A 54,108-nucleotide genomic window follows, 5' to 3' on the forward strand; every position below is an offset into this window, starting at 1 on the left:
ACGATGATCCACCACATGCGGCGCAACGGAATCCGCTACGGCCTCCAGACCATGTGCGAACTCGGCGGCCAGGCCAACGCCACCATCCTCGAACTCCTCTGAAACCGTCCACGGAGTGCCGCAACCGATGGCGGCACTCCGTGTCCTCGTGGAAGGCGGTACCTGTCATGTAGTTCCACTGGCCGTGGACCTCATGCCGGACAGCGGCAGCGCGGCGAAGCGGTCCTTGCTGATCGCGATGCCGGTGGGGTAGTCACCGGGATCCAGCCGGGCCTCGACGCGCAGTCCGGCCCGGGTGCGGGTGGCGGCGATCGTCTCGATGACGACTTCGTGGCTGGTCAGCGGCCTGCCGCGCCAGTTACGGGTGATGTGGGAGAACAGCCGGTGTTCGATCCTGTTCCACTTACTTAGAGGTCCTTACAAAGGCGTCGGACGTGGCGGTGGGTGATCAGGCAGACGGCGAGGCCGAGGAATGCTTCGTGGATGTCGTCGACGTCTCTCCCAGCGGATGCGCAGGCGGCGAAAGCCGTGGAGCCAGGCGGTTGGGTCGGCCGCGCGGTGAGGTGCCCGCCGTGAGGCGAGTCCTGTTCCGCGCGGCCTCCCGCCGAACCGGACATGACGGTTTCCCTGTCATCCGGCTCTCCAGTGACTACGGCGTGAATGTTCTGGCTGGCTGTTCCGAGTGGATGCGGTCGTGGCAAACATCGCAGGCCACGACCGTTTTGCGGCGTCGTTGAAGCATGACGCGCGCCCAGTCGGAAGGCTGCCATCCGGCATGTGCGAGGTCGGCGAGAGCGCGGACGTGGTGCACTTGCACGTTGCCCTTGCTTCCACAGATTTCGCAGGTGTCCGCCAGAAGTCTCGCGATGAGTTCCTTCTGCGGATAGTCCACCCGGACCGGCTCGCGGTCGGCGAGTTGAGCCGCTCGCTGCCGTTGGAGGGGAATTCCACCGAACCGTGCCACCAGTGGTTTCCTGTTCTTTCGCTCGATACGGGCCTCGAAGCAGACTCGGGGCCCGTTGGGCGTGTCGATTCTGGCCTTGTGCTTGGCAGCCATCTTCGACACCGACGAGCGGTGCTTGGCCGCGAGGGTCTTGAGCATGGATGTTTCCATGACCCATTGCAGCCGGTGCAGCCGGAAGACATCTCCGGCGAGCAGGTAGTACTGGACAATGCCCCGGTAGACGGTCCCGAAGGTCGCCACGATCGCGTGATCGGTGCTGTTGATCAGGGCCGTCTTCTTCGCGGGTTCTCCGCGGTCAAGGTAAGGGGCGCATTTGGCTTTGATCACGTCCCGTGGGACACGGAGGGCGATCTGGCCGTTGACCCGACGGTAACGGCCGGTCTTCTTCGTGTCGTTGTGCTGGGTCGTGATCTCGTGGCCGAGAAACCTCGCTGCCCCGGTGCGGGCGTGAGTGATCAGCGTCTTTTCCTGGGACAGTTCCAGCCTGAGTTCGTCACGCAGGAACTGGGCCAGGCGTTGCTTGATCTGTTCGGCCTCGGCTTTCGGTCCGGTGAAACCGAGGAGATGATCGTCCGCGTAGCGTATGTAGCGCAGCCTGCGATATGCCGGGTCGTTCAGATCCGCACTCGGCAGACTGACCATCCGCTGACGCAGTGCACGGGCTTGGACCCGGTCGCCGCGCCGGCGGGCCTTCGCCAGCAGATTCTGCAACTCCAGATACGCCGGGTTCCTGGCCCGGCGCTTTCCTCGGGTGTACTCCGGAACGAGGACTTTATCGACGAACTCGTCCAGCTTGTGCAGGTAGATGTTGGACAGAACCGGGGAGGCCACTCCGCCTTGCGGTGCTCCTGAGAGCGTGGCCCCCCACTTCCAGTCCTCCAGGTATCCAGCCTTGAGCATGTTGCGCACCAGCCGCAGAAACCGCTGGTCATGGATCTTCTCGCCGAGGATCGACAGCAGGACCTGATGGTCCAGACTGCCGAAACAGTCGGCGATGTCCCCTTCGATGAACCAGGACGTCCCGGTCCAGGTGTGGTCCACCTCCCGCAAAGCGGTATGGCAGCCACGGCGGGGACGAAACCCATGGGAGCGGTCGGAGAACGTCGGCTCGTAATACGCCTCCAACAGCAGGCGAATCACTTCACCGACGAGCTTGTCCGACCAGGTCGGCAGCCCCAGCGGACGCGTCGTCCCGTTCTTCTTCGGGATATGAATACGTCGGACCGGACGGAAGCGGTAGCGCTCGTGGCGCATCGCCTCGATGACCCGTCCGATCTTCCGCTGTGACATGCCGTCCACGGTTTCCGGCGTGCCCCCGGGCGTCATCGCGCCGTGATTGGCGTAGATCCGCCCGTAGGCCAGCAGATACAGCTGCGGATTGAACAGTTGCCGATACAGTTCCTCGCACGGCAGGCCACGCCTGCCGCGATCACGCAGGACACCCAGCACCGTTTTGGCGCTCTGGTCGGGTGGCCGGGGGGAATCTCACCCCCCCGGCTCCCACAGATCCCGGCGTGAGCCTCTCGACTCACCGGGCTCTTGTCGTCCTGTTCACCACGCCGCACGCATCCATGGCCAGTGGGCGAACATGCGGGGATAGCGCCGAGTGGCACGCTCCCAGGCCGCCTTGGCCTTTTTGAACCCGTGCAACCGTTTGTATTTCTTGCGGATCCAGCGCACCAGGTAGGCATTGATGCGCTTGAGGAGGGAATCCAGCGCGGAGCGATAGAACGCCCCGTAGTACTGCATCCAGCCACGCACGATCGGGTTGATCTTTCGTGCGAGCTCGGCGAAGGTGTGACCGGTTCGCTGGTGAAGCCGCCAGCGGCGGACCTCCCCGCTGATCCTTTTCAGGGCTTCCTGGCTGATCGCCGGCAGGAACGAAGTGAAGTTCACCCCGTGCCTGTCGCGCGCCTTGCGGGCGCGGAACGTGAATCCCAGGAAGGTGAACGACGTGTGCTCGTAAGAGCCTCGGCGTCTTCCGTCCCGGCAGTAGACGATCCGGGTCTTGGCCGGGTGCAGTTTCAGCCCGACCTCGTCCAACCTGTCGCCGATCGCTCTGGCCAGCATGCGGGCCTGCCGCTCGCTGGCGCAGTGCACGACCGCGTCGTCCACATACCGTTCGAACCGGATAGTCGGGAACTCCCGGGCCATCCAGGCGTCGAACGCGTAGTGGAGGAACAGGTTCGCCAGTACGGGCGAGACCGCTGACCCCTGAGGGGTGCCGCAGCCCCGATCCCGCAGAGTGCCGTTGGGCAGTTGCAGCGGGGCACGAAGCCACCGCTTGACATACAGAATCACCCAAACGGCGTCGGTGTGCGCCTCCACCGCCTTGACAATGAGGTCGTGCGGCACGCTGTCGAAGAACTTCTCGATGTCCAAGTCGAGGACCCAGTCCGTTTTCCAGCAGCGTTCCCGGCATCTTGCCACCGCGTCCAGCGCCGACCTTTGCGGCCGGTAGCCGTAGGAGTCCTCGTGGAATACAGGCTCCACTGTGGGCTCCAGGTGTATGGCCACCAGCGTCTGGGCGACACGATCGGCCACGGTAGGCACGCCGAGAATCCTGACCCCATCGCCATGCGACTTCGGGATTTCCACCGCTTTCACCGGAGGCGGAAAATAGCTCCCCGAGGACATCCTGTTCCAGACCTTGAACAGATTGTTCTGAAGATCCTTCTCGAAGTCCTCGATGGAGCAGGAATCCACCCCCGGTGCACCCTTATTGGCCCTGACCTTCTCCCATGCCTCCCACACCTTCCACTTCGAAATCTCAAACGGCTTGCTTGATGACTTCAGCTCGTCCACGCGACTCCTCCCGGAGAACGTCCGGTTGATCGAACGAACACAGCCACGGATGACCCGGCCCCTTCACTCCGCCTCCATTACAGAGACTTCTTCGCTACTACGGACCGGTCCGCCAGCGTGCCCCGCATCGGTACTCAGCGCCTTGCGGTTTCGGCCGCTTGGCGCGCTCCCTCTTGCGTTGCCGCACCGAGTACGGCGACGCGGTGTCGGGGCGACACCTTCCCAGGTTCCATGCAGAAGCCGCAGATCAGGATCGCGCCGCCTCCATGCCGGACACCGCCTGGCCAATAAGCGGGCACCCGCCAGGCTCATCCCGGAGCCGAAATGACACCCCGGTTTTGATGTCGTCTCAGTATGTTTCGACATATCGTCAGCGGTTTGCTTCCGCTCGCCTTCCTGATCCCCACCTGACGCATCGAGTGCGCCTTTTCCGTGACGCTCACCACGTACGGCATTTAACCGCCGCAGCTCACGGTGGTTTGAAGCCTCCCCCGCAGGGCGGCTCCGAAGGGCCACAGCCTTCATCTCCTGCACAGCACCGCATTCGGTGAGCTTCCTACCTGAACGGCCTCACTTTCTGCGTTCCTGGCGCACCATTGCGCATACCTCCCGAGTCTCGGTGTCCGAATCACCTGGCCCCTTCGCCCGATGTGAACGGCTTTCCCGTCCTCCCTGGCCGGTCGTTACTCCGGCGACTACTACGGGGCCTCCGTCGACATAGGACTCTCATCCCGTAGGCGATCCCACGTTCGTCTCTGTCTGTACGTTCTAGCGCGACTTAGGCGTCCCACTCATCTCCTTGAATGCCCTCGCTGGACATCGCTCCGCACCCCGAAGGTGCACCAGGCAACAATCGAACCTCGTGCAGAGTGCGGCGCCGGTTTCAGCTGTCGTTTCCGACGGATGGGAACTTGCATCTTCTGGAGATTGGGCTTCAAACAATCCAGTCTTCGCCATATCGCGCGGGCCGCCCAGCACACCGTCTCTGACAACTGAGCCCGGTCACTGGTTTTCTGACATGCTGTTGTCCCCTTCACCTTTCGGATCCAGGTAAGTCATCCGGCCCAGGAACCTCCTTCCGAGTTCCTCCCGGCTGAGCCGGGGATACAAACAGAGCGCCTCGTGGCGCACATCGTGCGCTCGACGACGTAGCGGAAGATGCCCAGGCCGGTGCCGTGCGGCTCGCCCCGCCTCGCGATCACGGGACGGATCCCGCGCTGCCAGAGCAGGCGGCGGTACTTGTCGTGGTCGTAACCGCGGTCGGCCAGCAGCGCGTCGGGGCGCCGGCGAGGCCTGCCGACCTGGCCGGCGACGGCGGGGATCTTGTCGAGCAGCGGCTCGAGCTGGGTGACGTCGTTGCGGTTTCCGCCGGTCAGCGACACCGCGAGCGGGATGCCCCGGCCGTCGACGATGAGGTGGTGCTTGCTGCCCGGCCGTGCGCGGTCGACCGGGCTCGGCCCGCTTTTGGGCCCCGCCGGGCGGCCCGCACGTGCGAGGAGTCGATCACCGCCCGCTCCCAGTCCAGCTGGTTGTTCGACCGCAACTCGTTCAGCAGCAGCTGGTGGAGCCGGTCCCAGACGCCGGCCTCGTTCCAGGCCGCAAGGCGCCGCCAGCAGGTCATGCCCGAGCCGAAGCCGAGCTCCTGGGGCAGGTACTCCCACTGAATGCCGGTGTGCAGGACGAAGAGGATGCCGCACAGGGCCTGCCGGTCCGGCACCTGCGGTCTGCCCTCGGCCTTCTTCGGACCCGGCTTCGGCAGCAACGGCTCGACCAGCGACCACAGTTCATCCGACACGATCCACGGCCGCGACTGACGGTTTCCCATGCCCAGACATACGGGCAGAGCGGCCGACAGACTCATGATCAGCAGCTTTTGTTAGAGCCAGTTATGCCCGGAGGAAAGTAACACTCCGCAATCGCCAGTCCGGTTTCGGCGGCCAGGGCGGCCAGTTCGCTCTTCCAGACCCGGTAGCGGTAGCCGTTGGAGCCGCCCGCGTCCGAGGTGATCAGCAGCCGTGACGCCTTCGGATAGTCCAGGCTGCCGCGCGAGGTCCACCAGCGGCGGATGGACTCGACTGCGAAGACCGAGGTGTCGTGGTCGACACCGACGTTGACCCAGCCGGTGTTGCGGGTGATGTCGTAGATCCCGTACGGGATCGCCTGCTGCACATCCGGGCCGCTGAAGAAGAAGTGGTGGTCCTCCACCTCAACGGGCTCGCCCTTCGGGCGCCACTGCTGCCCGGCCATCGGCAGCCGGCCGATCTGTTCCCGCTTCTTGGTGTCCACGCTGATCACCGGCTCATCGTCGGCCTGGTGCTGTTTGACCTGCTCGTTGATATAGCGGAACTGGGCATCCTCCAGGGTCTTGGCGCATCCCTGCAGACTGAAGCCCTCCTGCTTGAGCAGCCGGCCCATCGTCGGCGCGGACACCGGATGCCCCTGCCGGTTCAGCTCCTCGGCCAAGGCGCGTAACGACTTCGTCGTCCAGCGCAGCGGTGACTGGGGATCACCACGCTCGTCCGGCTCGACCAGAGCCAACAACACCTTGAGCAGAGCCGGGTCGTTGTCCTCGGCCCGCTTGCGGCCGCCGCCCGATGCACGTACCCGGCCGCCTGGCAGCGGTCCGGCCCCAGCCTCCAACTCCGCCACTCCACGACGCACGGTGGTCTCGCCGACCTGCGCGATCCGTGCAACCGCGCGCACGCCGCCGTGCCCGATCAGCCGGGCCTCGGCCGCCAAGGCCAGTCGCCGCTGCCGCTCGTGCAAATGCGGCAGCAACACCCAGAATCAGCAATGGAGTTGAGAATGAATCTCCTCATGAACCGCCATACCCTGAAAACGAGTCCGCACTTGTAAAGCAGCACCTTGATTCTTTACGGCTTCAGTGGACCCTGCAGCGCTGCCAGGCGGCGCCGAGCATGACCTTGCGGATCGCTTTGCCCAGGCCGCTGTGGCTGTCGGAGATGACCAGGCGGACGCCACTGAGTCCGCGTTCTCGCAGGTGACGCAGGAACTGGGCCCAGAAGACTTCGGTCTCGCTGTCGCCGACCATGACCCCGACGACTTCCCGGCCGCCGTCCTGGGTGACGCCGGTGGCGATGACGATGGCCTGGGAGACGATGCGGTGGTCGACGCGGGCTTTGACCAGGTCGTCGACGGAGCGGGTGGACACGCCGTGGACGTACGCCTCCATGATGACCGCGTAGAGGGCCTGGTCGATGCGCCGCTGGCGCTCGAGGAGGCTGGGGAAGAAGCTCCTGGCCCGTAGTTTCGGAATCGCGAGATCGAGGTCGCCGGCCTGCGTGGTCGCCGTCTTTTCCCGGTGTCCGTTGCGCCAGGTGGTGCGGGTGTCGCTGTGTTCGCCCCACTCGGCGCCGATCTCTGTGATGGCCTCGGCCTCGATCAGTTCCTGCAGCAGCCTTTCGGCGACCTCACGGACGAGTTCAAGACCATCGGCCGAACGTAGTGACTCAAACAGGTGAAGTAGGTCATGCTGGGACAACAAGGCCACCGTGCACCCCCAGGGGTCGAACTGCCCTTTCACTCCGGACAGTTGCACGGTGGCCTGCCAGTTGAGCCGGGAGCAGTCACCGGCAGACGGTGCACCACAGGGAGCAGAACCCGCGCACTCAACCGCGGAGATCCCCTACACCACACAGCGGGACACCATCCGACCTGAAGACCCTGGCGCTCGAGTCGTGCGTCACCCGGACCGGTTTCTACCCGAAGAAGAACCTGGACGGTTCACCTCGTCCGGGCCCGTACCAGCACTTGGCCGAGGAGTTCGAGCGCCGCCTGGCCGCACTGCGCGAAGCCGGCGCCACGCCCGACCCACGAGCCGCCCAGGTCGAACGCCTGAAAGATCAGGTGGTCGGATTGAAGGACCGGCTCGCCGAGCAGCAGGAGCAACTCGCCGAGCTCAGCGAGTTCAAGCAGCGAGCCCTCTCCCAGATCGGCGCGCAGCATCTGGAGAACGAGCGACTGCGGAAGGCGCTGGCCTCCCAGTCCAGTATCCGTGCCCTTCCTCACGCCCGAAAGGGGACCGCCCCATACGGGTCATGCAGCTGATCTCAGGGGTGCGGGCGTCCCTGCTGGCAGCTCTCAGCCTGTCGCGGCAGTGCGTGCGCGGTGGGAAACGGTCTCGCGCCCTGCGAGGGCGATGGCCGCGATGTTGAACGGGAAGGTGATCAGGTCGGCCGGTTCGTCGACTCCATCAGCGCGTTGTCGTACGCGTCGCCGACCGAGCCGATCGAGGCTGCGATCCGGGCCGCATCGAGGGTCAGGAGGAACGACGTTTATTGACCCCGCATCCAAGTGGTGAACAAGTTCGCCGGGTACCGGGTTGCCGTCGGGGTTCTGGATGTCGGCGGCGGACTGTACCCACGGCATGTAGTTGGGGCCGCCGCGGACCGAGCCGGCCGGCGCTGCCGACGGGCAGGTCGGCAGTCACGATGCCCGAAGCGCGGTCGCGGCACCACGCTGGGCAGCCGCTTCAGGATGGCGGAGCCTCATTGGATCAGGCGTCGTGCGCGCCCTCTAGGGGCGTCAAGAGCCTGCGTCGCCCGGTGGCGTTGCGAGCAGGTCCCGCAGGGTGCGGACGAGTAGTTCGGGCTCCTGCAGCGGCACGACGTGGCCGCTGTGCGGTGCCTGCAGCAGGCGACCATGGGGCACGGTTGGCAGCCAGGTCTCGTACGCTGTGCGGATCGCGGCACGGGCCCTTCTTTCGGCACCGCCGACCGCCTGTGTTCCGATCACCGCGATGACCGGGATGTCGTGAGGGGTCTCGGTCGGCAGGGAGCGCAGCGAGAGGGGTACGCAGCGCAGCTCGTGGGCGGACTGGTGCCATGTCGCTGGTGTGCTGAGCTCGTCCAGGAGTTCCTCTCGCAGGGCGGGCGGCAGTGTGGTGAGCGTGCGGCCGAGTTCGCCGCGTCCCGCTTCGAGTGATCTGCGCAGTGCGCCGGAGCGTGCCTTGAGCGCCTGTACTCTGGCGGCGATTTTGAGGGCGAGGTTGAAGGCGGGACTGCGCATGATGCTCATGCCCTCGTGGGTCGCGTCGACCAGGAGCAGAGCGGCGGCACGTTCGGGGTGGCGTGCGCAGAACAGGCGCATGAGCACGCCGCCCCAGCTGTGACCGACCAGGACGAGCGGACCGGTGGTGGCGGACTGTTCCAGCACGGTCTCCAGGTCGAGCAGGGCGTCCTCGACGGACGTGCTCTTGACCGTGGCGGTGCCGTACCCGGCGCGGTCGTAGGTGAGGACTCGGGCGAAGGCGGTCAGGGGCTCTTCGACGAGCCTCCAGGCGCTGCTGGAGGCCCCGATTCCGGCCTCCAGCAGGACGGTGTGCTCGCCGCTGCCGGTGACCGTCCAGTGCAGTCGGCGTCCTTCGCGTGTGGCCCAGCCTTCGTTGCGTGACTGCGTGTCGGTCATTTGTCCGTCTCAGGGTTTGTCGCGCGCGGTGTGGGGGATGTCGATGGCGGTCCAGGCCATCCCGGTCGCTCCGTCGAGGACCGCCCGGTCGGCTGTCGCTGTGACGCAGGCGGCGGCGAATTCAGGCTGGTGGTTGACGGCCGGGCCGCAGTCCAGGCCGAGCATGGGATGGATGGTGGGGACGACGTGCGACACGTTCCCCATGTCCGTGGCCGCGCCCACGACGCTGCTCGGGAGGTCGGGGAAGGACCGGCCGAGCGCCTTGGCGTTGGCCACCCACAGTGCCAGCAGGTCCTTGTCCGGACGCAGATCGGCGTAGTCGGGGCCCACCGGTGTGGTGGTCAGTTCGCAGCCGGTGGCCAGGGCTCCGGCTTCGAAGCAGCGGTGCACGCGGTCGGCCAGCGGTTTCAGGGTGTCCATGCTGTCGGTGCGAACCATCCAGTGGCCTCGGCTGACATCGGGGATGATGTTGGGGGCGACGCCGGCTTCGGTGCTGATGCCGTGGATACGGTCGGAGGCGGTGGTCTGCTGGCGCAGCAGTCCGATGCCGACCTGGGCGAGGGTCATGGCGTCGGCGGCGTTGACGCCGAGCTCGGGGTAGGCGCCCGCGTGCGCCGGCTTGCCGCGGTAGGTCACGTCGAACTGGGTGACGGCCAGGCCGGGCATCGCCGCCATCTCCACGGCGGCGGGGTGGACCATCATGGCGGCGCGCAGCCCGTCAAAGGCGCCCTGTTCGAGCATGAGGATCTTGCCGCCGCCGCCTTCCTCGGCCGGAGTGCCGAGGACGCGCACGGTCAGGCCGAGTTCGTCGGCCAGCGGGGCGAGTGCGATGCCGGCGCCGACGGCCGCGGCGGCGATCACGTTGTGGCCGCAGGCGTGTCCGACGTCCGGCAGGGCGTCGTACTCCGCGCAGACCGCGATGTGCGTCGGCCCGCTGCCGATGGTCGCCTCGACTGCCGTGGGCAGGCCGTAGCAGCCGTGCCGGACGTCGAACCCGGCGTCGTTCAGGGCTTCTGCGACCCATCGGCTGGCCCGGTGCTCCTCGAAGGCGAGTTCGGGGTGGGCGTGGATGCGGTGTGAGAGGCCGGTCAGCTGGTCGCCGACCGCGCGGACGCGCCGCTGCGCGGCCTCCTTCGCGGTGGTCATCGTCCCGCCGCCGGCAGGGTGGGGGCAATGTGTACGGAGGCGGGGCGGGTGGCGGCGTCGTAGGCGGCGCGTGCTCCGGTGGCTCCCATGCCGCTGTCGCGGGCGGGCTCGTACAGCCGTTCCGGGCCGCCGCCCTGCCACTGGTTGACCCAGACGACACCTGCGGGCAGCCGCGTGGCTGCCGCGATGTGGTCCGGGTCGCCGGTGTAGACGGTGGCGGCGAGGCCGTAGCGGGACTCGGCTGCCCGCGCCAGCCCCTCTTCGAAGGTGCGCACGACGACGACGGGTGCGACGGGCCCGAACGTCTCCTCGGTCATGACGAGCATGGTGTCGTCGACGTCGGTGAGCACGGTCGCCGGATAGAAGTATCCGGGCCGCTCCGGTACCACTCCCCCGGTTCGGAGGGTGGCGCCCTTCTGTACCGCGTCGTCGACGTGCCGACGTACGACGTCGCGCTGCTGCTCGTCGACGAGCGGGCCGAGCACCGTGGCGGGTTCAAGGCCGTCGCCGAGGGTGAAGGTCTGCGCCGCGGCGACCAGTGCCTCGACGAACGCGTCCGCGATCTGCTCGTGGACGTAGATCCGTTCCATGGAGGTGCAGATCTGGCCGGTGTTGACGAAGGCGCCGAACGCCACGGCCTGCGCGGTCGCCACGGGATCGACTGCGGCGTCGATCACCACGGGGTCTTTGCCGCCCAGTTCGAGCACGGAGCGGTGCAGCCGGCCACCGGTCGCAGCCCCCACGCGCCGGCCGCTGCCCACCGAGCCGGTGAAGTGCACGAGCTGGACGTCCTCGTGTTCCGCGAGCGCCGCTCCGGCGCGTCCGTCACCCAGGACGAGGTTCAGCACGCCCGGCGGCATACCCGCGGCGTCGGCCAGCTCGAAGAGGCGCACGGTCGAGACGGGTGACCGCTCGGAGGGTTTGACCACGACCGTATTGCCGGCGGCGAGCAGTGGACCGAGGGCACCCAGGACCATGGTGACGGGGAAGTTCCACGGCGTGATCACCGCGGTGGCGCCCAGCGGGTGCCGGACGATGTCGGTCCGCGCACCGTCCGGGGCGGTCACCGTCTCGGTGAAGGGATAGGTGACAGCCTGCGCCGCGGCGGCCTTCAGCCCGGCCACGGCGCCGTCGATGAAGGACCGGCCGAGTGCGACCGGCTTGCCCATCTCACGGCATTCCAGTTCAGCCAGTTCGACCGCGTGCTCGGCGACCGTGTCGGCCCAGGTGTTGATGCGGTCCACACGCTGGGCCACGGAGAGGGCGGCCCACTCGGGCTGCGCCTCGACCGCCGCGGTGACGGCCCGGTCGACATCGGGTGCGGATGCCGCACCGTAGCGCGCGAACTCCTCTTCGGTGGCCGGATTGACCACGGTGAGGGTGTTCCCGTCTGCGGTCTCCACCCATCGGCCGCCGATGAAGTGCTGCAGGCTTTTCATGTTCGCTGCCGTTCCTGTTCCGTTTGGGGGCGAGTTCAGCCGTCGAGCCGGTCGGCCATGAGTTCGCCGGCCATGATGACGGCAAGGTTGGTGTTGGCCCGGGGGACCGAGGGGAAGACCGAGGCGTCCACGACCCGCAGTCCCTGAACGCCGAGCACCCGGCATGCCGGGTCGACGACCGTCTCCGCGGCGTCGGGGGCACCCATCCGGCAGGTGCTCGTGCCGTGCTGGGCGTCGATGACCGTGGCCAGGAGGTAGTCGTCGAGGTCGCTGTCGTTCGCGAGGGCGTCGAACAGCGGCCGGTTCGCCTCCGGGAGCGGTCCGGCCAGGATGGGGAGGGCTTCACCACTACGGCCCAGCTCGACGAGAGCGCGCACGCCTTCCCGCAAGGGGGCGAGATCGCGTGCGTCGGACAGCATTCTCTGCACGACGTACGGGTGGACCGAGGGGTCGGTCGAGACCAGGGTGAGTTCACCGCGCGAGTGCGTCTGGTTGAGCCAGACACCGAAGGCACCGGCGTGTGTCTGGGTGTCGGCGGCTGCCATCGCCAGCACGTTCTGGTTCAGCGAGGTGAACAGCAGGTCGTTGGTGTGCGTGCCGGACTCGCTGGACCAGCGGACGCAGACGTTGGTGTGCCGGTCGTGGGGGGATGTGATCGCGGCTTCCGGCCGGAGCGGCATCGAGAGCAGCGCCATGGCGTGGTCCTGCATGCCGAGTCCGACCGGGAGATCCTGCCGGACGCGGATGCCGAGGTCCCGCAGCCGGGCGGCGGGGCCGATGCCCGAGCGCTGCAGGATCGCCGGCGAGTGGATGACGCCCGCGCTGAGGATCACTTCGTCTGCGTACTCGGTGACGGCGGTTCCGTCGAGGACGACGCGGACGCCGACCGCGCGGTCTCCTTCGAAGACGACGGTGTCCACGAGGGCGTTGCCGCGGATGGTGAGGTTCGCAAGGTCACGGGCGGGTTCGAGGTAGCCGTCGTTGACGCTGACACGGCGCGCGTCACGGGAGTTGATCGGGTACGGCGAGACCCCGGTGGCGCCGGGGGCGTTGACGTCGGCCGCCCATGCGAAGCCGGCGGCGAGGGCCGCTTCGGCCAGAGCACGGTCGACGGCCCCCCAGGCGTCCTTCGGGGTCCGGTAGACCGGGGTGGGACCGCCGCGGCCGTGGTAGGGCTGGTCGCCGAAGTCCTCGTCGTCCTCCAGCTTGGCGAAGTACGGCAGGACGTCGTCCGGCGCCCATCCCTCGCAGCCGAGCCCGGCCCATTCCTCGAAGTCCTCCATGGGCGGCCGGATCGCGATCTGGCCGTTGATGGAGGAGCTGCCGCCCACGCCCCGGCCACGCCAGTACGGTGCCTGCGGCTGCTTCTCGGTGCGCGAGGAGTCCAGGCCGGTCCACACCAGATGCTCCGAGGCCGCGGGGTCCATCAGGGCCACCACCGGATTCGGCGAGCGCCATACCTCCGGCATCTCGGCCGACCGGTAGTCGGGGCCTGCCTCAAGCAGCAGTACCCGCCTGCCTCGAGCGGCGGCGCGGGCGGCGAGCACCGCACCTGCCGACCCGGCGCCTACCACGATAAGATCCCAGCTGCGCTTTGCCATATCTTCACCCCTGGATGCGGGAGCGTCACGCGACGGCGACTCCGTCGCGGATGCTTGTTAATCTGGCGGACCAAGCACGTTCAGTCAAGAGTGAACGTTCAGTTCTTTCCGTACGGGAGAAGGTCGATGTCACACGCCCCCCACGACAGCCAGGCCGCGGACGACAGCAGCCAGCTGATCGAGGACTTCGGTCTACGGATCGGCAGGGCGATGGGATGGCCCCCCATGGCCGGCCGCCTGGCGGGCATACTGATGCTCAGCCAGGCTCCCATGACCCTCTCGGAAGTGCAGCGGGCGCTGGGCGCCAGCAAAGGGTCCGCGTCGGAGATGACCCGCCTGCTCGTGACGTACGGCACGGTCGACCGGGTCAAGGTGCCCGGTGTGCGTCAGGCCGTGTACGAATGGCGCGGTGACGCCTGGGCCGGCTGCCTTCAGCATCAACTCGACCAGACGAAGCAGCTCCTGGAGCTCGCGGAGACCGCGCAGGACCGCGGCAGTCATCTCCCGGCCGTGCAGAAGGCGAGGCTGCTCGACATGCGCAGTTACTACGAGTTCATGGTGGAGCAGATGCAGCGACTGCTCGAGGACTACACACGGCAACATGGAGCGGGCGCAAAGTAGCCATGCGGTCGGTCCGGCCCGCAGCGCTGGAGGTGCGTGCTCAGCGCTGCCGTGACCGCAGTGGCGCGTTCGACGGCGAGATGACCTGAGTCCACCGCCAGCATTGTGGCGCCGGCGATACCGTCGACCAGCTGCTGGGCGTGCTCCAGCGGGGTCGCGATGTCGTGCGTTCCTCCGACGACCAGGGTTGGCGCGGTGATCCGGTGCAGGTCCCGGCGCAGGTCGTAGGCAGCGAGGGCGTCGCAGCACGCCGCATAGCCCGCCGGGTCCGTTTGGGCCAGGGATTGGAGCAGGGCACGTCCGAGGAACGTCTCCGCCGTCCGCGGCTCGGCGAACCAGCGCGCCGGAGCCGTCGACAGCAGGGGCTTCGTGCCCTCCCTGCGAACGAGCGCGGCGCGGTCCCGCCACTGTGCCGGTGGCCCGAAGCGGGCGGACGTGCAGAGGAGTCCGAGGGACGCGACACGTTCGGGATGGTTCAGCGCCAGGTGCGCGCCGATGGCGCCGCCGAGTGAGATACCCGCGTAGTGGAAGGTGCCGTCGTCGTGATGGTCGACCAGGTCCAGCACCAGTTGTGCGAGGTCGGCGACCGTGGTGCTTCCCGGACTGAGGTCGGGCAGCAGGCCCGCTGGTGACCCACCGTGGCCGGGCAGGTCGAAGCGCAGCACGCGCCAGTGCCTGTTCAGGCCGGGGAGAGCCCGCTCCCACAGGACGCTTGAGGTGCCGAGGGAAGGTCCCAGGACCAGCAGCGGGGCCCGTGCGGGGCCCGTGAGATCGTGGTACAGCACAGGGGTGTCGTTCACCGTGGCATCTCCGTCGCGGTCATCGTTCCGGCACGAGGGCCAGACCCTGCCCCACACGCGAGGACAGGCTCGCCACACCCGCCCCCAAGGCGGCGGGCTCCGTCGTACTCCCTGCCGGAACGTGCGCGAGGCACGCCGATGGCATGGACGCCCCGGGCGCTCATGGGGTGATCCCGTCGGCGGGTCGCGCGGAGACGAGAAGGGCGGCGGCCGTCTTCTCGGCCACTTCTGCGACGATGACCCCCGGCGCTGTCTCGGTGAGCAGCAGACCCTGGTCCGTCACGTCGAGAACCCCGAGGTCGGTGATGACGCGGTTGACGCACGCCCTGCCCGTCAGCGGAAGGGCGCACTCCTGCACGATCTTCGGTGAACCGTCCTTGGCGGTGTGCGTCATGACCACGATCACGGTGCGGGCGCCGTGCACCAGGTCCATGGCGCCGCCGATCCCGGTGATCATTTTGCCCGGGACGGCCCAGTTCGCCAGGTCGCCCCGCTGCGACACCTGCATCGCCCCGAGCACGGCAACGTCGATGTGCCCGCCGCGGATCATGGAGAAGGACGTCGCCGAGTCGAAGAAGGCGGCTCCCGGCAGGACCGTGACGGTCTCCTTGCCCGCGTTGATCAGATCGGGGTCGACCTGGTCGTCGGCGGGGTACGGACCTGTGCCGAGGATGCCGTTCTCGGATTCCAGGACGACCTCGACTCCCTGCGGCAGGTAGTTGGGGATGAGGGTCGGCAGGCCGATGCCGAGGTTGACGTACTGGCCGTCCTTCAGTTCGCGTGCGGCGCGGGCGGCCATCTGCTCACGTGTCCAGGCCATCAGCCGCTCACCGTCCGCCGCTCGATCTGCTTGGTCCGCGCCTGCTCCGCCGTGAGCGCCACGACACGCTGAACGAAGATTCCCGGCAGGTGCACCGCGTCCGGACCGATCTCACCGGGCTCGACGAGTTCCTCGACCTCGGCGACGGTGACCCGGCCGGCCATCGCCGCGAGCGGATTGAAGTTGCGGGCGGACTTGCTGAACACCAGGTTCCCGTGCCGGTCCCCCTTGGCGGCTCTGACCAGGGAAAAGTCGGTGCGGATCGCGTGCTCGAGGACGTACTGCCCGCCGTCGAAGGTCCTTACCTCCTTCGCGGGGGAGGCCAGCACGACCTCGCCGGACCGGTCATAGCGCCAGGGCAGCCCACCCTCGGCGACCAGCGTGCCCACTCCGGCCGGCGTGTAGAAGGCCGGGATGCCGGCCCCGCCGGCCCGCAGCCGTTCGGCCAGCGTGCCCTGCGGGATCATCTCCACCTCCAGTTCGCCCGCCAGGTACTGGCGGGCGAACTCCTTGTTCGCTCCGATGTAGGAACCGGTCACCCGCGTGATCCGGCTGGCGGCCAGCAGCACCGCAAGCCCCGATTCCATCGCGCCGCAGTTGTTGGAGACCACCGACAGATTGCCGACGCCGCGTTCGTGCAGTGCCTGGATCAGTACGTTCGGCACACCGCACAGCCCGAAGCCGCCTACCGCCAGGCACGCACCGTCCGGCACGTCGCCGACCGCCTCCGCAGCCGTGCCCACCACCTTGTCCATCACGCCGCGACCTCGCCGGCCGCCAGGTCGGACGGATGCTGTGCCAGGGGCGTGACCTCGCAGCTCATGTAGGCGAACAGCGGAAGCCCCCACAGGATGCGGTGCAGTTCCTCGTGGTCGGCCACGTCGAAGACGCTGATGTTGGCGTACTGTCCGACGCACCTCCAGATGTGCAGCCACTTCCCCGACGTCTGCAGCTCCTGGCAGTACGCCTTCTCGCGCTCCACCAGGTCCGCGCGGACCTCGGGGTCGAGGTGGTCCGGGATGGACACGTTCATCTTCACCGCGTACAGCACTGCCGATCACGCCTTGTCGAGGACGAAGTCGTAGGTGACTTCGCGGCTGTTGCCGTCGGCGCCCGGGGTGGGGTCGAGGATGAGTTCGTGCTTGACGGCGGAGGCGATGTCGTCGGCGACGTGGCTGCCGCCCTTGAAGTAGAGCTGGGTGGTGACGAGCTGGTGACCGGCGGCCGACACCTTCAGGTGCAGGTGGGCGGGTCGCCAGGCATGCCAGCCGGCCGAGCGGATGAGCCGGCCGCAGGAGCCGTCGGTGGGGATCTGGTAGGGCGCGGGCTCCACGGTGTGGATCTTGAAGTTGCCCTGGTCGTCGGCGACTACCGTGCCGCGCAGGTTCCACTCGGGGAGGCCGGGCGCGAACTGGGAGTAGAAGCCGTCGGCGTCGGCGTGCCAGATCTCGACGGTCGCCCCCGCGAGCGGGGTGCCGTCCACTGCCCTGACCTGCCCCTGGAAGAGCAGCGGGACGCCAGCTTCGTTCTCCCGCATGGGCAGGGTCGCCTCGGCGGGGCGGCGGGGTGCGTCGGGGATGTAGTAGGGGCCCTCGATGGTGCCCTTGCTGCCCTGTCGGTCCTCGCCCGCGACCTCCTCCACGACGTGCTCCAGCCACACGTCGAGGAAGAGCGGCCACTCCCCGTCCTCGCCGACCTGGATCAGCCACGTCTTGAGGGTGTTGTACTCCTCGTACGTCACCTTGTGCCGACGGATGATGTCGTGGGCGGCGGTGAGCAGTTCGGTGACGAGGGTGTCGACGCGCGCTGTGTCGGCGCCGGAGGCGGAGGTGGGCTGCCGGGTGCGGAACTGTTCGGTGGCTGCGGCTCCGGAAGCGGCGGCGGTGGCCTGTGCGGTACTGGTGTCGGTCATGGTCGTCGTGTCCTTTGCGTGTCGTGCGTGCTGCGGTGGCGGGTCAGCGGTCCTGGCGGTAGCGGGCCAGCTTGCCGGGGTCGATGCGCAGGCCGAGTCCGGCGCCCTCGCGGACGCGCAGGGTGCCGTTCTCGATGGTCAGCGGCTCGGCGAGGAGGTCGTCGGTCATGTCCAGGAAGTTGGACAGTTCGCCGGCGTGGCGGGCGGACCAGCGGTGGGCGGCGCCGAAGGCGACCGAGCACAGGGTGCCGATCTGGCCGTCGATCTGGTTGCCGATCACCGCCTCCACGCCCAGCGTTTGGCATGCGTTGAGGATGCGCTGGGAGCGGGTGAAGCCGGTGCGGGCGGTCTTGACACTGATGGCGGTGGCGGAGCCGCCGAGCAGCTCGCGGGTGACCTCGCCGGTGGTGGTGGCGCTCTCGTCGGCGATGAACGGTACCGGGCTCTGCGCCACCAGCCATCGTCGGCCCAGCACGTCGTCGGCGGGGCAGAGTTCCTCGGCGAACGTCAGGTCGAGGTCGGCCATCTCCCGCAGGGCGCGGGCCGAGTCCGCGGCGGTCCAGCCGCGGTTGCCGTCGACGTAGAGCTCCACGTCCGGACCGAGGGCGCGACGCAGCGCCCGGCAGGCGGCCACGTCCTGGTGGTAGGGCAGCCGGCCCACCTTCACCTTGAAAGTGGTGATGCCGTACGTGTCCCGGATCCGTTCCGCCTCGGCGACCATGTGCTCGGCGGGGGCGAAGCCCACCATGTGGCTCACCCGCATGCGGTCTGTGTAGCCGCCGAGCAGTCCGGAGACCGGCAGGCCAGCGGCCTGGCCGAGGATGTCCCACAGTGCCATGTCGAGAGCGGCCTTGGCCGTGGGGTTGCCGACGGTCCGGTCCAGTCGCTCGTGGATCCGCTCGCGGTCCAGCGGGGTCAGGCCCTTGAGCTGCGGCGCGAAGATCCGCTCGACGACCGCGACGATCGACTCCTGGGTCTCGCCGTAGGTGTAGGGGCGGGGCGGCGCCTCGGCGGTACCGACGAGGCCCTCGTCGGTGTGGACCCGGATCAGTACGTGCTCTGCGGTGTGCACCTCACCGCTGGCGAAACGCAGCGGCTTGGTGTAGGGGATGGCGAAGGGGATGGCCTCCACGTTGACGATCTTCACAGCGCTCCTTCGAGGAACACGTCGTTGCGTTCGAGGGCGTGCAGCACATTGCGCAGCAGGGGGCCGTCGTCGTCCTCGCGCCAGGCGAGGTCCAGGCGGACGGTGGGCGCGTCCTCGATCCGTCGGCAGCGCACGCCCTCGCGCGGTGCCGAGCGGATGGAGTCGGGAAGCACGGCGACACCGAGGCCGGCGGCCACCAGGGCCAGTGCGGCGGAGGTTTCGGTGACCTCGTGGGCGCAGTGCGGGTAGAACCCGGCAGCCAGACAGCCGCGCACCACCGTGTCGTTCACGACCGAGTCGAGCGTGGCCGCGTACATGATGAAGTTCTCGTGCCGCAGCTGCTCCATACGCACCGCATCGGACTCGGCGAGCCAGTGCTCTTCAGGGACGGCCACGACCAGCGGCTCGGTGGCGACGGGACGGTGAGTGAGGCCCACCTGCCGTAGCGGCGGACGCAGTACGCCGATGTCGAGGCGCCGCTCCAGCAGCCCGGCCTCCTGGGCAGGGGTGAGCATCTCGGTGTGCACCTCCAGCAACACGTGCGGTAGTTCGCGCTTGACCAGCCGGGCGAGCGCGGGCAGTTGACGGTAGGAGGCGGACCCTGTCAGGCCGACCCTGAGCACCCCCTCGGCTCCCTCGGCGAAGCGTGCGACCCGGGTGACGGCCTCGTCGACGGACAGGAGGATGCGCTGCACGTCAGTGCGGAACACCCCTCCCGCCCGGGTCAGGGCGACCTGTCGGGTGGTACGGGTGAACAGTTCCACGCCAAGTTCCTTCTCCAGGCGGCGGATCGCCTGGGAAAGCGGAGGCTGGGCCATGTGCAGCCGTTCCGCGGCCTTTCCGAAATGACGGGTGTCGGCAACGGCCGCGAAATACCTCAAATGCCTGAGTTCCACCGAAGACTCCCTCGAATGCGCTCAGCGTAGGGAGCGGATCCCATACACCACAAATACTTCATGGAGTGTGATTCATACTCCGGAGATATCAATACCCCCCTGGGTCAACCCTGGGGGAATGCCTGGGGCCAACCTTTCACCGGGCTGTCATGGTGCTGGAAAGCGGCGGTCCCACGCCGTTGCCGGCCCGGGGGCACCGGGCCGGCGGTACCCATACCGAAGGAGGGGCCATGGCCGAGGAGGATTTCAGCCGGGCGCGGGACATTCTCAAGGACGCCCTGGTGGAGGACCCCGCGAACGGGATCTACCGGGTGCGGCGCAGCGTCTTCACCGACGAGGAGCTCTTCGAGTTGGAGATGCAGCACATCTTCGAGGGCAACTGGGTCTATCTCGCACACGAGAGTCAGATCCCGGACGTCGGGGACTACTTCACCACCTACATCGGCCGGCAGCCGGTCGTCATCTCCCGCGACAAACAGGGCGAACTGCACTGCCTGGTCAACGCGTGCAGCCATCGGGGAGCGATGCTCTGCCGCCGCAAGACGGACAACCGAACCACCTTCACCTGCCCTTTCCACGGCTGGACGTTCAGCAATTCCGGGCGGCTGCTGAAGGTGAAGGACCCGCGGGAGGCCGGTTATCCGGAGCAGTTCAACAAGGACGGCTCCCACGACCTGACGAAGGTAGCGCGATTCGAGAACTACCGCGGTTTCCTCTTCGGCAGCCTCAGCCCGGACGTCAAGCCGCTCAGGGAACACCTGGGCGACGCGTCGGTGGTCATCGACATGATCGTCGACCAGTCCCCGGACGGCCTCGAGGTGCTGCGCGGCTCCTCGACCTACCACTACGACGGGAACTGGAAGCTCCAGGCCGAGAACGGCGCCGACGGCTACCACGTCTCCGCCACGCACTGGAACTACGCCGCCACCCAGGCCCGCCGCTCCTCCGGCGAGTCCAAGAACGACACGAAGACGATGGACGCCGGCGGCTGGTCCAAGCAGCAGGGCGGTTTCTACTCCTTCGACCACGGCCATCTGCTGCTGTGGACCAAGTGGCTCGACCCCACGAACCGGCCGCTGTACGACAAGCGCGACGAACTGGCGGCCGAGTTCGGAGCGGAGAAGGCCGACTGGATGATCGGCGTGTCCCGCAACCTGTGCCTGTACCCGAACGTCTACCTGATGGACCAGTTCAGCTCGCAGATTCGGCACTTCCGGCCCATCTCCGTCGACCGGACGGAAGTCACCATCTACTGCATCGCGCCCAAGGGCGAGCCGGCCGAGGCGCGGGCCCGGCGCATCCGGCAGTACGAGGACTTCTTCAACGCCACCGGCATGGCCACCCCCGACGACCTGGAGGAGTTCCGCTCCTGCCAGAAGACCTACCTGGCCGGATCGATGCCCTGGAACGACCTCTCCCGAGGCGCCGTGCACCAGATCAACGGTCCGGACGAGGACGCCGAGAAGATCGGCATCAAACCGCTCGCCAGTGGAGTGCGCACCGAGGACGAGGGTCTCTACCCCATCCAGCACGGCTACTGGCTCGACACCTTGCGCAAGGCCCTGGAGGAAGCGAAGTGACGACCGCGACCGAGCAGTTCACGCTGGAGGAGATCCGGCAGTTCCTCTACCGCGAGGCCCGCCACCTCGACGACCGCGAGTTCGAGCAGTGGCTGGAGTGCTACCACCCGGACTCGGAGTTCTGGATGCCGGCCTGGGCGGACGACGACGGGCTCACTCGTGACCCCCAGCGGGAGGTCTCGCTCGTCTACTACCCCAGCCGGGCCGGTCTGGAGGACCGGGTCTTCCGTATTCGCACCGACCGCTCCAGCGCCACGAGCCTGCCGGAGCCCCGCACCGGTCACAACATCAGCAACGTCGAGGTCACCGGCCGCGACGGTGACGTGCTGGACGTGCGCTTCAACTGGTTCACGCTCTACTACCGCTATCAGAGCACCGACACCTACTTCGGCACGTCGTACTACACACTCGACACGTCCGGGCCGCAGCCGCTGATCACCCGCAAGAAGGTCGTCCTGAAGAACGACTACGTGCATCACGTGGTCGACGTCTACCACGTCTGACCCCGGCAGCCCACGTCACGAAACGAGCACCAGCATGTCCTTCCAGGTCGCCCTGAACTTCGAGGACGGCGTCACCCGGTTCATCGAGTGCGGGCCGCACGAGACCGTCGCCGAAGCCTCGTACAGGGCCCGCATCAACATCCCCCTCGACTGCCGCGACGGCGCCTGCGGCACCTGCAAGTCGCTGTGCGAGTCCGGCAGCTTCGACGGCGGCGACTACATCGACGAGGCGCTGACCGAGGACGAGGCCGCGGCCGGTCACTGCCTGCCCTGCCAGATGACCCCGCACAGCGACCTCGTGCTGCGCATTCCCTCGACCTCGGCCGCCGCGAAGACCGCACCGGCCACGCACACGGCCACTCTCTGCGAGATCCGGCGTCACTCCAGCAGCACCGTGGAGTTCTCCCTCGACGTCGACGACCGCAAGGCGCTGGACTTCCTGCCCGGCCAATACGTGAACGTCACCGTCCCCGGCACCGACCAGAGCCGGTCCTACTCCTTCAGCTCCGGCCCCCGCCAGAAGGAGGTCTCCTTTCTCGTACGCCTCACCGAGGGCGGCGCCATGTCCGGCTACCTCGCGGAGCACGCGCGAGTCGGTGACCGTATCGAGTTCACCGGCCCGATGGGCAGCTTCTATCTGCGGGACGTCACCCGCCCCGCGCTGCTCCTGGCGGGCGGTACGGGACTGGCACCGCTGCTGTCGATGCTCGAGACCATGACGCAGTCCCCGGCCGCTCATCCGGTCCACCTGCTGTACGGAGTCAGCAGCGACCAGGATCTCGTGCACCTCGCCACCCTGGACGACTACGCCGACGTTCTGCCGTCGTTCTCCTTCGAGCACTGCGTTGCCGATGAGGCCAGCTCCGCGCGTCACAAGGGCTACGTCACGAGTCTGATCGACGCGGGAACCCTGCACGGGGGCGACGTGGAGGTCTATCTGTGCGGGCCGCCGCCCATGGTCGAGGCGGTACGCGGGCACGTCACCTCGCTCGGGGTGACACCGTCAGCTTTCCACTTCGAGAAGTTCACGCCCGGAGCGGTCCTGGCGACGGCCGGAGCGGCACGATGAGTGCCGTCGGTGTACACATGGACCGTTTCGCCGGGAAGAAGGCCGTCGTCACGGGCGCGGCGCAGGGCATCGGCCTGGCTGTCGCCCGCCGCCTGGCCGCCGAGGCCGCCCAGCTGACCCTTGTGGACCGCTCCGAGCTGGTGCACGAGGCCGCCGCCGCGCTCGGCGCGCACTCCGTGACCGTTGACCTGGAGGCATGGGCGGGAGCGGAGGAGGCGGTCTCCGCCGCTCTGGAGCACCACGGCCGGATCGACGTCCTGGTCAACAACGTCGGCGGCGCGATCAACTTCAAGCCGTTCACCGCATTCTCCGCCCAGGAGATCCAGGCGGAGGTCACTCGCTCCTTGCTGACGACCCTGTGGTCCTGTCGCGCAGTACTGCCCGCCATGACCGCGCAGGGGCACGGCGTGATCGTCAACGTGTCCTCGACGGCGACCCGCGGCATCCACCGCATCCCCTACTCCGCCGCCAAAGGCGGCATCAACGCGCTCACCGCCTCCCTCGCCCTCGAGTACGCCGACGCCGGCGTCCGCGTGGTTGCCACCGCCCCCGGCGGTACCGAGGCGCCCCCACGCCGCATCCCCCGCGGCACGCCGGCGCCGCGGTCCGCACGGGAAAGCGACTGGTTCCAGGCCCACATCGACCAGACCCTCGCATCCACCCTGATGAAACGCTACGGAACACTCGATGAGCAAGCCGCCACGATCTGCTTCCTGGCCTCCGACGAAGCCTCCTACATCACCGGCACCGTGCTGCCCGTGGCCGGCGGCGACCAGGGCTGAGACGTGCGGAGCGCACGGCGACATCCTGGTGAGAGGAACGACGCTGACCACCCCTGACCGTGAGGGCCGGCGATGACGACTGCTCACCGGCCGAACCGCGGGACCTGCCGTGTCCACCGTTCACCGGCCCGCGAGCCGGTGAACGGCGCTGCTAGCGTTCCGCCTCATGACGGACAGTCCCACGCCGCGGCGTGACCTGGCCGGGCGGGGCGGCGAGGCCGCCGCACTGACCCGGGCCCTCCATGCCGCGGATTCCGGACACCCCGCCATGCTCCTCGTCGTCGGCGAGGCGGGCATCGGCAAGACCGCCCTGGTCGGGCACGTCGTGGCCACCGCGTGCGCCCAGGTGTCCCGGTCGGTGCGGCGAGTCGCCGGAGTGGCCTGGGAGAGCGCACTGCCCTTCGGTGTCGCCGCGCAGCTCCTGCGCACCGGCGACCTCGCCCCGAGCCGGCTGTCCGGACCCGCGCCCGCGCAGGCCGTCCTCGACACCGGCCGGCGCCTGCACGAGCAGTGGACCGCGCTGCAACGGGAGCACACGCTCGTCGTGGTGGTCGAGGACGCCCACTGGGCCGATGTCGACAGCCTGCGCGCGATGAGATCGGCGGTGCGCAGGATGACGGACGAGAAGATCCTCGTGCTCCTGATCGCGCGGAAGCAGCCCGAGGACGTGCCGGGCACGTCACTGGTGCCCGCCCCTGTCCTGCGAACGCTGGAGTTCCTGGACGCCCTCCACGACGACGCCGTCCGTCCCGGCCCTCTCGGCCCGGACGAGGTCCGGGCGCTCGCCCGCGAGACGTGCGGGCTGACCCTGGATCTGCCGACGGCACGCAGGCTGGCGCGGCACACCCGGGGAAATCCCCGTCACATCCTCGCGCTGCTACACGAGCTGCCCGACCGCACCTGGCACGAATGGTGCCCGGACCTCCCGGCCCCGGCCCGCTACACGGCGGCCGTGCGCCACTGGCTGGAAGAGTGCGAGCCGACCGTCCGCTTGCTGGCAGAGGCATGCTCCGTGCTCGGTGCGCAGGCGCTGCTCGACCAGGCGGCCGCCCTCGCCGACCTGGACGACCCGATGCCGGCTCTCGACGTCGCCCGGGAATCCGGTCTACTGGTCGTCACCGTCGACCCCGGACACCTACGACTGAGCTTCGTACATCCTCTGGTCCGCGCCGCGGTCCTCACGGGCATGAGCCTGGCCCGGCGTGCGACACTGCACCGCAGGGCGGCCGCCCTCAGCGGCGACACGGGTCGCCGCCTGGACCACCGGTCGGAGGCGGCTGCCACCGTCGACGCAGACCTGGCCGAAGAACTGGACCAGTACGCAGCCGGCCGTGCCGCTGCGGGCGAGTGGTCCACTGTGGCCGACGTACTCGTGCGGGCCAGCCGTCTCAGTCCGCAGCGCGCAGCTCGCGAGGACCGTCTCCTGCGCGCCGTCGACGCGATGATCGGCGCCGGCGACGTGCCCCAGGCCGCCGCCTTCGCCGCGGAACTGGAGAGCCTGCCACCCGGCACCCTGCGAGACGTCGTACTCGGCTACCTGGCCATCATGCGCGGTCGGCCCGCAGAAGCCGAAACCCACCTGAACCAAGCCGAGGAACAAGCCGGGACGCAGCCCAGACCGGACCTGACGGCACGGATCTGTCAGCGCCGGGTCCTGCACGCCCTCGGCCGCTGGGACGGCCCGCAGTTGGTGACCTGGGCCCGGCGAGCCGTGGAGCTCGCCGATCCTTCCGACCCGTCGGTCGTGGAGTCGAAGGCCATCCTGGGCCTGGGACTGGCCGCCATGGGCCGGCCGCAGGAGGCCGTCGAGGCGTACGCGGCAGCCGAGTCCGAACTGCCACAGGGCGCCCAGCCCCAGCGGTTCCAGCTCGGCCGGGGCTGGGTGGATCTCGCCCAGGACGCACCCGAAGCGGCGCGCCGACGACTGGAGACCGCCGTACCCACCGGCTACCGCATGGGCTCGACGAGGATCTCCCTGTGGGCCCAGGGCTGGCTGGCCCGGACCCAGTTCGCGCTGGGCGCCTGGACCGAGGCCATCGAGACGGTGCAGCACGCCGCCGCCCGGCTCGACGACGTGCGCATCGAGCTCGTACGACCGCTGATCCACTGGACCGGCGCGCAGATCCACGCGCTGCGCGGTGACTGGGAAACGGCCGAAGAGCACTGCAGGCAGGCCGCCGCGGCCATCAACCACTACGAGGTCATGCTGGTACCGGCCTGCCTGGCCCGCGCGCAGGTGAACGAGGCACGCGGAGACTACAGAGGCGTCATCGAAGCACTGACCCCCATCCTCGAACTGCCGACCCGGGCATCGATCGACGAGCCGGGATTCTGGCCCTGGGCGGACGTCTACGCCAACGCCCTCGTCATGACGGGTGACCTCGAGGAAGCGGACACCTTCCTCGCCCCCCACGAGGAACTGGCCCTGCGCCGCAACCACCGCTCCACGCGCGCACGTCTCGGCCTGGCCCGCGGACGCCTCAGTGCGGCACGCGGGGACATCGAAGCGGCCCGTCAGTCCTTCGAGATATCCCTTGCCCACCTGCACCAACTGCCACTTCCCTACGACCGCGCGCGGGTGAACTTCGCCTACGGCCAGTCCCTGCGCCGCGCCGGCAAGCGACGCGACGCCGATGCGGTCCTACGCAACGCCCGCGACGCTTACCACGCCCTCGGCGCCCGCACCTACGTCGACCGCTGCGACAGAGAAGTCAAGGCAGGCGGCCTCCTGGCCGGACGCGCCGCACCCAGCGCCGCCGCCCAACTGACCCCGCAGGAACAGGCAGTCGCCCAACTCGTCGCTTCAGGCGCGACCAACAGCCAGACAGCAGCAGAGCTGTACATTTCGGTGAAGACCGTTCAATATCACCTGACTCGCCTGTACGCGAAGCTCGGTGTCCGCTCACGTACCGAACTGGCCGCCCACTTCAGGGAGACGGCACCCCCTACCTGAGTAACGCCACTCGGCGATGCCCGGACCATAACCCGGCTGCAATTCCAGCAAAAAATGAACTTTCAGTATTGACTGAGAAATGCGGATGGTTCATCGTCCTTCTACGAACCATCCGCACCGGGCGGACGAGCCTTGGGCAAGGGCACGGTCGCACGGCACACCGCGTTCTCGGCCGACGCCGGACATCGGTATGTAGCGGCAATGCTGCAATCGGCTCCAGCCGACCGCTTCGATGCACTTCTCATCGCCGGACACTCACGCGCTGCCCCGTACCCGCTCGCCCGCGCACAGCCCTGCCGGAGACCCTGACGCGTCACGCGTCCGACCCCGCACGCCGGCTCCTTCGCCGCCGGAACGCCCCATTCACGGCCGGTCCGCCCCGACCGGCTCTCACCCCTGAGGAAGCCACAACCCATGGCCGATTCGCAGTCATCCGTGTCACCTGTCAGCAAGGCGTCGTTGCCCCGCCGGACCATCGTCGCGGTCGCCATCGGCAACTTCGTCGAATGGTTCGACTTCGCCCTGTACGCCATCTTCGCCAGCATCATCGCCACGGTCTTCTTCCCCTCCGACAACGAACTGACCAGTCTGCTGACGACGTTCGCCGTGTTCGGCGTCGCGATCGTCGCGCGTCCCGCGGGTGCGCTGCTGTTCGGACACCTCGGGGACCGCATGGGACGCAGCCGGACGCTGTCCACCGTCATCCTGCTGATGTCCGTATCGACCGCACTCATCGGGCTCCTGCCTTCCCACGCGACCGCCGGAGCGATCGCGCCGGTGTGCCTCGTGATGCTTCGCGTCTTCCAAGGCTTCGCCGCCGGCGGTGAATACGGAGGCGCGGCGTCCTACGTGCTGGAGACGGCACCACCGGAACGTCGCGGGCTCTACGCGAGCATCGCCATCTGGACGCAGCTGTTCGCCGTCGCGGTCGGCCTGCTGACCGGGACGCTGCTCTCCCGGTCGCTCACCGCGGACCAGCTCGCCTCATGGGGCTGGCGGCTGCCGTTCCTCCTCGCTCTGCCCCTGGGCGCCGTCGGGCTCTACATGCGACGCAAGCTGGAGGACCCGGCGGTCTTCATCGCCGCGAGCACCAGCGGAGAGGTCCACTCCGCTCCGCTGGCCGCCCTGCTCCGCGGCCACGGCCGGGACCTGCTCAAGGTGGTCGGCCTCGTGGTCTACGGAACCAGCGGCGCCTACCTGCTGCTCTACCTCCCGACCTACTCCCAGACCATTCTGGAGGTGTCACCCGGCACATCCTTCGGCGCCGCGCTGGCGGCGCTGCTGGCCGCGACCGCCTCCGTACCCGTCAGCGCCGCCGTGTCCGACCGGATCGGCCGCCGTCCCTGCCTGCTGGCCATGTCGATGATCGCAACCGTGCTGATGTACCCCGCGTTCCTGTTGCTGCACGGAGACTCAGCCGCCTACCTGGCAGCCCATCTCGTGATCGGCTTCGTCGTAGGCGCCTACGCAGGACCGATGTCGGCGGCGATAGCCGAGGCGTTCCCCACAGCCCTGCGCTACAGCGGACTGTCCGTGGGCTACGGTGTCGCCACATCCGTCTTCGGCGGCATGACGCCTCTCGCCCTGACCGCTCTGCTCGGCGCCACCGGCAACCAGCTCGCCCCCGCGTGGTTCTTCATCGCCACGGCGCTGATCAGCTTCGGGGCAGCCTGGGTCACCGCCGAGACGGCGGGCAAGCCTCTGCGCGCCAGCTGATCCACCACAGCGACCACGAGGTTGGGCACCGGTCCGGCATCGGCACCTACCGTGTCGCCGGACCGGATCCGCGAAGCAGGCGGAACCGGCCCGCAACAGCGATTCTCACGTAAAAATGAATTTTCAGCCTTGACTGAAAATATTGGATCCGTCAGATTGAAGGTGTCCGTAAACCGTGCCGGGGCGAGTGCCTGCGTACTCTCCGCGCCCCGGTCCCACCGACCTGCACCATCACCCGCGGAGGACGCCATGCTGGTCACAGCCCCGGCTGTCTCTCGATCGATTCCACGGTTCCCGGCCAGTCCTCAGCGAGCTCTCCTTGCCGTGGCGGCACAACCCGCGCGGATGCGCTCTGTGCGCAGATGGGCCGACGGCCTGCTGCGCCACTGGGGCATTGCGGCCTCGGCATGCGATTCCGTCGTCCTCGTCGTGGCCGAACTGGCGACCAACGCGGTTTTGCACGGCCGCGGCGACATGACGCTCTCTCTCGCCCTTAGTCGCGGCCTCGCCCATGTCGCGGTCGTCGACTCCGGCGCGATGACGGTCAGCGGCGGACGTGCGGACACCGCCCCTGATGAGCACGGCCGCGGCCTTGAGCTCGTCAGGGCGCTCGCGCTGTCGACCGGTCACCACCAGAGCGCACTTGGCCGTCGGGCCTGGGCGGTCGTGCGGGTGGATGACTCGAGTGACGGCGCGGCCGGCGCTCCCCGTCCCTCACGCGTCCGGCGCCGCTGACGGGCCGGGCACACCCGGTCCCGGTGCCTCCGCTGTCCGGGCGGCCGGGGCTGTCCGTCTCGCTCGGCCTCTCCCTCATGCTGGCGGAGGGCGAGCCGGAGGCCCTTCGCGCCCTTCGCTTCGCCCCGAGGCCCGCACGATGGCCGCGTACGTGGGCTCTCGCAGCCTTCGCCGGGTAATCCATCAGCGTGGAGGCGGCACGGTATCGACGGCCGGGTGAGAGCGGCGGCCGGTTCCCTGACCAGCCTGGTACCGGTTGTCGAGGGCCTGGCCGTGTCGGGCCCCACCGATCTGGTGATCGCCCGTAGGCCAGCGGCGGAGCCGGCCTCGGTGATCCTGGCGAGGCCCCGCCTCTGTCGCCTGCCGAGGGAATATGCATCCGGTACAGGCTGGTCGGGTCAAGAATGGGGCTGTGCCGCCGCCTCCGCTGCGGCCGCAGGCGATGACGCCGGCATCCAACCATCCCCGTGCGGATGATCAGACGCGCTCTACGAGCATCGCCACGCCCTGTCCAACGCCCACGCACAAGGTGGCACGACCGCGGCGGGCGTCTTCGCGTTCCAGGCGGCCCAGCAGGGTGAGCAGGATGCGCGCGCCGGAGCAGCCCAGGGGGGCCCAGGGCGCTCGCCCCGCCGTCGGCGTTGACGATGTCCTCGTCCAGTTCCAGGCGTCGTATCACGGCCAGGGCCTGGGTGGCGAAGGCTTCGTTCAGTTCCACCGCGTCCAGGCCGCTTGCCTGCCAGCCGGCCCGGGACAGCGCCTTCTCGGTGGCCGGGACGGGACCCAGGCCCATCAGGTGCGGCTCGACGCCGGCCGAGGGGCCGGTGATGATCCTTGCCCGTGGGGTGAGCCCATAGCGCTCGACAGCGCCGACGGAGGCGACCATCAGGGCGGCGGCACCGTCCGACAGCGGCGAGGAGTTGCCGGCCGTGACGATTCCATCGGTGCGGAAGATCGTGCGCAGCGTGGCCAGTTGCTCGGTGCTGGTGGAGGGCCGCGGGCCTCGTCGGTATCGACGGTGCCGGCCTGTCCCTTGCGGTCGGTGACCTGTACCTGGACGATCTCGCGGTCGAAGCGTCCTGCCTGCTGGGCGGTAACGGCCCGTTGGTGGCTGCGCAGCGCGTAGGCGTCCGCGTCGGCGCGGGTAATGCCGTCCAGGGCGGCGACCTCCTCGGCCGTCTCGCCCATGGAGAGAGTGTCGAGGTCGGCGAAGCGCGGGTTGGTGAACCGCCATCCCAGCGCGGTGTCGTGCACTTCGCCCGGCTTGGCCCAGGGGGTACCGGGCTTGGCCATCACCCAGGGGGCGCGGGTCATCGACTACACGCCGCCCGCCACGACCAGATCCGCCTCGCCGGAGCGGATCGCCTGCGCCGCTGCGGCGACGGCCGTCAGTCCCGAGGCGCACAACCGGTTGACGGTGTAGCCGGGTACGGTGTGCGGCAGTCCTGCGAGCAGGGACGCCATGCGGGCGACATCGCGGTTGTCCTCGCCGGCCTGGTTGGCCGCCCCCAGGATCACTTCGTCCACGGCCTAGGCAGGTACGCCGGCGCGCCGCACAGCCTCGCCGACCACCAGCGCGGCCAGGTCGTCGGGGCGCACCGTTGCCAGGACGCCTCCGTAGCGGCCCTGCGGGGTGCGCGCTCCTTCGATCAGGTAGACCTCGTCGGGCGGGCATCGCTGTTCTCCTTGGTCGTGGTCGGTCACGGGAGGGCGTCAGAGTGTTGGCCGGCCGGCACCGGTCCGCACCGGGTGGCGCCGACCCACGGGATGGATGAGCGGCGGGGAAAGCACACGCAGTTCCAGTCGGCCGGACGCGCCCTCCGCGGACCTCAGCGCATCCCTCGCCCATAAGAGGCCCCGCCCCCGTAGGGCGTGCCGGCATGCCTTCCACTTCTGGCTCGGCGGTGGCGCAGCCCGGGATTCTCGGCCAGGCGCACGTAACCGAACGTTCGGTCGATGGACACAAGTGATGACGGCGGCGCCTGCGAATCGCTCCGGGGCGTGCCGACGACGTTCTGGCGCACAGGTGCGGACCAAGCTCCGGACGGCTCTCACACAGCAAGTGGCCGCGGTTACGGTCCGGGCGCGACAGCCGTTGCTGTAGTCGAGGCAAGGCGCGCGGCAGTGAGGTTTCGCAGCTGGGCGAGTGCGTCGGGAATCGGAGTCCTGTGCGCACGCGGCCCGCCCGCGTCAGGCGCCGTCGCCGTCCCGTGCACCTGCGCTCTCCCACGGGGCGCCACGTCCCCGGGCTTCCTCGAACACCAGCCAGGTGCGGCTTCCTCGCACGCCCGGGATGTCCTGGATGCGCTCCAGGACGACGTGGCGCAGGGCGGTGTTGTCTGGGGCGCGGACCAGGACCAGGACGTCGTAGTCGCCGCCCATCAGGGCGAAGTGCTCGACGAACGGGATCTCCTTGAGCTTGGCGGACACGGTGCGCCAGGCCGTCTGGTCGATGGTCACCGAGACGTACGCGGTGGTGCCCAGGCCCGCTTTGGCCGGGTCCAGTCGCACGGTGAAGCCGGAGATCAGGCCGTCGTCGGCCATCCGGGAGATCCGCGTGTAGGCGTTGGCGCGCGAGATGTGGACCTGGTCGGCCAGGGCCCGTACGGAGATCCGGCCGTCGCGCTGCAACTCCGCGATGATCGCCCGGTCGATCGGGTCCAGGTGGGCGGCAAAACGTCCGGCACTGACGATCCCGGGATCCTCTTCAGTTGACATTTCTCCCCTCTCGAAGGCACTTGGCGGCAATATGTCGCCGGTTTGGTCGAATGCTTGAACACATGTGTAGCACGGGCGAGTATTCACGTACTCAATGTCCCCAGAAAGTGAGCGTCACGATGTCCGTGAGGGCTCTTCGCAAGGTGGTCGACGGCCTGCTGCCGTCCCTTTCCCCGGTGCGTTTCGTGGCTGAGGACGGCACCGCCGTGAAGCCCCCGGCCGGCTACACCCGCCCGCCGGACGAACTGCTGCGAGAGGCATGGCGCCGAATGGTGATCGGGCGGCGCTTCGACACGCAGGCCACCGCACTGACCAAGCAAGGCCGACTCGCGGTCTATCCCTCCAGTCGCGGCCAGGAAGCCTGCCAGATCGCAGGTGTCCTCGCGCTCCAGGAGCAGGACTGGCTCTTTCCCACGTACCGCGATTCCGTCGCCCTGGTCGCGCGTGGCCTGGACCCGATGGAGGTGCTCACCCTGCTGCGGGGCGGGTGGCACTGCGGGTACGACCCGGCCGCGGTGCGGGTGGCCCCGCAGTGCACTCCGCTGGCCACTCAGACCATCCACGCCGTCGGCATGGCCGAGGCCCTGCGCCGCAAGGGCGAGGACGGCGTGGCGATGGCGTTCATCGGCGACGGCGGAACCAGCGAGGGCGACTTCCACGAGGCACTGAACTACGCGGCCGTACTGCGCGCGCCGGTGGTGTTCTTCGTGCAGAACAACAAGTACGCCATCTCCGTGCCGCTGGCCCGGCAGAGTGCGGCGCCGGCGCTGGCCTACAAGGGCATCGGGTACGGGATGCGCTCCGAGCAAGTCGACGGCAACGACCTGCTGGCGGTGCTGTCCGTGCTGAGCGCGGCCGTCGAACACGCCCGTTCGGGGCAGGGCCCGTTCCTGGTGGAGGCGCACACCTACCGGATGGACGCACACACGAACGCGGACGACGCCACCCGCTACCGCCAGGCCGATGAGGTCGAGACGTGGGAGGCTGCCGACCCACTGACCCGCCTGGAGACCTACCTGCACGACCAGGGCGTGATCACCGAGACGGACGTCGAGGCCGTCCGGGAAGAGGCCGAGGCATCGGCCGCGGCCCTGCGCGAAGCGATGAACGCCGACGTAAGCACGGACCCGCTTGAGCTGTTCGCGCACGTTTTCGCCTCGCCCACTTCCCAGCTACGGGAACAACGCGCGCTGCTGGTGTCCGAGATCGAAGCCCAGGAGAACTGACCATGACCGCGGTAACGATGGCGCAGGCACTGAACGCCGCCCTGAGGGACGCGCTGCGCGAGGACGAGCGGGTGCTGGTCTTCGGTGAGGACGTCGGCCCCCTCGGCGGTGTCTTCCGCATCACCGACCAACTGACCGAGGAGTTCGGCGACGAGCGGTGTTTCGACACCCCGCTGGCCGAGGCCGGCATCGTGGGCCTGGCCGTCGGTATGGCCATGGGCGGTTTCAGGCCGGTCGTGGAAATGCAGTTCGACGCCTTCGCGTACCCCGCGTTCGAGCAGATCGCCTCCCACGTGGCCAAGTTGCGCAACCGCACCCGCGGGCAACTCGCCCTGCCCATGGTGATCCGTATTCCCTATGCGGGCGGCATCGGCGGTGTGGAGCACCACTGCGATTCCAGTGAGGCGTACTACGCGCACACCCCCGGCCTGAAGGTCGTCACACCCGCCACCGCGGAGGACGCCTACTGGCTGCTGCGTGACGCGATCGCCGACCCCGACCCCGTGGTCTTCATGGAGCCGAAGCGGCTGTACTGGGCCAAGCAGGAGACCGACCTCGCCGCCCGCCTGGCACAGCCGTTCGGCCGGGCTGTCGTGCGCCGAGAGGGAACCGACGCGACGCTGGTCGCCTACGGCCCCAGCGTGCCCGTCGCCCTGGAGGCGGCCGAGACCGCCGCGAGCGAGGGACGCAGTCTGGAGGTCGTCGATCTGCGGACCCTGGTCCCCTTCGACGACGAGACCGTCACCGCGTCGGTGCGGCGCACCGGCCGCTGCGTCGTCGTCCACGAGGCGCAGGGCTTCGCCGGAATCGGCAGTGAGATCGCCGCCCGGGTACAGGAGCGCTGCTTCCACTCGCTGGCCGCCCCCGTGCTGCGGGTCACGGGGTTCGACATCCCCTACCCCCCGCCCAAGCTCGAGCACGCGCATCTACCCGGCGTGGACCGTGTGCTGGACGCGGTGGACCGCCTGCAGTTCGACGACGAGCCCGACCTCGTCCACCTGGCCCGGGAGGCATCGTGACCGGCATCGATCGTGAGCAGGTCTTCTGTCTCCCCGATCTCGGGGAGGGTCTGACCGACGCCGAGATCACCGACTGGAAGGTGGCCGTCGGCGACACCGTCGCCGTCGACCAGATCGTCGTCGAGGTCGAAACGGCGAAGGCCGCCGTCGAGGTGCCCATTCCGTACGCCGGCACCGTGCTCACACTCCACGCCGACGCCGGCTCCTCACTGCCCGTGGGCGCTCCGCTCATCTCCGTCGCAGCACCGCAATCGCACGAACCCGCAGCGCCCGCGAACGACGGTTCGGACACGGCCCCGGCGGCAGAGGACCCGGCAGCGACCCGCTACCGCGAGGAGGAACAGGGCGGCTCCGGCAGCGTCCTCATCGGATACGGCACCGGCCATGGTCCCACGGTCCGTCGCCGCCGCCGCATCAACGCTCGCCCCTCGGCGGAGGCAGCTCCCGTCCTGCCGCAAGCGTCGGCCGCGACCGGAGAAGCGCCACGGGCGATATCCCCACTGGTGCGCAAACTGGCCCGTGACCACGGACTGGACATCACCACGCTACCGACGAGCGGGCCGCACGGCGTGGCCCGGCGCCACGACGTGGAGCAGGCCATCGCCCGCTTCGCTCGCCCCGCCTCCCAGGACATGCCGACCACTGCGGTCACGGACGACGCCGAGCGGATCCCGCTGCGCGGACTGCGACGCGCGGTGGCCGACAAGCTCTCCCGCAGCCGCACCGAAATCCCCGACGCCACCACCTGGGTCGACGTGGACGCCACCGGCCTGCTGGAAGCCAAGAACACGATGCGGGCAGCCCACCCCGACCTCGGAATCGGACTGCTCGCCGTACTCGCCCGGATATGCGTCGCCGGCCTGAAGCGCTTCCCCGAACTGAACTCCAGTGTCGACACCACAGCCGGCGAGATCGTCCGCTACCCGCACATCAACCTCGGCTTCGCGGCGCAGACCGAGCGCGGCCTGGTCGTCCCCGTCCTGCGTGACGCACACCGTATGAACACCGCACAGATCGCCGCAGAACTCGCCCGGCTGACCGGCCTGGCACGAACGGGCGCCCTGCCCCCCGACGCCCTCACCGGCGGAACGTTCACCCTCAACAACTACGGCGTCTTCGGCGTTGACGGGTCCACCCCCATCATCAACCACCCCGAAGCCGCTCTCCTGGGCGTCGGCCGCATCATCGACAAACCCTGGGCAGTGGACGGAGCCCTGGCTGTCCGCAAGGTCACTCAGCTGTCGCTGACCTTCGACCACCGCGTCTGCGACGGCGGCGCGGCCGGAGGCTTCCTGCGTTACATCGCCGACTGCGTCGAACGGCCCGCCACGTTGCTCACCGACCTGTGACCGCGATCCGGGGACACGTTGGACGGCGCATCAACCCATCGCACAGAACGGATCCTGGGCATGAGCACTGACGCGCCAGGCCAACGACAGAGCCCACCGGCCCGAAGGCCGTCACCCAGGCTGCGCACCGCACTGGACGACGTTCCCACCTACACGCCCGGCCGCCCCGCCGCCTCCGGCGCCGTGCCCGGCTGGAAGCTTTCCTCGAACGAGAATCCCTTCCCACCACTGCCCGGCGTGCTGCAAGCCGTGGCAGCCGCTTCCGAACGGCTGCAACGCTACCCGGACATGGCGTGCGGCGCCCTGACCGACGAACTCGCCACCCGACTGAACGTCCCAGCCGCCCACATAGCCCTGGGCACCGGTTCCAGCGGGCTGCTACAGCAGCTCCTGCAGATCACCACCGAGCCAGGCGACGAGGTCGTCCTCCCCTGGCGGTCCTTCGAGTCCTATCCCATCGTCACCCGTCTCACCGGTGCACGGCCGATCCAGGTCCCCCTCACCACCGACGAGGCGCACGACCTGGACGCCATGGCCGAGGCCGTCACCCACCGCACCCGACTGGTCCTGGTATGCACGCCGAACAATCCCACCGGCCGTGCACTGCACCGCGACAAACTCGAACGATTCCTGGACCGAGTACCCACCGACGTGCTGGTGGCCGTCGACGAGGCCTACGTGGAGTTCGTCCGGGATCCGGCCTGTGCCGACGCCGTGCAGCTGTACCGGCACCGGCCGAACGTCGTCGTGCTGCGGACCTTCTCCAAAGCCTACGGTCTGGCCGGGTTGCGGGTCGGATACGCTGTCGCCCACCAGCCAGTCGCCACCGCACTGCGGAAAGCGGCCGTCCCGTTCGGTGTGTCCACCGTCGCCCACGACGCCGCGATTGCCTCGCTGCAACGCACGGACGAGCTCAAGGCGCGCGTGGAGCACCTCGTCGCCGAACGCACGCGCGTGCGTGCTGATCTGCTGGGACAGGGCTGGACGGTGCCGGACAGTCAGGCCAACTTCGTCTGGCTGCGCCTGGGCAGGCACACCGACGCGTTCACCACAGCGTGCCAGCAAGCCGGGGTGGCGATCCGCCCGTACGGCGAGGAGGGCGTACGCATCACGATCGGTGAACGCCAGGCCAACGACATCGTGTTGACCGTGGCGGACGCCTTCCGCCGGAACCTGCCGGACACTGCCCCACCCCTCCGGCCTCGTCGTGTGCCCGGCACACCGCGATAGCGCACGCGCGCTCCGTCCTGGGCACCGCCCTTCCTGCCTGCCTGCGGTTGGACCGGTCGCCCAGCTCAACTCTGGTGCACTTCGGTCCGTGCGCCGGCTGGAGGTCGATAGCGTGGGTGATCGGTCGTGTCCGGACTACCCGGCCGGACACGACCGGTGCCGGCCTCGGCCCAGCGGATGGGAGACCAGGCTCCGGGCTGTCTGACCGAGAAGGGTGCCGACGGCTGGTGCTCTCTTCTCTGTTCAGCTCAGAAGGGCTGCTGATCTTGTGCGCATCGGGTGCCGGGAGGCGGCAGAGCCTTACCGGTGAGGTAGTCGTCGATGTAGTCGTCGGCGCACGAGCTCTTGTTCAGCAACGCGGTGTGCCCGCTGCCGTCGACCGTCAGCAGCCGGGCGTTGGCCAGTTCCCGCGACATCGCCAGTGAGTTGGCGTATGGGGTGTTCGGGTCAAGTGTGTTGCCGATGAGCAGCAGGGGCGCGGTCTCCTTGTCGAACGGACCGGTGTAGCGGTCGCGGTCGGTCACCGGCCAGTGCGCGCAGGGCTCAGCCGTCCAGGCCCACAGCGAGCCGAACCCGTGGGGTGCCAGCCGGTCGGCAACTCTGGCCTGGTACTGGTAGCTCAGTGGGTTGCGGGGGTTCGGGCTGTCCGAGCAGAGGACGCCGTAGGTTCCCGCGGGCGCTCCGGGGGTCGCGGCGCCGAGCAGAGTCGGCCACCCCCCAGGTGCCGGCGGTCCGTCCGTCGTCCCGAGCGTCGTGGTGGCGCCGGAGGTTGTGGCCACCCACAGAGTCTGAAGCAGACCGGCCAGGCCCTTCCATCCGGTGCCGGGCACGCCAGGTACCGGATCCTGTTGCGCGAGGGAGAAGCCGACGGTGGTCACGGTGGAGGCGTAGGTGAACGTCTGGCCTCCGATGTCGACCGGGGCGGCACGCAGCCGATCGAGCAGCGTTCGGTATTTCACCAGCGTGGCCGAGGGACGCCCGGCAGTGAAGGCGCACCGTCCGGTGCCTGCCTGGCCGCAACGGTTGAGGAACTGCCGCAAGGCCGCCTCCGTCCCCGCGTGTGAGTTCAAGCGGAGGAACGTGCCGTGCGTGGCGCCGGCCCGCTCGTCGTTCCACTGCGAGGGAGGGACGTTGGCGTCGAGGACCATGACCCGTACGCGGGACGGGAAGAGGTTGGCGTAGGTCGCGCCGAGATACGTGCCGTACGACGTGCCGTAGTAGCTGATGCGGTCTTCCCCCAGCTCACCGCGGAGGCGGTCCATGTCGCGGGCCACGTTCGCGGTGGACATGTGGCTGATGACCGGCCCGCCATGCTCCTCGCACGCTTCGCCGTATCGGGCATAGGCACTGATCCACTTCTGCCGTTCCTCGGGTCCCACGGGGAAGCCCGCGGGCGTTCGGGAGAGCAGGGCCGCTTCCTCGGCCGGATCGGCAAAGCATGTCAGGGGCGTACTCCGCCCGGTGCCTCGGGGGTCGAAGCTGACGATGTCGAACCGCGCTCTCGTCTCAGCCGGGAACAGCGAGTAGGCGGACATCAGTGCGTCGATACCCGACGCTCCCGGACCACCGGGATTGAAGACGAGTGAGCCGATGCGGCGCGCTGGGTCCGCGGCCGGGCGGCGGATCAGGGCCACGTCGATCCGGCCGCCGTCCAGAGCTCGGTAGTCGAGGGGGACCTCGAAGGTCCCACACTCGAAGGCCGCATCCGACGCGCACGGCGCCCAGGCGATTTCCTGCCCCTGTCCCGCGGCGTCGGCCCGAGGCGCCGAGACTGCCCCGAGCAGTAGTGCGATCACCGCAGCGACGGCGATACGTGTCTTCGACGAAGTTAACAGCACGCTGCTTCCTCCCCTTCGATTCACTTGAACTGTCGCCACGCGGGAACGCAGGTCAACGCGCCCCGCCAGGTGCCAGCAGGGCAGCGAAGGAAGATACGTGCGTGCGGCGACAGCTCGGCGAGTGCACCGCTGAACGTTCACCCGCCTCATGGGTGGCGTCAGCATGACGGACAGGGAAGATTCAATCAATGCTGAAAGTTCATTGGTATCTGATCCATACGGATTCTGTCGGCAGAGCGAGCCGGGCTGCGGCTGGAAGGCCGGCCGGGCGCGCCCTCGCCGGGTTGCAAGGAAAGATCGAGCGCGCACAGTGACAACGGGCACCCGGCGCGCGCCGGGAAGGCGGAGCGTGGGACGTTGCGACCGTCTCCGTCGCCCGCCCTATGAGATGGCCTTCCGAGCGGCGGCCGGATCCCGCATCGCAATGTCTTGTTCGAGCAGAGCGTGAACGGCCTGGTGCTGTTCGCGAACCCGGTCGGACAGGCGGCCGGTGGTCCGCGGCCCTGCGGGAGCCAAGCCGAGGCCCAGCTCTTCCAGGGCTTTGGCCGCCGCGGCAGTGGTGGTGTCCTGGGGCTCGCGGAGCAGGGCACGGTGCTGGACGACGGTCTTCTCGACGGCCTCGGCGTAGGCGCTGGAACGGTCCCTGCAGATCACCTCGACGCCGGGATGCCCGGCGAGCCACCGGGCCACGGTCGCAGTGGTGCGGTCTGGCAGCAGGTCGACGGCTGACGGGTCTCGATGTCGAGCAGGATGATGCCGTAGTTGTGCCCCGTGCGCAGCGCGAAGTCGTCGATTCCGAGTACCCGCGGTGTCGAGGTGGCGGGGTCCTGCAGGCGGCGGATCAGCCGTACCAGGGTCGAGCGGCTTACCTTGGCCGCCAGCGCGTGGGCCAGGCGGGAACCGGCCCGGCCGGCCAGCATCACCGCAACCCGCTCGAGCACCGTCTGCAGCCCGGCGCTGCGTCTGCCGTGCCGGAATGTCAGTCCGTCGACCTGCTCGGCGAACGTCGCCTGCAGGCAGCTCTGTTGAGAGCAGCGGAACCGCCGGACCCGTAACTCGATCAGTGCCGGACGGCCGCCCACCGCGCTGTCGGCAAGTCGGCGCACATACCGGCTGTGCACCCGGGCCGACGCCGTTCCACACGCCGGACACGCAGCCCGTGCCGCAGCCGTGCGGGCCCGCACGACCACCAACTCGTCGTCGGACACGACGCCTTCGATCACAACACCTTCAACCCGGTGGAACCACAGGTCCTGGAGGAGTACATCAGCCACGGCCGTTCATGATCGCGGTTGTGGTGACTTTCCGTGGCTTCAGCACTGAAAGTGATCCAGAACCAGTTTGGGTTCTGGCTCACTTCCGGGCCGCCTGGCTGCGTACGCATCCCGGCGTCGAGGTAGGCGGAGCGGACCGAGCCCCGGTCTACAGCCCGGCCGCCGGTTCGGAGACAGCATCCTCTGAGCTGAGGCCGGGCGTCCGCCGACGTCGGCTGGATCACGCGATGCGGGCCACCCGGGTTCCGTGTCCTTCGCCGGCGAGGAGCGGCATCATCGTCTGGAACATGGTGGTGAGGTGTTCGCTGGCCAAGTGGGCATCGAGTGATGCCTGGTCGCGCCATTCCTCGATGAGGATGATGTGGCTGTCGTCGTCCAGGTCGCGCAGGAGTTCGTAGCGCAGGCAGCCGTCTTCGGCGCGGGTGCGTTCGACGACGCTTTCGATGAGGGAGCGGACCTGGTCGGCCTTGCCTTCGGCGGCGTTGCTCTCAGCGATGATCATGACGGTGTCGTTCATGGTTCTTCTCTCTTGGGTTTCGGTGTGATGGTGCTGGCCGCAGGTGGAGTGGCGTGCGTTCAGGGTGAGGTCAGGTGGCGAGCAGCTGCTGGTAGAAGTCGGCGGGGTCGTTGGCCAGGGATGCTTTGACGTGGGCGCTCCACTGGTCGACGACGACCTCGATGAGGTTCTTCTCGACGCCGTCGAGTGCGGCACGGGCGACGGCGGCGGGGTCGGTGAGGGGGCCGTCGTAGTCGGCGCCGGCCATGATGTCGGTGTCGGCCGCTCCAAGGACGACGCCCGTGACGAGCGTGTTCTGGGCGGCCAGCTCCAGGCGGATGCCGTTGGTCATGCTCCACTCCGCCGCCTTGGCCACCGCATAGGCGTTGCTGCCGTCGTAGGAGAACCACGACAGGGCCGACAGGACGTTCACGATCGCGCCTCCGGCGTTGGCGGCCAGGACGGGGGCGAAGGCGCGGACCATGTTGAGGGTGCCCCACAGGTGCGTGTCCATCTCGCGCCGGATGTCGTCGAGCTCGCTGCCCAGGAGGTTGGTGCCCGTGGAGATCCCGGCGTTGTTCACCAGCAGATCGACGTCGGTGGCCGCCGCTGCGGCGGCCTCGATCGAGGCCGGGTCGGTGATGTCGAGCTGCAGGACTTCCACGCCCGGCAGGTCGATACTGCCGGGGCGCCGGGCAGTCGCGTAGACCTTCGCGCCCCGCTCGGCAAGCTGCGCGGCGAAGTGACGTCCGATCCCGCGGTTCGCGCCGGTCACCAGCGCTGTCGCTCCGGAGACGTTCATACAGGTGTCCTTTCGATGCGGCCGGAAGCAGGTCAGGCCGGCCCGTGAATCCCGCGTGTACTTCGGCGGTATTGCTAGGCTAAAACCTGACGTCAACGTGAGGTGCAAGCGGAAGGGAAGTGATCTGGGTCATGCGTATCGGACAGCTCGCCAAGCGCTCGGGAGTCAGCGTGCGCGCCTTGCGCTACTACGAGGAGCAGGAACTTCTGGAGTCGACACGGACGCCCGGCGGGCAGCGCGACTACTCCGAGGACGCCCTGGACCGCGTCCAGCTCATTCAGGATCTTTTCGCCGCCGGCCTCTCCAGCCGGACCGTCGTCGAGTTGCTGCCGTGCGTGAGCACCGGCACCGCGACTCCCGACATGCTCGGCCAGCTCACCACCGAGCGGGACCGCATCGCCGAGCGCATCCAGGACTTGTCCCGAGCGAAAAGCAAACTCGACCGCGTGATCGAAGACATCATCGCAGCGGGTGTCGTCAAGGCATGACGGTGCTCTCCGCTGTGCCGGTTCGCCCGCCGGCGTTGTAACGGTCCTTCCTGTCGCGCCAGGGCCTCACCACCGGGCCGGCGTGTATCCCATCTGAGCGGCTGCGAGTCTGGCGTCCGCATCGTAAGGACGCACGAGTGCGAGACGCACGGGCGCGACGCCAGAGATTGCCCGCCTGGAGATCATCGGCGACGGGCGGTCTCAAGGTGAGCCCCTGGCGATGGCTCGCAGCGCTCCACGCTCCCACCGGGTGCCCGCGAACAGCTACGCCGACCTCGGCCAAGTAGGACCTGGGGTCGGCGTAGCTGTGCGACGGAGGTGCCGAACTCAGCCACCACCGCAGACCTGGGCAACGCTGATCACCGACGCCCCGGACGATTCCGTACGGCCGGTCCCACTTGTCGAAGGGCGCTTTGTCCGGAGGTGCTGCGGTGTGGGTGTGTCAGCGTGAGGTGAGGGCGAAGTCGGGGTCGCGGCGGCGGAGTTCGGCTGCGGCGATGGTGCGCTTGTGCACTTCGTCCGGGCCGTCGGCGATCCGCAGGTGCCGCTGGTGGACGTACATCTCGGCGAGGGGGGTGTCGTTGGACATGCCGGCCGCTCCGAAGACCTGGATAGCGCGGTCGATGATCCGGGCGGCGATGGTGGGGGCGGCGACCTTGATGGCGGCGATCTCGACGCGTGCTCCCTTGTTGCCCACGGTGTCCATCAGCCAGGCCGCCTTCATTGTCAGCAGGCGGGCCATTTCCAGGTCGATGCGTGACTCGGCGATCCAGTCCTGGATGTTGCTGCGCAGTGCCAGCGGTTGCCCGAAGGTGGTGCGGGTCTGCGCACGGTCGATCATCAGGTCCAGGGCGCGTTCGGCCATGCCGATGGACCGCATGCAGTGGTGGATGCGGCCGGGGCCCAGTCGCGCCTGGCTGATGAGGAACCCGTCGCCTTCGCCCGAGATGATGTTGTCGGCGGGCACCCGTGCGTTCTCGAAGAGGATCTCGGCGTGGCCTTCGCGATCCATGTAGCCGAAGGTGGGCAGGGATCGCACCAGGGTCACGCCGGGGGTGTCGACGGGGACGAGCATCATGCTCTGCTGGCGGTGCTTGGGCCCGGTCGGGTCGGTCTTGCCCATCACGATGAGGATCTGGCACATCGGGTGCATCGCGTTGGACGCCCACCACTTGCGGCCGTTGAGAACGTATGCGTCGCCGTCGCGGATCATGCTCAGTTCGATGTTCGTGGCGTCGGAGCTCGCGACGGCCGGCTCTGTCATGGCGAACGCAGAGGCGATCTCACCGTCGAGCAGCGGCCGCAGCCACTTCTCCTTCTGCTCGGGTGTGCCAAAGCGGGCCAGCACCTCGATGTTGCCGGTGTCCGGCGCGTTGCAGTTGGTCGCCTCCGGGGCCAGGTGAGCGCTGCGTCCCATGATCTCGGCGAGGGGGGCGTACTCGACGTTGGTGAGCCCGGCGCCGAGATCTGACTCGGGAAGGAACAGGTTCCACAGCCCTTGCCGGTGCGCTTCCGCCTTGAGGTCCTCAACCACGGCCGGGTGGTGGAACAGGTCGCCGGATGACTTCATCTGCTCCTCGCTCACAGCCTCGGCGGGATAGACGAACTCGTCCATGAAGATCTGCAGCCGCTTTTGGTAGTCCGATGCGCGTTCGGAGGGGCGAATGTCCATGGGGTTCCTCGCGATGTCCGCGGCTCGGTCTCGCCGCTGTGTGGTCAGGAGCGCCCGGACCGAGCGCTGCTTCCGCCCGTCGGACTCGCCCGAGGCTAGAACAATCACCACGCGCGTGCAACGTTATGAGAAATGTTGCATCATTGGCGACGGCGACACGCCATGGGCCAACGAGGGGACAACTGATGAGCAGAGCAGCGATCGTGGCGACGGCCCGGACGCCGATCGGGAAGGCGTATCGAGGAGCGTTCAACAACACGCAGGGTCAGGAGCTGGCGGCGCATGCCATCTCCCACGCGCTGGACGTGGCCGGAATCGAGGCCGCGCTGGTGGAGGATGTGGTACTGGGTTGTGCCGTGCCGGAGGGCACGACGGGGTTCAATGTCGCTCGCCAGGCCGCGCTGCGGGCCGGTATGCCGACGAGCGTGCCGGGGATGACGGTCGACCGGCAGTGCTCGTCGGGACTCATGGCGATCGCGATCGCCGCCCAGCGCCTCCTTGTCGACGGGCTCAAGGTCGCTGTCGGGGGAGGCGTGGAGTCGATCTCCCTGGTCCAGAACGAGCACAACAACCGCTACCGGGCGGTCGATCCGTGGCTGGACGAGCGGGTCGCCGGCTTGTACTACCCGATGGTGCGGACCGCCGAGATCGTCGCCTTGCGGTACGGGATCAGTCGGGAGCGCCAGGACGAGACGGGCGCGGAGTCCCATCGCCGTGCCGCGGCAGCGCAGGATTCCGGGCTGATGGACGCGGAGATCGCGCCCATGACGGTGGTGAAGATCGAGAGGGACCGCGAGTCGGGCGAGTCCCGCGAGGTGGAGATCACGATCACCCAGGACGAAGGGCTGCGCCGCGCTACGACACCGGAGGGACTGGCCGCGCTGCGGACCGTGCTGTCGCCTGACGAGGCGGGCGGCGCTCCGTCGGTGACGGCCGGCAACGCATCCCAGCTGTCGGACGGCGCCTCGGCCTCGATCCTCATGGACAGCGACTACGCAGCCGCCCTGGGCCTGGAGCCGCTGGGCTACTACTGCGGGCTGGCCGTCACCGGGTGCGATCCCGAGGAGATGGGAGTGGGGCCCGTTGCCGCCGTTCCGAAGCTGCTGGAGCGGCACGGGCTCACAGTCGGCGACATCGGCGTGTGGGAGCTCAATGAGGCTTTCGCGTCCCAGGCGGTCTACTGCCGGGACGCCCTGGAGATCGATCCCGAGAAGTGCAACGTCAACGGCGGCGCGATCGCGCTCGGCCACCCCTACGGCATGACAGGCGCCCGGGCCGTGGGGCACGCCCTGTTGGAGGCACGACGTCGCGGCGAGCAATTCGCCGTCGTGTCGATGTGCATTGGCGGCGGCATGGGCGCCGCCGGCCTCTTCGAGCTTGCCTGAACGCCAGGGGCGGTCCGCCCGCACCTGGTCGGGCCGCCCCGCCGCTCACCCCAGAGCCTGGTAGATGGCCGTGACGTACTCGGCCGAGCGCTCCGACCCGATGACTCCGGCCGACATCTGGTTCATGACGTAGGAGATCGTCAGGCCGCGATCGGGATGCATGACGGTCAGCGATCCACCCCAACCGCCCCAGAAACACGTACGCCCTTGGTCGATGTAGGGCAGCGACTGCGGCTCGGACCGTGCGTAGCCGATGCCCCACCGCATGGGGAGCCCCAGGACCAGGTCGACGCCGTGCGCTTGCTCCTCGAAGATCAGATCGATGGTCGACGGGCGGAGCAGACGCACTCCGCCGACCGAACCGCCGGCGGAGACGGCCGACAGGATCCGGCTGAGAGATCGGGCGTTGCCGTGCCCGTTGACGGCCCCGAGTTCCGCGCGCCGCCATGCGCGCGTGTTGGCCGTCGCCGCGTCGATGAGAGGGCGGGCGAAAGTCTTGACCATGATGTCGTCGGGGTCGGCCGCAGCAAAGTCGAAGGCGTACGGCGGTGGCGGGATGATCTCGGCGACCCTCGCGTCGTCATCAGGGCGCACACCGATCTGGAAATCAGCGCCCAGCGGGGCAGCGATCTCCGTCCGGATGAACTCGGTCAGCGACAGTCCCGAGACGCGCCGCACCAGCTCCCCGATGAGATGGCCCTGACTGTTGGAGTGGTACCCAGAAGCCGTACCGGGCGGCCACCACGGGACCTGGCGTGCCAGCCGGGCCGTGGCACCTGGCAGGTCGTACAGATCCTCCGTCACCACGGGCCCGTCCCAGCCCGAGAGACCGGAGGTGTGCGACATCAGATGACGCACCTCGATGTGGCTCTTGCCCTGGGCGGCGAACTCCGGCCAGTAGCGTGCAACAGGGGCATGGACGTCGAGCAGTCCGCGGTCCGCGAGCATCAGCGCGGCCAGATTGGTGACCATCTTCGTCGACGACCAAACGTTGACAATCGTGTCCCGCGTCCACTCCATCGTCTTCGCCGCATCCCGGTGGCCGCCCCACAGATCCAGGACCGACTCTCCCCGAAGGTCAACCGCAAGCGAAACACCTACCTCTTTCCCGTAGGCGATGTTCTCGTTGAGAAGCTCTCTCACTTCCTCGAGCCGCGCGTCGCATTCTCCGTCGACTACATCTGGCATGGCTGAACTCCCTGGCGTGAACGGCGAGAGACCACTGACCTGCCCTTTCACAGCACGCGAGAGCACTGTGACGCGGGTCACGATGCAACGTATGGTCGAATGTTGCAAGCGTCAATAGCCTGGACACGTCCCCGCGACAATCACATGAACACTGCGCGGACACTCCGCCGCCGTCCGCTCCCAAGCGAGCGCCCGGCCCTCGCCGCGCCGAAGGAGAAACCTGCCATGGTGAGCCTGCTGGACCCCGTCCGCCTCCGCGCCGATGCAGCCCCCGGGAGCGTCGCCGTCAGGGACGCCGGCGAGCACGTCAGCTACGAAGGGCTCCTCGAATCGAGCCTGCGTTTCGCCTCGATCCTCGACGCCCAGGGCGTCGCAGCCGGGGAGCGGGTCGTTCTCATCGCACCGTCGGTGCCGGCCTACGTCGTGGCCTACCTAGGCATCCAGGCAGCGGGCTGTGTCGTCGTGCCGATGAACACCATGTCGACGAGCGAAGAAGTCAGTTACGTCGTGCGCGACGCGCAGGCCTCACTGATCATCGCCTGGCACGAGGCGTCCGTATCCGCCCGGAAAGCGGCGGATACGCACCGGCTGCCTGTCGTCACTCTCGTGCATGGCATGTGGGAGGATCTGCCGCTCGCGCCCCCCACCGATCGGGACCCCGACGACACCGCGGCGATCTTGTACACGTCGGGCACCACCGGTCGCCCCAAGGGCGCCGAACTCACGGTCGCGAACATCTTGTCCGCCGCCCAGATCTCGGTGGAGTGCAGCCATGGAACAGCGGACGACCGGATCGGCACCGGGCTGCCGCTGTTCCACATCTTCGGCCAGATCTCGGTGATGATGGCCTCGCTCACCGCAGGGAGCTCCCTGTGCCTGGTGGCGCCCTTCAGCCCCGAGGCCATGATCGACGCCATCCGCACGCACCGGCTCACCATCGTCGCCGGCGTACCGACCATGTGGAACGCCATGCTGCGTTCATCCAGGGGCGAGGAAGGGAGCGGATTCGGCAGTATCCGTCTCGCTGTCTCCGGCGGCGCCCCGCTCCCCACGCCGGTGGCCCACGCGTTCGAGAGCCGTTTCGGGTGCGAGCTGCTCGAAGGGTACGGGCTGACCGAGACGACCTCCCAGGGAACCTTCAACGACCAGGGAGGAATCAGGAAGTCAGGCTCGGCGGGTCGGCCGGTGCCCCGGACGTCGGTGGAGGTCCGTTGCGAGAAGGGGTTGCCTCTCGGTCCGGGAGATGTCGGCGAGATTCACATCAGCGGCCCCTCGGTCATGAAGGGGTACTGGCGGCGCCCCGAAGCGACCGCGCAGGCCCTGAGCGATGGCTGGCTGCGGACAGGCGACCTCGGCATGGTCGACCAGGACGGTGATCTCTTCATCGTCGACCGCCTTAAGGACCTGATCATCCGGGGCGGGTACAACGTCTACCCCGGCGAGGTCGAGGAGATCCTCTACGAGCACCCGCACATCGTCGAGGCGGCCGTCGTCGGCGTACCGGACGAGCACTACGGCCAGGAGGTCGCCGCCGCGATCGTCCTGGACCAGTCGGCGTCCGTCACCGGGCCCGAGATCACCGAGTGGGCACGCGAGAGGATGTCAGCCTACAAGATCCCGCGTCTCGTCAGGTTTGTCGAGTCCCTGCCCAAAGGGCCCAGCGGGAAGATTCTGAAGCGGACCATCGACACCGACCGGTTCCGGCAGCCGGCTTCCCCGCCGGAGCAGGCGCCATGACGTACCGGCCCCTCCCTATACTCCGGTTGTGACTGCGAAACAAGAGGCGGGAAGACCGGTGGCGCGGCCCGGCGCACGCGAGGCGTTCAGCCTCGCCCTGAAGAAGTTCGTCAACGGTGACCGCCTGGACATGCAGGATCTCGCCGCCGAGCTCGGCGTGGACCGTACGACACTCTTCCGGTGGGTGGGCAATCGCGACACCCTGGTCGTCAACATCCTCACGACGCTGGCCGACCCCACCATCAAGAAGGCCGCCGAGGCGGCGAACGGCAGCGGAGGCGCTCGCGTCGCGCGGATCGCCGAGATCTACGCGCAGAAGATCATCGATGCCTCGTACTACCGGGCGTTCATGCAGCGCGAGCCGGAACGCTCACTGCGCCTGACCACCACCAAGGCCAGCCCGCTGCAGCAGCACATCGTGGAGAACTTCCAGAACCTGCTGCAGCAGGAGCGGGAGGGCGGGCACGAGTTCCCGCCGATGGACCTGCACGACCTGGCCTACCTCATCGTGCGGATCATCGAGTCCTTCATCTACGCCGACATCATCACCGGCGAGGAACCGGACTCCACCAAGGTCGGTGCGGCGATCGCCGCTCTCCTGACCACGTCCCCGGCCCGGTAGAAGACTCCACGCCCACGACCGGGGCGTACACAGAACCAGGACGGGTACGAAGACCACACCACAGCTCCTCGTACCCGCCGGGCCCGCGCGGGGCCTCGCTATGCGATGGAGGCTCCGCCGTCGACGATGACGGTGGATCCCAGCACGTAGTCGCCCGCGCGGGAGGCCAGGTAGATCGCCGCGGCGGCCATGTCCTCCGGCTCGCCGATGCGCCGGGACGGAATGTAGCCGATCACCTCCTCGGCGTGGTCCCGGGCGGCACGGTTCATCTCGGAGGCGAAAGCGCCCGGCGCGATGGCGCTGACGACGATCCCGCTCTTGACGAGTTCGAGCGCCATCCTCCGCGTCAGGTGGATCACACCGGCCTTGCTCGCGTGGTACGAGTAGGTCTCGCCCGGGTTGAGCGCGATCCCGTCCACCGACGCGATGTTGATGACCTTCGCAAGGTACGCGCCGGCCGACCGCACCAGGAACGGCTTCAGTGCCTGGGTCAGGAAGAACAGACCCTTGACGTTGAGGTCCATCACCTTGTCCCAGCCGGACTCGGGGAACTCGTCGAACGGGGCGGCCCACGCTGCGCCCGCGTTGTTCACCAGCACGTCCAGAGCCGACTCGCGCTCCGCGTACCTGGCCACGAGCTCATTGTTCCCCCGCACACTCGACACGTCGCCGGGGAGTGAATGGCACTCCCCCAGCTCCGAGAGCTCCCGGGCTGCGGCGTCGCACGCCTCCGCCTTGCGGGCGGTGATGTAGACGCGGGCCCCCTGAGCCAGAAAGCCCTCGGCGATCATCCTGCCGATGCCGCGGGAGCCGCCGGTGACCAGGGCGGTGCGGCCCTCCAGTGAGAACAAGCCAGTGGTGTCCATGTCGAACTTCCTGTTCGGTTACCTAGCAAGGTTGCAACATTCGCTGATATGTTGCAGGAAGGTACCGCCTCGACGATCGCGCCCACAACCCCCGCTGTTGATCTCTCGGAAGGCCCGAGCATGCCCGTCGCCCGCCCAGCGTCTCCGCAGCCCGTCGATACCGACTGGGCCACCGACTGGCTCGCCTCCTGTGGCCTGCAGGTCTCCCCTCCCCTCGCGGCCCGGCGCATCGGTGCGGGCCTTTCCAACCTGACGTACCGGATCGAGGACCGCGCCGGCCGCACCTGGTCCTGCGCCGACCGCCGTCGGGAACGCTCCTGGCCTCGGCCCACGACGTCCTGCGCGAAGCCCGCATCATCGACGCACTCTCGGGCAGCGCCGTGCCCGTCCCGCGCATCCACGGGACCAGGCACGACGCCGCCGGTGTGTCATGGGTGCTGATGGAACACCTCAACGGCGTGGTCATCGACGACATGGACACAGCCGCACGGACCCCGATCGCGAACGCGCCTCGATCGGACTGGACATGGCCGCCACTCTCGGACGCGTCCACGCCGTCGACCTCGAAGAAGCGCGCCTTCAGGACCTCGCCAGCCACGAGCCCTACGCCCCGCGCCAGCTGAAGCGCTGGAACCGCCAGTGGCAGGCGTCCAGAACCGGCGAACTTCCAGCGCTCGACAGCCTCACCCGGCGACTGGAACGGGCCATGCCCGCCCGAGAGGAAACGACCCTCGTGCACGGCGATTTCCACATCAAGAACGTCATCACCGACCACGGCGCGATCGTCGGCGTCCTCGACTGGGAACTCAGCACACTGGGAAACCCGCTGGCCGATGTCGGCACCCTGCTGGCCTACTGGCCCGCACACGGCGAATCGGAGATCAGCGACAGGACCTCCGCCTCCACCCTGCCCGGATTCCCCAGCCGGACCGCACTGGTCGACCAGTACGCGACCACCACCGGACGAGACACCTCAGATGTGGGCTTCTGGCACGTCCTGGGCCTGTGGAAGATCGCGATCATCGCCGAAGGGGTACTACGCCGCTCCCTCGACACCCCCGCCGACCGCGCGCGCACCGGCATCCCCACACGCGACGTCATCACCTCGCTCGTCAGCTACGCCCACGCCATCGCTGACGACGCCTCCCTCTGAACTTCCCGTGACCACCGGGGCGAAACCGCATCCGAAAGGGCAGAGCACCATGTCGCAGACTTCACCACTTCCGAACGAGGACCTTGTTCTCTCGCAGCGGCACGGGGCCGTCCTGCTGCTGACGTTCAACCGCCCGGACAAGCTCAACGCGTGGAACAACGACCTTGAGAACCGCTACTTCGCCCTGCTCGACGAAGCCGAGGCGGACCCGGACGTGCGGGCCATCGTCGTCACCGGGGCCGGCCGGGGATTCTGCGCGGGCGCGGACATGACCGACCTCCAGCGCGTGGACGAACTCGACGACTCCGGCCTTCCGGCCCGCCCCCGCCCTCGCGAATTCCCCCTCACCATCCGCAAGCCCATGGTGGCCGCAGTCAACGGGGCCGCCGCCGGACTCGGACTCGTCGAGGCCCTGTTCTGCGACATCCGCTTCTCCACATCCGACGCCAAGTTCACCACCGCCTTCGCCCGCAGAGGGCTCATCGCCGAGTACGGCGCCGCGTGGATCCTGCCTCGCCTCGTGGGCCCCAGCCGCGCGCTCGACCTGCTGCTGTCCGCCCGCGTGGTGCGCGGGGACGAGGCGCTGGCCATCGGACTGGTCGACCGCGTTGTGCCCGCGCAAAACCTCGTGGACGCTGCTGTCGCCTACGCGCAAGAGCTGGCAGAACTCAGCTCCCCCTGGGCGATGAGCGTCATCAAACAGCAGGTCCACAGCTCCTTGGACACCGACTTCGCGACAGCCGTGGCCCGCGCCGATGACCTCATGCAGGAATCCCTCCTGGGCCCGGACGTCGTCGAAGGCGTGACGAGCTACCTCGAGGGCCGCAAGCCCCGACTCCCCGGGCTGGCCGCGCGATGACCCGCCACCACGCCGCCCCAACCCTGCGGACCTTTCGCCAAGCAGTGCTGATCGACTTCGGCGGCGTCCTCACGACGAGCGTGCTCGATGCGTTCCGGGCCTTCGGCGAGGAAGAATGCCATGACCGCGATCTGCCCCTGCGCCTCCTCACCGAGGACGAACGGTCACGCAAACTGCTGAGCGCCCACGAAGAAGGCCACCTCAGCACCGAGGAGTTCGAGACCGGCTTCGCAGCCCGGCTCGAACTGCACGGCGCGACAGTGGAACCTCGGGATCTGGTGGCACGCATCCAGAAACGGCTGCGCCGGAACGAATCGATGGTCACCCTCGTCAACATTGTGAGAGCTCACGGCATCCGCGTCGGCCTGATCTCAAACTCCTTCGGCTCCGACACCTACGCCGGCTGGGACCTCGACTCACTGTTCGACAGCGTCACCATCTCCCGCCGGGAAGGAGTCCGCAAACCCTCGCGCCGCCTCTACCAAACAGCCTGCGACCGGCTGGGCTGCCACCCGACTGAGGCCGTCATGATCGACGATCTGAAGCAGAACATCGTCGCGGCAGAGCGTCTGGGGATGGCCGGCATCACCCATCGTGATACCGCAACCACCACCGCCGAGCTCGCCCAGCACCTCGGCCGACCACAAGCCGAATTCATGCCTGCCTCGCGCTGAACGGCTCTCGCGCGGCCGCCCTGGGTAGACCCATCTGCCCAGGCTGGGGTCGGCAGAGATACGACAGCGGCCGTGAGGACGAGGAGATCCAGGCGCACACCGAGGTCCCCATCGCCGCTCGCCGCTCGCCGCCCTGAACGGCACTGGCATCTTCGAGGTACGCCACCGAGGTAGCTGTGTCTGCTGAACAACGGCTCGCGCCTCTACGCCGACATGCTCCGCCCCGCGGAGGACGGCGACTACTCGGTGATCATGAGTTGCGGTATGTACGGCAAGGCCCCAGCTCCTGCCGCATCCCGGTTCCGTGGACGCGGGCGCGTCTCAAGACTGACTGCCGCGGGCCTCTCGCTCGTTCTCGGGGCCGCAGATGAAGCAGTCGATGACGCTGGCGGGAACTTGTCGCCGCTGCACATCCTGGTATGCGAGCACGAACCCGCTGAAGCCCTGCAACTGCTGGCCGCGGACGAGACGGACCTGTCCCTGACCTACGACTACGACCTGGCCCGGCCGATCCCGATCCCGCGGTGCACAGCACCGCACTGTGGACAGCCCCGTTGGGCCTGGGCGTCCCCGCCCAAGCCGATGTGCCCGAGACGACGGACACGCTGAGAGTCTTCGCCCGCTTCCGTGCGCACGACTGGATCGTCAACTCCCGCAACACCGCCGACGAAACGGTCCGGACGCTGGTCTCGATGGCCGGGTTCACATTCCGCAGCACCCACCAGGCCGACAGCCTCGACCTGGTACAGGGCGTGATCACCGCAGGGCTCGGCGTGGGACTGCTGCCGGTCGGCACGCCGACCTTCCCTCAGGTCCGCCTGATGCCGCTCACAGGCTTCAGGTGGCCTTGCGGGCCGACGCCATCGCCCGCCACGGCCGCCTCACCTGGCTTCCACTCGCTCTGGTCACCGATCTGCTCGCTCGACGCAGGTGACCGCAGCCGGCAACATCCCTGCCACGCCACCGCGAAAGCCTGCCAGCTAGCCTGCCACCTGGGGTGTTGCACTCACCCGCCCGGGCCACCGGTGCGGCAACCGACAGCAAGGAGATCGGTCATGACGAGTACGGCCCGCGCGAGCGTGCAGCATGTGCGGGCGGGAGACCCAGTCGGAGGCCGTCGGGTGCCTCACCCCCGTGGTGTGCGGACCGCGTTGCTGACACGCCGAGGAAGGAAGGCACCGATGGGCTCGACGACGCTGGCGACCACGTCTCTCTCCTCCTTGATCTCGCTGTCGCGGCGAAGCAGATCATCGAATGCTTGTCGGAGCCGACCTCACCTTGCCACCAACCCGATAACAAGGTAGGCAAGGCGCGGTGAGGGCGTCAGAGGTATTGCGGTCGGCGCTTGTTCAGGAACGCGGCGATTCCTTCGGCGGCCTCTTCGGCCGCGGCCGCGTGGCGGACCGCCAGGCTTTCCTGTCTGAGAGCGGCCTCGGCGTCGGCGATGGCCCTGTTCCTGATGAGGTGCTTGGTGGCAGCCATGGCTTCGGCCGGTCCGGCCCGCAGGACCGTGACGACTTCCTTGACGGCGTCGGCGAAGTCTTCGGCGGGAGCGACTCGCGCCACCAGGCCGAGTTCCTGTGCTTGGGCGGCCGTCAGGATCGGGTTCATCAGGGCCTGGTACAGCGTTCGGTGCAGACCGAGTGTCGAGGTGAGCAGGGTCGTTCCCCCGTTCGGGGTCAGACCGATCTTCGTGTAGCCGAGCGTGAAGCGGGCGCGCTCGCTCGCCACCAGGATGTCGGCGGCCGCCGCCAACGGCATGCCGGCACCTGCGGCGACGCCGTCGACGGCCGCGACGACGACGGCGTCCATGCGGATCAGTTCACTCACCACCCGGTGCAGGGCTTCGGCCAGGTCGTCGATGTAGGTGCGACGATCCGGTACTCGGTCGAACTCGCGTATGTCCCCGCCCACGCACCACGAACGCTCGTCACCCGAGAGTACGAGGACCTTGGCGCCCGCATCCGCCGCATATCTCACCGCATCGAGCAGTTCCGCGGCGCTCTGCAGCGTCAGGGAGTTCCCCGACGCGGGGCGGCTCATCGTCACGTACACGCATCCGGGCTCGGTCCTGACCACGAGCCCGTCGAACTTCGGGCACTGCATACACGCACTCCCTGGTGCTGAAAGGACGACTGGAGACAGCCGGCGAAGACCCCGCAGGGTCGCGCGGCCTTCGGCTTACGGCTCGCGCGGAAGACCGAGCGCGCGCTCCGCGAGAAGGTTGCGCAGCACCTCGGAGGTGCCACCCGCGATCGTGGCCATCCGGCACTGGAGGAACAGGTTGACCCCGGCCTCAGCCGTTCCGTCCGCGAAGGCGGCTTCTTCGGCGAGAAGCTCGAACGCGTAGTCGCCGACCTGGTGGGCGTGCTCCGCCACGACGAGCTTCGCGATACTTCCCTCGATCCCGGCCGGCCGGCCCTGAACGGCACGGAAGGCCGAGCGCTGGACCAGCGCCTTGACCCCCTCCGAAGACAGCGCCAGTTCCCCTACCTTGCGGACTAGTTGTACTGCCCAGCCAGGTTGGTCGAGTTTGTGCGACGACACGGTCTGAATCTGTAGGACGGCGAAGGCCTCCGGTTGTGGAGTGGAGCTG

The 54,108-nt window shown here is 68.4% G+C and carries 46 protein-coding genes and 8 pseudogenes; 21 read left to right on the forward strand and 33 right to left on the reverse strand.

Annotated elements, in window-relative coordinates:
• Positions 1–169: 169 nt before the first annotated feature.
• From ACFCZF_RS33755 to ACFCZF_RS33815, 13 genes and pseudogenes are all read right to left on the reverse strand, one after another.
• Positions 170–408: pseudogene (locus tag ACFCZF_RS33755) on the reverse strand (ISAzo13 family transposase); the annotation flags it as partial.
• A pseudogene (locus tag ACFCZF_RS33760) lies at positions 408–540 on the reverse strand (IS5/IS1182 family transposase); the annotation flags it as partial. The pseudogenes ACFCZF_RS33760 and ACFCZF_RS33755, both read right to left, overlap by 1 nt.
• Positions 541–649: 109 nt before the next feature.
• On the reverse strand, positions 650–2,413 hold the full coding sequence (locus ACFCZF_RS33765; RefSeq protein ID WP_376674873.1) for a reverse transcriptase domain-containing protein: 1,764 nt from the start codon (positions 2,411–2,413) through the stop codon (positions 650–652).
• Between the two features lie 102 nt (positions 2,414–2,515).
• Complete coding sequence (ltrA, locus tag ACFCZF_RS33770; RefSeq protein WP_376674874.1) at positions 2,516–3,769, reverse strand: group II intron reverse transcriptase/maturase; 1,254 nt, start codon at positions 3,767–3,769, stop codon at positions 2,516–2,518.
• 1,133 nt (positions 3,770–4,902) lie between these two features.
• Positions 4,903–5,594, reverse strand: a pseudogene (locus ACFCZF_RS33775) (IS5 family transposase); the annotation flags it as partial.
• Between the two features lie 47 nt (positions 5,595–5,641).
• Positions 5,642–6,508 (reverse strand): annotated as a pseudogene (locus tag ACFCZF_RS33780) (ISAzo13 family transposase); the annotation flags it as partial.
• A 145-nt stretch (positions 6,509–6,653) separates the two neighbouring features.
• Positions 6,654–7,274: pseudogene (locus tag ACFCZF_RS33785) on the reverse strand (transposase); the annotation flags it as partial.
• 239 nt (positions 7,275–7,513) lie between these two features.
• Positions 7,514–7,798, reverse strand: coding sequence for a hypothetical protein (locus tag ACFCZF_RS33790; protein ID WP_376674875.1), 285 nt, complete (start codon positions 7,796–7,798; stop codon positions 7,514–7,516).
• Between the two features lie 176 nt (positions 7,799–7,974).
• A pseudogene (locus ACFCZF_RS33795) lies at positions 7,975–8,095 on the reverse strand (IS3 family transposase); the annotation flags it as partial.
• A gap of 219 nt (positions 8,096–8,314) precedes the next feature.
• Entirely contained in the window at positions 8,315–9,196 is an 882-nt protein-coding gene (locus ACFCZF_RS33800; RefSeq protein WP_376674876.1) for an alpha/beta fold hydrolase, read from the reverse strand.
• A 9-nt stretch (positions 9,197–9,205) separates the two neighbouring features.
• A complete protein-coding gene (locus ACFCZF_RS33805) occupies positions 9,206–10,342 on the reverse strand; it encodes a M20 family metallopeptidase (RefSeq protein WP_376674877.1) in 1,137 nt (378 codons plus the stop codon).
• The gene (locus tag ACFCZF_RS33810) at positions 10,339–11,781 is read right to left on the reverse strand and encodes an aldehyde dehydrogenase family protein (RefSeq protein WP_376674878.1); all 1,443 of its coding nucleotides are present in this window, start codon (positions 11,779–11,781) and stop codon (positions 10,339–10,341) included. Before ACFCZF_RS33810 ends, ACFCZF_RS33805 begins: the two co-directional genes overlap by 4 nt.
• Positions 11,782–11,816: 35 nt before the next feature.
• Positions 11,817–13,382, reverse strand: a complete 1,566-nt coding sequence (locus tag ACFCZF_RS33815; protein ID WP_376674879.1) for a GMC family oxidoreductase — start codon at positions 13,380–13,382, stop codon at positions 11,817–11,819.
• A 126-nt stretch (positions 13,383–13,508) separates the two neighbouring features.
• Here ACFCZF_RS33815 and ACFCZF_RS33820 point away from each other — a divergent pair, with 126 nt between their 5' ends.
• On the forward strand, positions 13,509–14,003 hold the full coding sequence (locus ACFCZF_RS33820) for a GbsR/MarR family transcriptional regulator (RefSeq protein WP_376674880.1): 495 nt from the start codon (positions 13,509–13,511) through the stop codon (positions 14,001–14,003).
• Here ACFCZF_RS33820 and ACFCZF_RS33825 read toward each other — a convergent pair.
• From ACFCZF_RS33825 to ACFCZF_RS33855, 7 genes are all read right to left on the reverse strand, one after another.
• Complete coding sequence (locus tag ACFCZF_RS33825; protein ID WP_376674881.1) at positions 13,970–14,803, reverse strand: alpha/beta fold hydrolase; 834 nt, start codon at positions 14,801–14,803, stop codon at positions 13,970–13,972. The genes ACFCZF_RS33820 and ACFCZF_RS33825 overlap by 34 nt on opposite strands.
• Before the next feature lie 160 nt (positions 14,804–14,963).
• On the reverse strand, positions 14,964–15,623 hold the full coding sequence (locus ACFCZF_RS33830) for a CoA transferase subunit B (RefSeq protein WP_376674882.1): 660 nt from the start codon (positions 15,621–15,623) through the stop codon (positions 14,964–14,966).
• Positions 15,623–16,378, reverse strand: a complete 756-nt coding sequence (locus tag ACFCZF_RS33835; protein WP_376674883.1) for a CoA transferase subunit A — start codon at positions 16,376–16,378, stop codon at positions 15,623–15,625. The genes ACFCZF_RS33830 and ACFCZF_RS33835 overlap by 1 nt, the downstream gene beginning before the upstream one ends.
• Positions 16,378–16,674, reverse strand: a complete 297-nt coding sequence (catC, locus tag ACFCZF_RS33840; protein WP_376674884.1) for a muconolactone Delta-isomerase — start codon at positions 16,672–16,674, stop codon at positions 16,378–16,380. Before catC ends, ACFCZF_RS33835 begins: the two co-directional genes overlap by 1 nt.
• 6 nt (positions 16,675–16,680) lie before the next feature.
• Positions 16,681–17,535 carry a catechol 1,2-dioxygenase gene (gene catA / locus ACFCZF_RS33845; protein WP_376674885.1) on the reverse strand — a complete coding sequence of 285 codons (855 nt, stop codon included), beginning with the start codon at positions 17,533–17,535 and terminating at the stop codon, positions 16,681–16,683.
• 43 nt (positions 17,536–17,578) lie between these two features.
• Entirely contained in the window at positions 17,579–18,682 is a 1,104-nt protein-coding gene (locus tag ACFCZF_RS33850; RefSeq protein ID WP_376674886.1) for a mandelate racemase/muconate lactonizing enzyme family protein, read from the reverse strand.
• On the reverse strand, positions 18,679–19,578 hold the full coding sequence (locus ACFCZF_RS33855) for a LysR substrate-binding domain-containing protein (RefSeq protein WP_376674887.1): 900 nt from the start codon (positions 19,576–19,578) through the stop codon (positions 18,679–18,681). Before ACFCZF_RS33855 ends, ACFCZF_RS33850 begins: the two co-directional genes overlap by 4 nt.
• Before the next feature lie 230 nt (positions 19,579–19,808).
• Here ACFCZF_RS33855 and benA point away from each other — a divergent pair, with 230 nt between their 5' ends.
• The 7 genes from benA to ACFCZF_RS33890 all read left to right on the forward strand — a co-directional run bounded on the left by benA (position 19,809) and on the right by ACFCZF_RS33890 (position 28,916).
• The gene (gene benA / locus ACFCZF_RS33860) at positions 19,809–21,158 is read left to right on the forward strand and encodes a benzoate 1,2-dioxygenase large subunit (protein WP_376674888.1); all 1,350 of its coding nucleotides are present in this window, start codon (positions 19,809–19,811) and stop codon (positions 21,156–21,158) included.
• Positions 21,155–21,661, forward strand: a complete 507-nt coding sequence (gene benB / locus ACFCZF_RS33865; protein ID WP_376674889.1) for a benzoate 1,2-dioxygenase small subunit — start codon at positions 21,155–21,157, stop codon at positions 21,659–21,661. The genes benA and benB overlap by 4 nt, the downstream gene beginning before the upstream one ends.
• Before the next feature lie 34 nt (positions 21,662–21,695).
• Positions 21,696–22,730 (forward strand): benzoate 1,2-dioxygenase electron transfer component BenC, encoded by a 1,035-nt coding sequence (benC, locus tag ACFCZF_RS33870; protein ID WP_376674890.1) that lies wholly within the window; start codon positions 21,696–21,698, stop codon positions 22,728–22,730.
• Entirely contained in the window at positions 22,727–23,512 is a 786-nt protein-coding gene (gene benD, locus ACFCZF_RS33875; protein WP_376674891.1) for a benzoate diol dehydrogenase BenD, read from the forward strand. Before benC ends, benD begins: the two co-directional genes overlap by 4 nt.
• Positions 23,513–23,678: 166 nt before the next feature.
• Entirely contained in the window at positions 23,679–26,465 is a 2,787-nt protein-coding gene (locus ACFCZF_RS33880) for an AAA family ATPase (protein ID WP_376674892.1), read from the forward strand.
• A gap of 414 nt (positions 26,466–26,879) precedes the next feature.
• Positions 26,880–28,181, forward strand: coding sequence for an MFS transporter (locus ACFCZF_RS33885; RefSeq protein ID WP_376674893.1), 1,302 nt, complete (start codon positions 26,880–26,882; stop codon positions 28,179–28,181).
• Between the two features lie 249 nt (positions 28,182–28,430).
• Positions 28,431–28,916 carry an ATP-binding protein gene (locus ACFCZF_RS33890; RefSeq protein ID WP_376674894.1) on the forward strand — a complete coding sequence of 162 codons (486 nt, stop codon included), beginning with the start codon at positions 28,431–28,433 and terminating at the stop codon, positions 28,914–28,916.
• 477 nt (positions 28,917–29,393) lie between these two features.
• Here the strand turns inward: ACFCZF_RS33890 and ACFCZF_RS33895 are convergent.
• From ACFCZF_RS33895 to ACFCZF_RS33905, 3 genes and pseudogenes are all read right to left on the reverse strand, one after another.
• Positions 29,394–30,443, reverse strand: a pseudogene (locus tag ACFCZF_RS33895) (acetyl-CoA C-acyltransferase).
• A gap of 3 nt (positions 30,444–30,446) precedes the next feature.
• Entirely contained in the window at positions 30,447–30,620 is a 174-nt protein-coding gene (locus ACFCZF_RS33900; RefSeq protein WP_376674895.1) for a hypothetical protein, read from the reverse strand.
• Positions 30,621–31,106: 486 nt separating this feature from the next.
• Positions 31,107–31,634, reverse strand: coding sequence for an Lrp/AsnC family transcriptional regulator (locus ACFCZF_RS33905; RefSeq protein WP_376674896.1), 528 nt, complete (start codon positions 31,632–31,634; stop codon positions 31,107–31,109).
• A 119-nt stretch (positions 31,635–31,753) separates the two neighbouring features.
• Here ACFCZF_RS33905 and pdhA point away from each other — a divergent pair, with 119 nt between their 5' ends.
• The 4 genes from pdhA to hisC are packed head-to-tail and all read left to right on the forward strand — an operon-like array spanning position 31,754 to position 36,458.
• Entirely contained in the window at positions 31,754–32,860 is a 1,107-nt protein-coding gene (gene pdhA, locus ACFCZF_RS33910; RefSeq protein ID WP_376674897.1) for a pyruvate dehydrogenase (acetyl-transferring) E1 component subunit alpha, read from the forward strand.
• A gap of 2 nt (positions 32,861–32,862) precedes the next feature.
• Positions 32,863–33,879: an alpha-ketoacid dehydrogenase subunit beta gene (locus tag ACFCZF_RS33915; RefSeq protein ID WP_376674898.1), complete on the forward strand. Its 1,017-nt coding sequence runs from the start codon at positions 32,863–32,865 to the stop codon at positions 33,877–33,879.
• Entirely contained in the window at positions 33,873–35,228 is a 1,356-nt protein-coding gene (locus ACFCZF_RS33920; protein WP_376674918.1) for a dihydrolipoamide acetyltransferase family protein, read from the forward strand. The genes ACFCZF_RS33915 and ACFCZF_RS33920 overlap by 7 nt, the downstream gene beginning before the upstream one ends.
• A gap of 60 nt (positions 35,229–35,288) precedes the next feature.
• Positions 35,289–36,458 carry a histidinol-phosphate transaminase gene (gene hisC, locus ACFCZF_RS33925; protein ID WP_376674899.1) on the forward strand — a complete coding sequence of 390 codons (1,170 nt, stop codon included), beginning with the start codon at positions 35,289–35,291 and terminating at the stop codon, positions 36,456–36,458.
• Between the two features lie 248 nt (positions 36,459–36,706).
• Here the strand turns inward: hisC and ACFCZF_RS33930 are convergent, their stop codons facing one another.
• The 5 genes from ACFCZF_RS33930 to ACFCZF_RS33950 all read right to left on the reverse strand — a co-directional run bounded on the left by ACFCZF_RS33930 (position 36,707) and on the right by ACFCZF_RS33950 (position 40,868).
• The gene (locus tag ACFCZF_RS33930; RefSeq protein ID WP_376674900.1) at positions 36,707–38,335 is read right to left on the reverse strand and encodes an alpha/beta hydrolase; all 1,629 of its coding nucleotides are present in this window, start codon (positions 38,333–38,335) and stop codon (positions 36,707–36,709) included.
• Between the two features lie 342 nt (positions 38,336–38,677).
• Positions 38,678–38,986 (reverse strand): hypothetical protein, encoded by a 309-nt coding sequence (locus tag ACFCZF_RS33935; RefSeq protein WP_376674901.1) that lies wholly within the window; start codon positions 38,984–38,986, stop codon positions 38,678–38,680.
• Positions 38,947–39,570, reverse strand: a complete 624-nt coding sequence (locus ACFCZF_RS33940) for a transposase family protein (RefSeq protein WP_376674902.1) — start codon at positions 39,568–39,570, stop codon at positions 38,947–38,949. The genes ACFCZF_RS33935 and ACFCZF_RS33940 overlap by 40 nt, the downstream gene beginning before the upstream one ends.
• A 220-nt stretch (positions 39,571–39,790) precedes the next feature.
• Complete coding sequence (locus ACFCZF_RS33945) at positions 39,791–40,087, reverse strand: putative quinol monooxygenase (protein WP_376674903.1); 297 nt, start codon at positions 40,085–40,087, stop codon at positions 39,791–39,793.
• Positions 40,088–40,157: 70 nt separating this feature from the next.
• Positions 40,158–40,868 carry an SDR family oxidoreductase gene (locus tag ACFCZF_RS33950; protein ID WP_376674904.1) on the reverse strand — a complete coding sequence of 237 codons (711 nt, stop codon included), beginning with the start codon at positions 40,866–40,868 and terminating at the stop codon, positions 40,158–40,160.
• A gap of 131 nt (positions 40,869–40,999) precedes the next feature.
• On the opposite strand from ACFCZF_RS33950, the gene ACFCZF_RS33955 reads away from it, so the two are divergent.
• Positions 41,000–41,356 carry a MerR family transcriptional regulator gene (locus ACFCZF_RS33955; protein WP_376674905.1) on the forward strand — a complete coding sequence of 119 codons (357 nt, stop codon included), beginning with the start codon at positions 41,000–41,002 and terminating at the stop codon, positions 41,354–41,356.
• Between the two features lie 442 nt (positions 41,357–41,798).
• On the opposite strand, the gene ACFCZF_RS33960 is transcribed toward ACFCZF_RS33955, so the two are convergent.
• Positions 41,799–43,028 (reverse strand): acyl-CoA dehydrogenase family protein, encoded by a 1,230-nt coding sequence (locus ACFCZF_RS33960; RefSeq protein ID WP_376674906.1) that lies wholly within the window; start codon positions 43,026–43,028, stop codon positions 41,799–41,801.
• A gap of 185 nt (positions 43,029–43,213) precedes the next feature.
• Between ACFCZF_RS33960 and ACFCZF_RS33965 the strand changes: the two genes are divergently transcribed.
• The gene (locus ACFCZF_RS33965) at positions 43,214–44,413 is read left to right on the forward strand and encodes an acetyl-CoA C-acyltransferase (protein ID WP_376674907.1); all 1,200 of its coding nucleotides are present in this window, start codon (positions 43,214–43,216) and stop codon (positions 44,411–44,413) included.
• 45 nt (positions 44,414–44,458) lie between these two features.
• On the opposite strand, the gene ACFCZF_RS33970 is transcribed toward ACFCZF_RS33965, so the two are convergent.
• Positions 44,459–45,682, reverse strand: a complete 1,224-nt coding sequence (locus ACFCZF_RS33970; RefSeq protein ID WP_376674908.1) for a serine hydrolase domain-containing protein — start codon at positions 45,680–45,682, stop codon at positions 44,459–44,461.
• A 144-nt stretch (positions 45,683–45,826) separates the two neighbouring features.
• Between ACFCZF_RS33970 and ACFCZF_RS33975 the strand changes: the two genes are divergently transcribed.
• Both ACFCZF_RS33975 and ACFCZF_RS33980 read left to right on the forward strand, forming a co-directional pair.
• Complete coding sequence (locus ACFCZF_RS33975) at positions 45,827–47,338, forward strand: AMP-binding protein (protein ID WP_376674909.1); 1,512 nt, start codon at positions 45,827–45,829, stop codon at positions 47,336–47,338.
• A gap of 28 nt (positions 47,339–47,366) precedes the next feature.
• Positions 47,367–47,960, forward strand: a complete 594-nt coding sequence (locus ACFCZF_RS33980) for a QsdR family transcriptional regulator (RefSeq protein WP_376674910.1) — start codon at positions 47,367–47,369, stop codon at positions 47,958–47,960.
• A gap of 98 nt (positions 47,961–48,058) precedes the next feature.
• Here ACFCZF_RS33980 and ACFCZF_RS33985 read toward each other — a convergent pair whose 3' ends face one another.
• A complete protein-coding gene (locus ACFCZF_RS33985; RefSeq protein ID WP_376674911.1) occupies positions 48,059–48,826 on the reverse strand; it encodes an SDR family oxidoreductase in 768 nt (255 codons plus the stop codon).
• Between the two features lie 284 nt (positions 48,827–49,110).
• On the opposite strand from ACFCZF_RS33985, the pseudogene ACFCZF_RS33990 reads away from it, so the two are divergent.
• From ACFCZF_RS33990 to ACFCZF_RS34010, 5 genes and pseudogenes are all read left to right on the forward strand, one after another.
• Positions 49,111–49,269: pseudogene (locus ACFCZF_RS33990) on the forward strand (phosphotransferase); the annotation flags it as partial.
• A complete protein-coding gene (locus ACFCZF_RS33995) occupies positions 49,257–49,979 on the forward strand; it encodes a phosphotransferase family protein (RefSeq protein WP_376674912.1) in 723 nt (240 codons plus the stop codon). The pseudogene ACFCZF_RS33990 and the gene ACFCZF_RS33995, both read left to right, overlap by 13 nt.
• A 49-nt stretch (positions 49,980–50,028) precedes the next feature.
• Positions 50,029–50,838 (forward strand): enoyl-CoA hydratase-related protein, encoded by an 810-nt coding sequence (locus ACFCZF_RS34000; RefSeq protein WP_376674913.1) that lies wholly within the window; start codon positions 50,029–50,031, stop codon positions 50,836–50,838.
• 44 nt (positions 50,839–50,882) lie between these two features.
• Positions 50,883–51,512, forward strand: coding sequence for an HAD family hydrolase (locus ACFCZF_RS34005; RefSeq protein WP_376674914.1), 630 nt, complete (start codon positions 50,883–50,885; stop codon positions 51,510–51,512).
• Positions 51,513–52,036: 524 nt separating this feature from the next.
• Entirely contained in the window at positions 52,037–52,816 is a 780-nt protein-coding gene (locus ACFCZF_RS34010) for a hypothetical protein (RefSeq protein WP_376674915.1), read from the forward strand.
• A 19-nt stretch (positions 52,817–52,835) separates the two neighbouring features.
• On the opposite strand, the gene ACFCZF_RS34015 is transcribed toward ACFCZF_RS34010, so the two are convergent.
• The gene (locus tag ACFCZF_RS34015) at positions 52,836–53,618 is read right to left on the reverse strand and encodes an enoyl-CoA hydratase/isomerase family protein (RefSeq protein WP_376674916.1); all 783 of its coding nucleotides are present in this window, start codon (positions 53,616–53,618) and stop codon (positions 52,836–52,838) included.
• Positions 53,619–53,693: 75 nt separating this feature from the next.
• Positions 53,694–54,108 (reverse strand): acyl-CoA dehydrogenase family protein (locus ACFCZF_RS34020; RefSeq protein WP_376674917.1); only part of this gene is annotated, 415 nt, incomplete at its 5' end.

Origin of the sequence: Streptomyces sp. NPDC056296, from assembly GCF_042268605.1 — a bacterium.
Taxonomy (GTDB): Bacteria; Actinomycetota; Actinomycetes; order Streptomycetales; family Streptomycetaceae; genus Streptomyces.

Excerpts from the sequence above, each read along its gene's own strand:
- ACFCZF_RS33800 (WP_376674876.1), bottom strand. The coding sequence starts at position 9,196 with ATGACCGACACGCAGTCACGCAACGAAGGCTGGGCCACACGCGAAGGA.
- ACFCZF_RS33805 (WP_376674877.1), bottom strand. The coding sequence starts at position 10,342 with ATGACCACCGCGAAGGAGGCCGCGCAGCGGCGCGTCCGCGCGGTCGGC.
- ACFCZF_RS33810 (WP_376674878.1), bottom strand. The coding sequence starts at position 11,781 with ATGAAAAGCCTGCAGCACTTCATCGGCGGCCGATGGGTGGAGACCGCA.
- ACFCZF_RS33815 (WP_376674879.1), bottom strand. The coding sequence starts at position 13,382 with ATGGCAAAGCGCAGCTGGGATCTTATCGTGGTAGGCGCCGGGTCGGCA.
- ACFCZF_RS33820 (WP_376674880.1), top strand. The coding sequence starts at position 13,509 with ATGTCACACGCCCCCCACGACAGCCAGGCCGCGGACGACAGCAGCCAG.
- ACFCZF_RS33830 (WP_376674882.1), bottom strand. The coding sequence starts at position 15,623 with ATGGCCTGGACACGTGAGCAGATGGCCGCCCGCGCCGCACGCGAACTG.
- ACFCZF_RS33835 (WP_376674883.1), bottom strand. The coding sequence starts at position 16,378 with ATGGACAAGGTGGTGGGCACGGCTGCGGAGGCGGTCGGCGACGTGCCG.
- catA (WP_376674885.1), bottom strand. The coding sequence starts at position 17,535 with ATGACCGACACCAGTACCGCACAGGCCACCGCCGCCGCTTCCGGAGCC.
- benA (WP_376674888.1), top strand. The coding sequence starts at position 19,809 with ATGGCCGAGGAGGATTTCAGCCGGGCGCGGGACATTCTCAAGGACGCC.
- benC (WP_376674890.1), top strand. The coding sequence starts at position 21,696 with ATGTCCTTCCAGGTCGCCCTGAACTTCGAGGACGGCGTCACCCGGTTC.
- benD (WP_376674891.1), top strand. The coding sequence starts at position 22,727 with ATGAGTGCCGTCGGTGTACACATGGACCGTTTCGCCGGGAAGAAGGCC.
- ACFCZF_RS33880 (WP_376674892.1), top strand. The coding sequence starts at position 23,679 with ATGACGGACAGTCCCACGCCGCGGCGTGACCTGGCCGGGCGGGGCGGC.
- ACFCZF_RS33885 (WP_376674893.1), top strand. The coding sequence starts at position 26,880 with ATGGCCGATTCGCAGTCATCCGTGTCACCTGTCAGCAAGGCGTCGTTG.
- ACFCZF_RS33890 (WP_376674894.1), top strand. The coding sequence starts at position 28,431 with ATGCTGGTCACAGCCCCGGCTGTCTCTCGATCGATTCCACGGTTCCCG.
- ACFCZF_RS33905 (WP_376674896.1), bottom strand. The coding sequence starts at position 31,634 with ATGTCAACTGAAGAGGATCCCGGGATCGTCAGTGCCGGACGTTTTGCC.
- pdhA (WP_376674897.1), top strand. The coding sequence starts at position 31,754 with ATGTCCGTGAGGGCTCTTCGCAAGGTGGTCGACGGCCTGCTGCCGTCC.
- ACFCZF_RS33915 (WP_376674898.1), top strand. The coding sequence starts at position 32,863 with ATGACCGCGGTAACGATGGCGCAGGCACTGAACGCCGCCCTGAGGGAC.
- hisC (WP_376674899.1), top strand. The coding sequence starts at position 35,289 with ATGAGCACTGACGCGCCAGGCCAACGACAGAGCCCACCGGCCCGAAGG.
- ACFCZF_RS33945 (WP_376674903.1), bottom strand. The coding sequence starts at position 40,087 with ATGAACGACACCGTCATGATCATCGCTGAGAGCAACGCCGCCGAAGGC.
- ACFCZF_RS33950 (WP_376674904.1), bottom strand. The coding sequence starts at position 40,868 with ATGAACGTCTCCGGAGCGACAGCGCTGGTGACCGGCGCGAACCGCGGG.
- ACFCZF_RS33955 (WP_376674905.1), top strand. The coding sequence starts at position 41,000 with ATGCGTATCGGACAGCTCGCCAAGCGCTCGGGAGTCAGCGTGCGCGCC.
- ACFCZF_RS33960 (WP_376674906.1), bottom strand. The coding sequence starts at position 43,028 with ATGGACATTCGCCCCTCCGAACGCGCATCGGACTACCAAAAGCGGCTG.
- ACFCZF_RS33965 (WP_376674907.1), top strand. The coding sequence starts at position 43,214 with ATGAGCAGAGCAGCGATCGTGGCGACGGCCCGGACGCCGATCGGGAAG.
- ACFCZF_RS33975 (WP_376674909.1), top strand. The coding sequence starts at position 45,827 with ATGGTGAGCCTGCTGGACCCCGTCCGCCTCCGCGCCGATGCAGCCCCC.
- ACFCZF_RS33985 (WP_376674911.1), bottom strand. The coding sequence starts at position 48,826 with ATGGACACCACTGGCTTGTTCTCACTGGAGGGCCGCACCGCCCTGGTC.
- ACFCZF_RS33995 (WP_376674912.1), top strand. The coding sequence starts at position 49,257 with ATGGGTGCTGATGGAACACCTCAACGGCGTGGTCATCGACGACATGGA.
- ACFCZF_RS34000 (WP_376674913.1), top strand. The coding sequence starts at position 50,029 with ATGTCGCAGACTTCACCACTTCCGAACGAGGACCTTGTTCTCTCGCAG.
- ACFCZF_RS34015 (WP_376674916.1), bottom strand. The coding sequence starts at position 53,618 with ATGCAGTGCCCGAAGTTCGACGGGCTCGTGGTCAGGACCGAGCCCGGA.